Origin of the sequence: Pseudomonas marginalis, assembly GCF_001645105.1 — a bacterium.
GTDB classification, from domain to species: Bacteria; Pseudomonadota; Gammaproteobacteria; order Pseudomonadales; family Pseudomonadaceae; genus Aquipseudomonas; species Aquipseudomonas petroselini.
The window spans coordinates 367,041-417,586 of sequence record NZ_LKEG01000036.1 but is presented as its reverse complement, the minus strand read 5'-3'; the positions used below and the strand labels follow the sequence as shown (position 1 = coordinate 417,586).

Below are 50,546 nucleotides of genomic sequence, written 5' to 3'. Positions count from 1 at the left end.
TGGATGGCGGCTGCTTCGCAGCCGAACGGGAGCGAGCTCCCTCGCCATAAGTAATTGGCAATATTCAATGACGTCGGTTTCAGCCCCGCCACTGTCGCTGACGTATAAATAGCATGAGTATTTCGCAGCACACTCACGACTATTAAGCACTGGCTGTTTTATTTATAAGGGCGCTAGTCTTACTCAATTAAATACCCGTCTAATTTAACGCACTTACATAGGGCAGTTCCTGCACCTGCGCCCCATTCCATCGCACTTAAACTGACCGAGCCAACCCCATGCCAATCAACACACACTCACCCACAAGAAGTATTGTTTTATTGGCGCTTATCTTTACCGCGTGTAACGCCACCACCCACGGCTTCAGTATCTTCCTTTATTCGGCCTTATTACCCCAGATCCGCCAGGTGTTCGAGCTGAGCTACAGCCAGGCCGCGTTCATCGCGGCGCTGCTGCAACTGTTCTACATGGGTGCGTCCATTGTCAGCGGCATCGCCGCGGCGTGGATCAGCCCGCGCAACATGGTAAAGCTGACGATGGCCTTGAGCCCGGCGCTGCTGGCCTTGGCGGTCGCCACCCCGTGGGTGCTGCCGTTCGCGCTATGCCTGGCACTGGTCTCGGCCTGCGCCGTGTCGAACTGGAACGCCATCGCCGCACTGGTCGGCGAAGTGATCCCCGCTTCCCATCGCAGCCGCGTGCTGGGCCTGGCGTCGTCTGGGGCGGCGTTCGCGATCTGCCTTAACGGTGTGCTGATCGCCCTGTTGCAGGGCATCTCGTTGCGGTACTTCTGGCTGATGTGCGCCGGGCTGACCTTGATTGTCACGCTGCTGACCTTTTGGGCCTTGGCGCCGTTGGCAATAGGCCAACACATCAAGCAAAGCAGCGCGCCGTCGCTACGCCGGGTACTCAGACAATGGGTGAACCTGTGCATGGAATACCCGGTGGCGTTGCACATACTGTTGCTCAGCGCTTTCATAGGCGGGATCAGCGGTCCCTTCCTGAATTTCCTTTCGGCGTTTGCCAGCGAACGGCTGGGCGCCAACGCGCAGATCACCGGGTCACTGTGGACACTGATCGGAATCGGCGGGGTCGTTGGCGGTTTGTTGCTGGGCGCGTTGGCGGATCGCTGGGGGGCATTGAGGGTGATGGCATTGAGCATCAGCGCCTTCGGCCTGGCAATGCTCGCACTACTCTGGCAACCGAGCCTGAACTTGACCTGGCTGGCGGCCGGGCTGTTCGCGCTGTTCTATTTCCCGGTCTGGGGCCTGATGGCCGCCTACCTCAGCGCACGCTTGAGCCCTGTGCAAAGCCTGCAAGTGGTGAGCCTGAGCATGGTCGGTTATGGCTTGGGCAGCGCCACCGCGAACTGGCTGTGCGGCTGGCTGCTGCAGGCGACCGGGCAGTTTGGCCTGGTGCACGGCTGGATCGTCTGCTGGGTCACCGCCAGCCTGTTATTGCTGCGGCTGATGGCCCGCTGTCAACGCTGTGAGCCGGCGCTCGGCCAGCCACTCTGAACGGCCTAAGCGACGCGACAGAATATCCACCAAAGCCTCCACCGCCTGCGCCTCGCACTGAGTAGAACGCCAGAACATCAACCGCGCGGGCTCAATCGGCGGAAAGCCCTGAGCCTCATCCAGCACCTGCCAACCTGCCGGCACCAGGCGCCGCGCCGTAACACCGACCGACTGGCCCTGTTCAATGGCTATCCCAATGCCACGCGGGCTCTGGCTGGTGTAAACCACATGCCACGCCCGCCCGGCCTCGGCCAGCGCCCGCACGGCGTTGGCTCGAAAGGCGCAGCCCTCGGCATACACCGCCAGCGGCACCGATGCCTGCGCACCGGCGCACCACCCCTCAGCCGCCACCCACACCAGCGGCTCGTCGCACAGGTATTCACCCGCTTGCAAATTGGCATGTTGCACGCCGAGCACCAGGTCCAATTCACCGCGTTGCAAACGACTGACCAGCGCCGTCGACATCTCGCAACAAATATCCGGCCGCACTTGGGGAAACTGCGCCTGAAAGTCGCGCAACACCCCGGCCAGGCAAAACTGGGCATAGTCTTCGGGCATGCCGACGTGAATGCACACCTGCTCATCAGGCAGCTGCACGGCGTTGATCGCATCGGCATGCAGCTTGAGGATCTGCCGCGCATAGATGAGAAATGTCTCGCCGCCGGGTGTCAGGCTCACCGAGCGACTGGTGCGCTGAACCAACGGCGTGCCGACGATCTCTTCCAGGCGCTGCAAGTTCTGGCTGATGGTCGATTGGGTTTTGTGCAGGCGCTCGGCCGCCGCAGAAAATCCGTGGCACTCGATAATCGCGACAAACACTTTCAGTAAGCTTCCATCCAGTTCGCCTGACATAACTATCGCCCCTGCCGATGGATTCGATCACAACTTGTAATTTCCACTTCGCACCTCTTTAAGCAACTATCGATTCAACGCCAAACACTGTTAATTGATAGTTTCAGGAGACTTGCATGAGCCTTCAACTTGCCGACGCCGAAGTGGGCGATATCAGCGACATTATTAATACCGAGTTGTACCCCATACATGATTCGGGCCATGTCCGCTTGCAGGCGCTGATCGAACACGCCCGTGCCGAACTGGCCGAGGACGGTTGCTGCCTGCTGAAGAACTTCCTGCGGCCCGAGGCGCTGGAACAGGCGCGTGCCGAGGGTCAGGCGCTGTCGGGCAAGACCTTTTATTCGGTGCGCAAGGTCAACGCCTACTTCACCGAAGACGACCCCGCCCTGCCCCAGGATGACCCGCGCCGCACATTCATGGAGCGCACCAGCGGTTTTGTCACGCGGGACATGATTGCCCCGGACGCGATCATTCATCGCCTGTACGTTTCGCCGATGATGAAGCGCTTTATCGGTGCCTGCCTCAACGAGCCGGAGATTTTCGAATACGCCGACCCGTTCGCCGGGCTGGTGATCAACGTGATGCCCGAAGGCACCGAGCAGCCCTGGCACTTCGATACCAACGAATTCATCGTCAGCATGATGACCCAGAAGCCCGAGGCTGGTGGCCTGTTCGAGTACGCGCCGATGATACGCACGCGCACCCAGGAAAACCTCGGCGCCGTCGGCAACGTGGTACGCGGCGACGACCGCAGCCGCGTGCAGGAACTGGAACTCAACCCCGGCGACTTGCAGATTTTCAAGGGTCGCTTTTCAGTGCACCGGGTAACCCGGGTCGAGGGCGCCACCGAGCGCAATACCGCCATCTTCGCCTACTCCGAAAAGCCCGGAATCATCGGTCGTGCCCAGCGCACCAAGCAGCTTTACGGACGCCTGTCCGAAGCCCACCTGCAAGCCGAACGCAACCTGGTGCGCAGCGACCAGTTGCTCGACTGATTCATGCGAAAAAAAATCCTTAGAAAAAACCAACCGTATTTGCCCTGCGAGGAACACCCCATGAGTCTGTCCGGCCCTAACCGAAACCCCGCCGACTGCGAACCGACGTACGACGAGATCCAGCAGATCCAGCTCGACCGTTTGCAACGGGTGCGCAACGAACTGAAAAAGCGTGACTACGCCGCGTGCGTGCTGTTCGACCCGACCCATATGCGCTACGCCACTGGTTCGCGCAACATGCAAGTGTACTCAGCGCGAAATCCGGCACGTTACGCCTTCATCCCGGCAGAAGGCCCGGTCGTGGTCTTCGAATTCGGCGGTTGTCTGCACCTGGCAGAACAGCTCAACACCGTCGACGAAGTGCGCCCGGCCAAAGCCATCTCCTATTACTTCTGCGACAGCTTCCTCAATAACGTCACCGCCGAATGGGCAGCAGAAATCGGTGAACTGGTGCGCCAGCACGGCGGCGGCAACAAACGCGTCGCCATCGAAAGCGCGACTTCAGCCGCTGCGTTCGAACTGCAAAAACTCGGCTACCAGATCTTCGACGCCCAGGAACCGCTGGAGCGAGCACGCTGCATCAAAGTGCCGAACGAGCTGAAGATGATCCGCGCCAGTCTGCGTGCCACCGAGGCCGGTGTGCGCTTGATGGAAAGCAAGCTGGTGCCGGGCATCAGCGAAAACGAACTGTGGTCGCACCTGCACCAGCACGTGATCGCCACCGACGGCGACTACGTCGAGACCCGCCTGTTGTCCTCCGGCCCGCGCACCAATCCGTGGTTCCAGGAATGCAGCACACGGCCCATCGAAGCCGGTGACCTGGTCGCCCTGGACACTGACGTAGTCGGGCGTTTCGGCTACTACGCCGACTTCTCGCGAACGTTCCTTTGTGGCGAACAGGCCGCCACCGCCAAGCAACAGGAGCTGTACAAACTGGCCTACGAACAAGTGCAGACCAACATGGAAATGCTCAAGGCCGGCCGCAGCTTCAAGGAGTACGCCGAGTTGGCCTGGCGAATCCCTGACAACTACAAGGCCAACCGTTATTTCGCCCTGGCCCACGGGGTTGGCATGACGGGTGAGTACCCGTACGTGGTGCACCGCGAAGACATTGACGCGCTGGGTTACGACGGGGTGTTCGAAGCCGGCATGACCATCTGTGTGGAAAGCTACATCGGCCACGATGCGGGCGGCGAAGGGGTCAAGCTCGAAGAGCAGATTTACATCCACGAACACGGCATCGAGTTGCTCTCGGATTATCCGTTCGATCCGCGCCTGATGCCGCGCTGAGTTGCCCCGGACGGCGCCGTCACCTCCTTCGACACCGTCCGTTCTTCCCCTTGTTCCCACCCGGAACAAGGGGCGTTTGCGGCCACCGCGCAGTGTTTGTACCCGCGCTTTCCTCCGTCCGGCCTGTCTAGCTCAGGCGGCCGCCTTGATTACGGTCAGTAACATGCATTTATCGAACGTTTCAACGTTGAATTTATCGTTTGTCGATCGTTGCCCAAATGACAAAACTGCGGGCATCTCTAATAAAAACAACATGAGAGCAGCCCTATGTCATACCTCGCCTCCGCCCTTCTGATTTCGTTGCGCCTTGTTCTACTGCCGGCTTCACGCCTGTCACGCCTGCGCCTTTGCGCTGCCGGCCACTGACAGTCTCGGTTCATCGAACCGACCGCGTCTGCCGCTCGCTCCATCTGCGGCCAGTCGAAAAACGCACTTTTGCACGTTATCGGAGAGGCATATGAAAGACTTAATGACACTGGATGGCGCGCTGCCGCATCCCGCGGTGAACGACCTGTGCACCCAAGTCAAAAGTGGCGAGATCAATCGTCGACAATTTCTGCGCACTGCCGCGCTGCTGGGCGTCACCGCCGCCAGCGCCAGCACTTTTCTCGGTTCCGCGTTGCTCGGTAATTCGGCCCATGCCGCGGAAGCGCTGACACCGCGCCAGGGCGGCAGCCTGCGGTTTGCCTGTGCAATCCAGGAAATCCAGGACCCAATGCTGATTACCTGGATCGAAGCCTCGAACCTGCTGCGCAACAGCCTCGAATTCCTGACCTGGGTCGATGCCGACAACATCACTCACCCGTATCTGGCCGAAAGCTGGAGCCCGTCCGACGACCTGAAAACCTGGACCTTCAACCTGCGCCAGGACGTGAAGTGGAGCAACGGCGACACCTTCAACGTCGAGGACGTGCAGCACAACATCGAGCGCTGGATTGCCGCCGATTCCAAGTCGGTCAACCGCACGGCATTCCAGGACATCACAGCCTTCGAAAAAGTCAGTGACTTCCAGTTCCGCCTGGTGCTCAAGCGACCGATGCTGGCAATCCCGGAAATGCTCAACGCCTTCACCTGCGCCATCGTCCACCGCAGCTTCAAGGCCGGTGACGACTGGGCAAAAAACCCGCTGGGCACCGGGCCGTTCAAGCTGGTGTCATTCGCGGTCAACAAGCAGGCGACCTTCGCCAAGCGTGCCGATTACTGGCGCAAACCGGCGAACCTCGACGAATTGCGCTACGTCGACATGGGCACCGATATTTCCACCCATCTCGCGGCGCTGCAGGCTGGGCAAGTGGACGTGTTGTACCGGGTGACCGTGGCCGAACTGGATCTGGCGAAACGCCTGCCGGGCGCGCAATTACTCACCTGCAAGTCGGCACAAACCATCGTCATGCGCATGGCCTGCGACCAGAAGCCGTTCGACGACTTGCGCATTCGCAAAGCCGTGGTGCTCTGTGCCGACAACGCGCAAATGCTGAAGATCGCCTATCGCGGCATGGGCACATTGGGCGAAGACCACCACGTCGCGCCATCCCACCCGGAATACTTCCCGCTGCCCAAACGTGCGCGGGACGTGGCGAGTGCGAAAAAACTGCTCGCCGACGCCGGCCACCCGAACGGCATCGACATCGACCTGATCGTCGGGAACACCCAGGGTCGCTACGAACAGGATTGCGCGCAGATCCTGCAGCAAAACTGCGCCGAGGCCGGCATTCGTATCAACCTCAAAGTGATCCCGGCCACGCAATACTGGCCGATCTGGGACAAGGCCGCGTTCAGCCTCACCTACTGGGCGCACCGCCCGCTTGGTGTGATGTCGCTGGAACTGGCCTACCGCAGCGGCGCGGCCTGGAATGAAAGCCACTACAGCGACCCGGCGTTCGACGCAGCGCTGGACAACGCCATGGGCGTCATCGACCCGAAACAACGGGCCGCAGCGATGCAACGCGTCGAGCAGATCCTGCAAGACGCCTGCGTCATGGTCCAGCCGTTCTGGGGCGACAAATTCACCGCCGCGAGCAAGAAGGTCCAGGGGTTCCAGGTTCACCCCTCGGACTTCTACCCAATGGATCAAGTCTGGTTGAGCGCCTGATTCAAGCGCCCCGAACGAGCCCGCCCACTCAGCTGCGGCGGGCCGCCATCCCTTGATTAGCCGGAGCGTGCGAGCATGGCTGAATTTCTATTGCGCAAGTTGTTGGCGCTGGCGGCAACCTTGCTGTCGGTGTCAGTGATCGTGTTCCTGGCGTTGGAACTGAATATCGAAGACGTCGCAATCAACGTCCTCGGCCCCTACTCCGCCGCCGACCAGCGCGCTGCATGGCTGGTGGAACATGGTTACAACCAACCCTTCGTCTGGCGCTACCTGGTGTGGCTGAAGGACTTTCTCAGCGGCGACTGGGGCACCTCGGTGCATTTTCGCGAGCCGGTGATTGATCTGCTGCTGCCGAACCTCGGGCAAACGTTGATCCTCGCCGGGTTGGCGTTGGCGGTCATGGTGCCGGTGGCGTTGACCCTCGGCATTCTGGCCGGGATTCGCCAAGGCTCGGCGGTGGATCGGCTGGTGTCATTCCTGTCGATTGTCACCACGTCGATTCCAGACTTCGCCAGTGCGGTGTTTGTCTCGGCGATCTTCGTGTTTTGGCTTAACTGGCTGCCGGGCGTGAGCAGCATGAGCGACGGCTTCAACCCAGTGGAACTGGCGCTGCCACTGATGGTGCTGTGCCTGTTCGGCATCGGCTATCTGGCGCGGATCACCCGGGCCTCGATGGTCGAGGTGATGCAGGCGCCGTACATCCGCACCGCGCGCCTCAAAGGCGCGTCGACCTCACGCATCGTGTTGCGCCATGCGCTGCGTAACGTGCTGATCGCGCCAATCACCGTGATCATGCTGTACATCCCGTGGCTGCTGTCGAACGTGATCGTGGTCGAGGTGTTCTTCGCCTACAAAGGCTTCGGCTCGCTGCTCTACACCGCATCGCTGAACCATGACGTCTACCTGATCGAGGCCTGCGCAATGATCAGCGGCATCGTAGTCGGCGCAACCAAAATCTTCTCGGACCTTGCCTACACCTGGCTCAACCCGCGCATAACGTTGCGCAGTCTTGGCGGAGGTGGCCAATGAACTTCCTCAATTCGTTCAAACATCCCCTTGCGTTACTCGGTTTGCTGCTGGTAGGCGGCTGGGCGTTGATGGCGCTGTTCGCGCCGTGGCTGGCGCCCCACGACCCGTTGGAAAGCTTCACCCCACTGCTGACGCCGATGACGCCGGATGGCAACGGGATGCACTTTCTACTCGGCACCGACATGATCGGCCGGGACATTCTCTCGCGGCTGATCTGGGGCACGCGCACCGTGTTGTTCTGGTCGATTCTGGCGACGCTGACCGCATTCGCCGTGGGCATCGCCATGGGCCTGTGCGCCGGCTACTTCAATGGTTGGGTCGATGCGCTGCTGTCCTATGTCGCCGACACCGTGCTGTCGTTCCCGGTGCTGGTGTTGTACATCGTGATCATCATCGCCCTCGGCGCTTCGGCGCTGAACATTCTGATTGCGGTGACCTTCACCAGTGCCCCGGCGATCTTCCGGATCATGCGCGCACTGACCATCGACATCCGTTCCCGGGATTACGTGCTCAGTGCCATCACTCAGGGCGAAGGGTCGTTGCGGATCATGCTGGTGGAAATCCTGCCCAATTGCGGCGGCCCGTTGATCGTCGATTTCTGCCTGCGCATCGGCTACACCGCGATCATGATCGGCGCCCTTGGCTTCCTAGGACTCGGCCTGCCACCGCCAACGCCGGATTGGGGCGGCATGATCAACGAAGGCCGCAGCATGGCCATCGTCTTCCCGCACTTGGTGATCTTCCCGTGCATTGCCATCTCCACCCTGATGCTGGGCCTGAGCCTGTTGGCGGACGGTCTGGACGAACACGCCCAAAAAGGCGCAAGGAGTTGAGCATGAGTCATCAACAAGTATTGAGAGTGGAAAACCTCTCCATCGAACTGCCCGCCGGCGCCGATCGTAGCCACGCCGTCAAGGGCATCAGCCTGGATGTACGCAAGGGCGAAATTCTCTGCGTGATCGGCGAGTCCGGCTCCGGCAAATCGGTGCTCTCGGCCGCAATCATGGGCGATTACGCCAAAGGCCTGCGCCATACTGAAGGCGTGATTGATTTCCTCGGCGACGATATTTGCCGCATGGACGAAAACGCTCTGCGCACGCTGCGCGGCAACCGCATTGCGATGATTTTCCAGGAGCCCATGGCGGCGCTGAATCCGGCGATTCGCATTGGTCAGCAGGTCGAGGAAATCTTCGACATTCATGCGCCGCAGATGCCCGCCACGGAGCGCCGCGAACGTATGCTCGCCCTCCTGGATTCAACACAATTGCCTGATCCGCCACGGATCGCCAACAGCTTTGCGCATCAACTTTCGGGCGGCCAATGCCAACGGGTGGTGATTGCCATGGCGCTGGCGATGAACCCGGATTTGCTGATTGCCGACGAACCAACGACGGCGCTGGATGTAACCACACAGGCACAAGTGCTGAAACTGGTTCGCGACCTGCGCGGTCGTGGTCAACACGGCATCCTGTTCATCACCCACGATTTTGGCGTAGTGGCGGAAATCGCTGACCGCATCGCCGTGATGGAGGGGGGTGTGCTGGTGGAAATCGGTGAGCGCGATCAAGTACTCAACTCGCCGAGACACCCGTATACCCGCAAGTTGATCGCCGCTGTTCCGGCGCTGCACCCAGAGCTGCACGCGCCGTGCGCCGACGGTGAGTTGGCGTTGCGCATCGAGCACTTGACCAAGACCTACAACGTCGGCGGCCGCTTGGTCCCGGCGCTCAAGGATGTCTCTCTGCAACTGCCACGGGGCAAGACCCTGGCGATTGTGGGTGAGTCCGGCTCGGGCAAAAGCACCTTGGTCAAAGCGGCGATTCGGCTGGTGGAAAGCGACAGCGGCCATGTCTGGGTGGGTGACACGGATTTCCTGGCATTGCACGGTTCCGCGCTGGCGGCCAATCGGCGGAGGATCCAGATGATTTTCCAGGACCCGTACGGCTCGCTCAATCCACGGCACCGGGTCGGCGACATCATCGCCCGCGCCGCGCAATTGCGCGGGTTGTCGGCCAAGGATGCGTGGACCGAGGCCGGTGATCTGCTGGAACAGGTCGGGCTCAAGCGTGATGCCCTCAAGCGCAAGCCCCGGCAGTTCTCCGGCGGCCAGCGTCAGCGCATTGGCATCGCCCGAGCCCTGGCGATGCGACCGGAAGTGCTGATCGCGGATGAAAGTGTCTCGGCACTGGATGTCTCGGTGCAGAAACAGGTTTTGGAGCTGCTCGCCGAGCTGCAACAGCGCCTCAACCTGAGCATCTTGTTCATCACCCATGACTTGCGCGTGGCGGCGCAAATCAGTGACTACATCGCGGTGATGCGCCAGGGCGAAGTGGTGGAGTACGGCACGGCGGAACAGGTGTTGCTGCGACCGCAAAACACCTACACCCAGACACTGCTCGCGGCGGCACCCGGTGCTTCGGCGATCCCGGAAGTTTCTGCCATCGAACCCACGCTGAGGCTGATTCGACCGCAAGCCAACTGAATCAACAACCCTTTTCCCAGGTAGCAGCGTTCGCTGCTCCATGGGGTGCTGTTGCCAACGATAACTAAAAAACCAGGAGTATCACTGTGCGCACAACTACTCAGATTGCGGTCCGTTCCATCGCTCTCATTCCGCTGCTCGGCGCTTTCGCGGCCCCGGCCATGGCAGTGCAGGTCACCGACAACCTTGACCTCGGCGGCGCCATTCGGGCGCGCTGGGACTACGATCCGGACCGCGATATCCAGAAGTTTGGCCTGGACACGGTGTTCCTCAGCGCCAAGTACAACTCCGACACCTGGATCGGCGAGGCCCAGTACCGCTTCTACGGACGCTCCTACCCTTACCAGTACACCAAGAACTACGGCGATATCCAATTCGCCAAGTTCGCCTGGGTCGGCTACAAGTTCAATCCCGACCAGCAAGTGCAGGTGGGCCTGAATACCGTGCCGTTCGGTTTGCAGCCGTACTTCGGCAGCACCTTCTACGAAACCCTGGGCAACGTCATCGGCCTGGAAGATGTGCAACAAGTCGGCGCCAAGTACATCCAGCAAAGTGGCGACTGGAATATCCAGGCCGGCTACTACCTGCGCCCGGCGTGGCAAGGCAAAGGCACGAGCAAAGGGGTGACGTATTCCAGCGTGGTGTCCGGGGCCGACAGCTACGTGGGCGACGGGAGCGACAACCAGGAACGCAATACCGTGGTGCTGCGCGTGGCCAAGGCCCTGGAACTGGGCGCGTGGAAATCCGAAATCGGCCTCTCCGGCCTGACCTCTACCCTGGAAAACAAGGACACCGATAACGATGGCCGTCGCAACGCAGTGGCCGTGCACTACCTCGGCAAGAACGGTCCGTGGGGCGTGCAACTGCAAGCGGCGCGGCAACAAATGTCGCCGCGTAACCGTGGCAGCGATGAAGTCGTCACGCTTGGCGGGTACGACGGCACCTACAACGTCGCCAGTCGCGGCAACTTGTACGTCGCCGACCTGAGCTACGACGTCGCCGGCAAATACCTGTTCGACCAGATCAGCGGTGTGAAGCTGTACGCCAACTATAGCGCCTTCGACAAATCCGCCGACGCGTTCAAGACCTCGCAACGGCTGATCCTGGGGACCTCGTTTTCCTTCAGCAAACTGTGGATCGCGACGGAATGGCTGTACGGAAAAAATGACCCGTACATTGGTGGCAGCAGCTACACCCAAAGTCTGGCGGCGGGTGGGAGTAACCAGTGGGAGAATCAGCTGTACATGAACATTGGGTATTACTTCTGATCCGGATTGTTTGGCGTTTCTGAAGGCCTCTTCGCGAGCAAGCCCGCGCCCACAGGTTTAGCGCATAACCTCTGGGCGCGGGCTTGCTCGCGAAGACTTTTACCCCAAACACCACTTGCATCAGCCTCTCAGAAAGGAGTCAGATACACCGTACAGACTATTCACCAAAAACAATAAACCTGCCCGCGCACTCCTGCGTCGAAGGCCGGTATGGAGTCATCCTTTTCATGCGTCAACTGCCCTCGCTCAACATGCTGCGCGTCTTTGAAGAGGTCGCACGGCATCGTAGTTTCAGCCAAGCGGCTTTGGGGTTGAACGTCACCCAAGGCGCTGTCAGCCGTCAGATCAAGCAACTCGAAGATTATCTCGGCGTGGCGCTGTTTATCCGCACGCCCCAAGGCCTGTCGCTAACGCAAACAGGCCTCGCCCTCTCCCCCCAATTGAGCGATGCCTTCGACCACGTCGAACGCGCCCTGCAAGCAGTGCGCGTGCCCAACCTGCGCCAACGCCTGCGTATCGTCGCACCACCGACCTGGGCCACGCGCTGGTTGTCGGCGCACTTGCGCGCATTCTGTCAACGCTACCCGGACATCAGCCTCAGCGTGACCCACCAAAACGGCTACGAGAACCTCGCGGAAATCGACTGCCACATTCGTTTCGGCCTCGAAGCGGTCAACCATTGCAGCAGTCAGTTGCTGGTGATGGAACGGCACATGGCGGTAGCCAGCCCGGAGTTGTTCGTCAACGGCCAGCCGCCGGATCTGCGACAGTTTCCGCTACTGCACATCCTGCATGACGGCAAACGCTTGAAGGTGTGGGAAAACTGGTTGGCGGCGATGGGCCGCGAGGATGTCGATGCCGCGCAAGGGCTGGAATTCAGCACGCTGGACCAGGTGATTCATACGGCACTGGCCGGTGGTGGATTGGCGGTGATTGACCGACAGATGATTGAAAAGGAACTGGCGAATGGCAGCCTGTTACCGATCACTGCGGTGGAAGTGCTTGGGCCTTATGGGTATTGGCTGGATGTGGCGAATGAGAAACAGGGGCTGTCGAAAGTGCAGTTGTTTACTGATTGGTTAGGATTGGTCAGCAATCCCTGAAACACCGACATTCAAATGTGGGAGAAGCCCGCTCCCACATTGGGTGTGTGGTGGGTTTTAGATTGGGGCTGCGACCTTTGTGGCAGCGGATGCCGCGCTCTCCATCGGACCCTGCGCCTTGCACGCCTGGCTCAGTGTCAGGGATTTGGTTTCCGGTGCCCAGGCCCAGGAAATGATCGCGCCCAGTGCGAGAATCGACGCCAGGATGCCCATCGTTGGGCTCAAGCCGATACCCGCCACACTCACCGGCAACAGGAACGTGCTGACCGCAGAGCCCAAGCGACTCACAGCCGTAGCAAGGCCAATCCCGCTGGCCCGCACTTCTGTCGGAAAGCTCTCGGCCGGGAACACGCCCACCAGGTTGCTCACCGCTGACAACACTAGCGTGAACACGCCGAACACCAGAACCATCAGGAATGGCGCGCTGCCCGGCAGAGCTGCCAGCAGGAACAAGGCCACCGCTAGGATGATGAACGAATTGATCAGAAAGCCTCGCCGCGAGAACTTCACAGTGCACCAGATGCCGATCAATGCGCCGATGATCAGCAGCATGTTCAACATCAATTCAGTGCCAAAGCCCTCCGCCAAGCCCAGCTTCTGCAGAATCGACGGCAGAAACGTGTAGATCGCAAAATACGGCATCACGATGCAGACGAAGAACAGGCAGTTGAACGCGGTGCGCTTGCGGTATTCGCGACTGAATAGCACCGCATAGCCGGAACGGGTTTCGGTAGAGCGGGTTTCATCGAGTTCGATATTATCGCCCAGGTGTTTTTTGACAATTGCCCGTGCTTCGGCAATCCGCCCCTGATTGACCAACCAGCGGGGTGACTCGGGCGTACCGATCCGCGCGATCAGAATTAACGCTGCCGGAATGGCTGAAGAGGCCAGCATCCAGCGCCAAGCGTCATCGCCGAGATGGAGCATGGCGGTGCCGACGAAGGTCGCGGCAACATAGCCGAAAGTCCAGATAACGCTGAATGAACCCAGCAACACGCCCCGGTGTTTTTTGGGCGAGAATTCGGCGAGCATTGCGTGGCCGACGCTGAAGTCGCCGCCCAGTCCGATGCCGATTATCACCCGACAGAGGAATAACTGCATCGCCGTTTCGGCGTAGAACTGCATGACCGAAGCAAGGGTAATCAGGACAAAACTGACCAGGAAGATTTTCTGCCGCCCGACCTTATCGGAAATCCAGCCGAAGAACAGGCTGCCAAGAAACAGGCCAATCAGTGCCGAAGCGCCGATCAGTCCTTGCCAGAAGGCATCTAGCTGCATCTGCGGGCTGAGTAGTGTGAAGGCAATACCGATCAGGCCCAGGATATAGCCGTCGGTAAAATGTGCGCCGAACGTCAGACCGGCGATTTTAAGGTGGAAGCGCCCGATGGGCAGGTCATCGATCTTTATCGATTGGGCGGACATGTTCGTCTCCAGTTGTTGTTATTGAAGGAGAAAAGAAATCGATAGCGCTCGAACCTGTGGGGCGAGCTTGCTCACTCCCACAGGCGTTACGGTTGGGGTCAGAGGCCGCCCATCAACAGGTATTTGATTTCCAGATAGTCTTCCAGACCGTACTTGGAGCCTTCGCGACCCAGGCCAGACTCCTTGATGCCGCCAAACGGCGCGACTTCCGTGGAGATGATGCCTTCGTTGATCCCGACCATGCCGGCCTCCAAACCTTCGGCCATGCGCCAGACGCGACCGATGTCGCGGCTGTAGAAGTACGCCGACAATCCGTAAGGTGTGTCATTGGCCCGTTGCAATACTTCAGCTTCGTCCTTGAAGCGGAAGCACGCGGCTACCGGGCCAAAGGTTTCATCCTGGGCGATCAGCATGTCGCTGTTGGCGTCGGTGAGGATGGTCGGCTCGTAGAACGTACCGCCCAGTGCATGACGACGACCGCCGCACAACAGCGTGGCGCCCTTCGCCAAGGCGTCACTCACGTGCAACTCAACCTTGGCCAACGCCGCCGCGTTGATCAGCGGACCTTGCTCGGTTTCACCGTCCAGCGCATTGCCGACGCGCATCGCGGCGACCGCTTCGGCAAGTTTGCCGGTGAACGCCTCGTAAACGCCGTCCTGGATGAAGAAACGATTTACGCAGACGCAGGTCTGGCCGGTGTTGCGGAATTTCGAGGCCATCGCACCTTTGACAGCAGCGTCCAGATCAGCATCGTCGAACACAATGAATGGCGCGTTGCCGCCCAATTCCAGCGAGATTTTTTTCAGCGTATCCGCCGCTTGGCGCATCAGCAGCTTGCCGGTACGTGTCGAGCCGGTAAACGACAGTTTGCGCACGATGCCGGACGCTTGCAGCGCCCCGCCAATCGCCACGGCGTCACCAGAAACCACGTTGAACACCCCGGCCGGAATCCCCGCCTGCTCGGCCAGCGCGGCCAGAGCGAAGGCTGACAACGGCGTCTCCTCCGACGGTTTGAGAATCATTGTGCAACCCGCCGCCAGCGCCGGACCGACCTTGCGCGTGACCATTGCCAGCGGGAAGTTCCAAGGGGTGATCGCCGCAACCACACCGATAGCTTCCTTGACCACAATGATTCGCGCATCAGCCTTATGGCTCGGGATTACGTCACCGTAAGCGCGCTTGGCCTCTTCGGCGAACCATTCCAGAAAGCTTGCGGCGTAGACCACTTCACCCATAGCTTCGGCGAGCGGTTTGCCCTGTTCGCGGCTGAGCAAAGTGGCCAGGTCTTTCTGGTTGCTCAGCATCAATTCGCTCCAGCGCTTGAGGCGCTGGCTGCGTTCTTTGGCGGTCAATTTTCGCCAGGCCGGCAAGGCACGATTAGCTGCGGCGATGGCGAGGTTGGTTTCCTCGGCGCCGGCCCTTTGCACGTCAGCGATCACTTCGCCATTGGCCGGGTTCAATACCGGATAGGTCGCGCCCCCGCTCGACCATTGGCCGTCGATGAAATTGCCGTTACGGATCAGCGTGCTCATGCCACAGCCTCGGTCAAAGTAAAGCGTTCCAGCCCCGGACGGGCCGAGCGCAGGATGCGTTTGCCGGCGGTGTAATCGTTGATCACGTCGCACGGGGTGTAGTTGCGTTCCAACTCATGCAGTTCTTCGGCGTCGAGCCTGGTTTCCAAGGCTGCCAAGGCACTGTCGAACTGCGCGGTGGTGTCGGCGCCGACCAGCATGCAATCGACGCCCGGATGATTGGCAACCCAGGCTTGAGCGATCTGCGCGTTCGAGACCCCACGGGCGCGGGCCACGCGCTGCACCGAATGAGCGATCTCGAACGATGCCTCGTCGCTGTACATCTGCTGAGTGAAGAAGTCGGTCTGGTTGCGGGTCGATTGCACATCACCGGTCAGCAAGCCGCGAGCCAGCGGACTGAACACCGAAACGCCAAGACCCTGATCACGACAGAACGGAATCATCTCGCGCTCTTCTTCGCGGTAGGCGCAGTTCAGTTGCAGCTGCATGTTGATCGGCTTTACCCAGCCGTTGCGTTCGCAGGTCATGAGGATCTTCGCCAGTTGCCCGGTGAGCATGGTCGACACCCCGATGTAGCGAGCCTTGCCGGAGCGCACAATGTCGTTCATCGCACTCATGGTTTCTTCAACCGGGGTATTCAGGTCGAAATAATGCAGCATGAACACATCGACGTAATCCATGTTCAAGCGCTTCAGAGAGGCGTCGATGCTGTCCATGATGTGCTTGCGCGAATGACCGCTGGCGTTGATGCCGCTGCGGGTGCCATAGCCGACCTTGGTGGTGATGACCAAGTCTTCACGACGGGCCAGACGCTTAACGATGCGCCCCACCACTTCTTCACCGACACCCGCGGAATAGAAGTCTGCCAGGTCAATGAAATTCACCCCGTTATCGAGGGCATGGGCGACGATCGGCTCGCTTTGCTTTTCATCGAAGATCCACGGTTTCCAGTCCGGGGTGCCCATGTTCATGGTGCCCAGGCACAGGCGGGAGACTTGCAGGCCAGAGTTGCCCAAACGAATGTATTGCATGGCGCAGACCTCAGGCTTTTGGGGTGTAGAAAGGGTTGCTGATGTGAGCGACCACATCCGCCAGTTGTGCGGTTTCCGGCTTGCCGGTCAGGGCGGCGCGGATCGCGGTGCGGCAGGCGTTGTAGTTATTCAGGTACACCGCATCAAGGTCATCGCAGGCCGGGTTGACCCAGTTGGCGGTGACAATGGCCCACTCGTCCTCGGCTTCCGGTGGCAACGTGCCGTCCAGCAGCGCCTCTAACACAGCCTTGGCAATCCCGGCCTGGGACGCGCCCCAGGTGGCGTTGCCGTGCAAGTCGCTGCTGATCGCGGCTTTGTTGACGTAAAGGGTCATCGGCTTGACCGGAATGTTCGGTTGGGCGATCACCATAAAAGGGCAATGCCCCTGGCTAGGCGACGCCAAACTGTTGGCAAACGCCTGCCCCGCCGGCCCGTTGCGCGGGCCGATCAGGATGTTGATGTGCGCGGCATTCACGCCAGGACCTTCGAAACCTTCACCGATGTACAGGTCGAGTTCTTTCATGGGTCGTTACTCTTTTTGGATTTTTTGGGGGTGATCAGAAGCGCACGCGGATCGTAAAGATCACGTGGCAAACATCGGGATACGAAGAGCGCAACACGAGGCTGGCGGGGACGCGGCAGTGGGGCTTAGTCATGATTGCAAACGCTCTTTTTGTTATTGATGAGCTGTGTTTGCGATTTTTTAACACTAGGGGTTGGCGGGGCTGTAACCATTAAAAGTCATGGGGGTATGAGTTCTCCTCATACCCAGCAAAAGATAATGCGGTTGTTTTCAAACGAAAACTCAGCGATGCCTTGATCCGCTCACTGACCGAACCCGGCAAACACACCGCTCCGCTCAAGGCCAAGACCGCCAAGATCAAGGCACAGTTGCACAATGATGAGCGCACCTTCGCGTACGTGGCCGAGCAATGGTTGGCATTCAAGTCTGCCGACCGGGTGACCAAATCCATCTCGGGCTTTACCGGAGCGCTGAACAACCAAATCTTGCCTGCCATTGGCAAATAACCGATCAGCGAGATCAAGTTGGAGCACATCACTACGATCATCACTGAGTTGCGCCGCCAGCGCACGATCATCCGCGCCGTCCTGGGCTTTGCGGAGGGGCGCGGATGGGTGGAACGTAATGTTGCGCTTAGCAACATTGAGGCGTTGAAGATCCTCCATGTTGTAACCAGCAACCCAGCGATTGAAAGGCCCAGCCCGGAAACCTGCGGTTTACTTGCCCAGAATGTTCTTCAACGCAGCGGTATGGCTGGCCGGGTCGTTTACGCTGGACATCACTTCGATGATGGTGATCTTCTGATCGTTCATCGTCATCAACGAGGCCACCAGTAGTTTCAGGCCGTTGAAATCGTCGGTGCCGTCCAGGCGGAACATCTTCAAGCCGTTCACCTGAATGGTCTTCTCGCTAGTCATGCGAAAGTTGGGTGACGCGGCCTGCTGCTTTTCCTTCAAGGTATCCACGGCAAGGCGAAACGCAGCGTCCGGGGTGGTGCCCGCAGTCGGCGCCGGACCTTCGGTAACGATGATGGCCCGCTCGCTTTCCGGATCGAAGTACATCGTGCCGCCGTTCTCGCTGTTCAAGGTACGGGCCTCGACGCCTTTCAGCACGAACTTCAGCTTGCCGCCTGCCAGGGACACCGATTGCGTGTCCGATGCCGCCGTAGCGGTTTTTTCAGGCGGGGCAGCAACTGCCATGGTGGCCGCGCCGCTCAAGGCAGCAAGCATGCACAAGGAACGGGTCCAGCCCAACAGCAAATGCTTCGACATTGATAGCGCCTTTGTTTTCAGGCCGTCAAATACCGACGGCCTGTTGTGCGAACAGCCTAGCTTACTTGCCCAGGATGTTGTTCACAGCCGCAGCGTGTCGCTTATATTTGCGGTCAGCATGGGGATTGACACCCTTCGCGAAGAGCGCCCGGGCTTCATCACGCAAGGTGCGTGCTTCACGCAGACCAATCTCAGGATAGGTGCCCAAGGAGATGCGCTTTTGCTTGCCGAGCCAGTAGTAGCGCAACCGTCAGTTTCGGGGATGCCGTAGGTTTTCTCGGCGGCCTTGGCTTGCCGCACGGCCAGATCAGAGAGTGCCATCATCAAACGCCTAAGTCGTGAGACTTAGGCTCGATGCTGCTTTTCAAATACCTACAGACGCTAAAAGGAAAGAATCGATCTTGGATTTGTTTTTCGGATGCATCAAGGGTCAAGAAAAAGTGATTCCTAGCAACACCATTGGATTCTACGTCTAGCCAACTGGACAGTTCCGCAAATTGAGGTTGGTTTCAGGTTCATTTCCTCTACGAGGCAGGACAAACAGCCCCCCATCAGTCAGCACAGAAAAACTCGCTGATCTTCCAAGGTGGAAGATGCGAGTAACCTCATCGTTTCAAAGCCGCTTCGCCTTCGCCAACTCAGCGATCAGAAAATCCCTGAACGCCGAAACCGCCGCCGGTAGATTGCGCCCAGCCATGCTTTGCAGTTCGATGCGCCGTGCCTGCATGCCTTCATCAAGGATCGGCAAGCATTGCAACTGCTTGTCCGCCACCTGTTGGTGCAAGGTCATTTCGCTGGCCAGGCTGATGCCTCCCTCTTCACGGACGAAACTGTAGAGCGCGGCAACGTAATTAGTGGTCAGTACCGGGTCGAACAACAACCCCTGTACGCCGCAACAGATGTCGAAGAGTTGCCGTATCGTAGTGTCAGCCTTGGGTAACGCAATGGGCCAGGGTTGCAACTCGGCGAGGTTGACAGACTCGCGCCCGGCCAAGGGATGGGCATTGGAGACCACGGCAAAAATCGCCCCGCTCAGGACATGTTCAACCTTGATTTCCTTTTGCGGCGTCAAGCTGAACGTCATCGCCAGGTCGGCTTCACCGGAGCGAACCTTCTCGGTCGCTTCAGCGGGCGCACAGACCTCCAGCGTGAAATGAATGCCCTGGTACTCACGCCTGAACGCGCTGATGCTTCTGGGCATGTATTCCAGTGCAAATCCTTCCGAACAGGCAACATGCACATGGCCCCGCTGCAAGCCATGCAACTCGGTAATTTCCAGCACCACCTGCTCGGCCTCAAGCTGCGACTTGCGCGCATACGCCGCCAGTCGCGCCCCCGCCTCACTGAGCACCATGCCGCGGGCACGACGCTCAAACAGGCTGGCATCCAGGGCCAACTCAAGCTTGGAAATTTGTCGACTCACCGCTGATGCCGCCACATTCAGCCGCACGGAGGCCTCGCTGATCGATCCGCATCGCGCGACCTCAAGAAAATAGCGCAGTGCCGTGGACTGCACGCCATACAGCTGCATCGGAGCCCCCAAGAATTGCCTTTTCGGCAAAGGAAGTATCGAAATATTGTGCTTGTGGCATTGATAGCCCTTCCCTACATTCGTGTCCAGACCAAAAAAAACAGTGCCCGTCCTTTTCCTCCTCCTTCTACGCATTTGCGATTCGCTGCCCTTTGATTCAACCACTCTCGCCAACGGAGACGACGGCATGGGCATCAAAGGTTTCGCCTGCAGTATTGCGCTGATGGGTCTTATCAGCAGCTTTCCGGCGCATGCCGGCAAAGCCAACGACACCCTGGTTTACGCTTCCGACAGCGAGCCTGAAAACATCAGCCCCTATCACAACGATTTACGCGAAGGCGTGATTCTCGGCCGGCTGATCTGGGACAACCTGATCTACCGCGATCCTAAAAGCGGCGAATACAAACCCATGCTGGCCACCAGCTGGAAGCAGGTCGACGACACCACCATCGACTTTGAGCTGCGCAAGGGCGTCAAATTTCACAACGGCGACGCCTTCACCGCCGACGACGTGGTGTTCACCCTCAACTACGTGGTGTCGCCCGAAGCCAAAGTCGTTACCGTGCAAAACGTAGACTGGATCAAGAGCGCCGAAAAAACCGGTGACTACAGCGTCCGCCTGTATTTGAAGAAGCCTTTCCCGCCGGCACTGGAATACCTGTCCAACGCCGTTCCGATGTTTCCCAAGCAGTACTTCGAGAAGGTCGGCCTGGCCGAATTCAGTCGCAAGCCAATTGGCACCGGGCCGTATAAAGCCGTGTCGGTGGTGGCCGGCGAAGGTGTGACCATGGAGATCAACAAGGACTACTTCCCGGACAGCCCACAAGGCAAGCCACATATCAGCCACCTCAAGTTCCGCGTGATCCCGGATGCAGAAACCCGTCTGGCCGAGTTGATGACCGACGGTGTCGACTGGACCTGGCGTGTGACCTCGGATCAGGCGGTCGACCTCAAAGGTATGCCGAACCTGACCGTGACCAGTGGCGAAACCATGCGCATCGGTTTCCTGATTCTTGATGCGCGCGGTACTTCCACTGAAAACTCACCAATGAAGAACCTCAAGGTGCGCCAGGCCATCAACCATGCGATCAACCGCAATGCGCTGGCCACGCAACTGGTGGGCGGCGAAGCCAAGCCGTTGCAGGTTGCCTGTTATCCAGGCCAGTTCGGTTGCGATACCACCGCGGCCACGGTCTACAACTATGACCCCGCCAAGGCCAAGGCGCTGCTCGCCGAAGCCGGTTACCCAAATGGCTTCGAGACAGAAATCTTCGCTTATCGCGACCGTGATTACGTCGAAGCAATCATCGGCAACCTGCGCGCAGTGGGCATCAACGCCAAGCTGCGCTACTTGAAGTATGCCGCCCTGCGCGATCAGCAACGTGGCGGCAAGGTGCCCATGTCGTTTCAGGCCTGGGGCTCGTTCTCGATCCTCGACACCTCGGCGTCGGCCGGTACCTGGTTCAAGGGCAATCCGGACGACAATATCAAGGACCCACAAGTCCAGGGCTGGCTGCAGACCGCCGACAATGCCCTCGACCCGCAAGTGCGCAAGGACAACTACCGCAAGGCCTTGCAGCGCATCAGCGAGCAGGCCTACTGGGCGCCGCTGTTCAACTACTCGATGAACTACGCCTACACCTCGGAACTCGCGTTCACACCGTACCCGGATGAGCTGCCGCGTTTCGTCGAGTCCACGTGGAAGTAATACGTAACCGGGCGCACGGACTCTCGTGCGCCACGGACACGTCCTCACACGTGTCATCCATTGGATATGAGGAAACTTGCCATGCTTGGATTCCTTCTGCGCCGCCTGGGCATCGCCATTTGCGTTGCCATTACCGTGTCGGTGATCAGCTTTTCTCTTTTGCACCTGTCCGGCGACCTCGCCACCGCCATTGGCGGACCGGAAGCTACCAGCGAACAGATCGAACAGATTCGCGTGCAGTACGGCTTGAACAAACCGCTGCCGACCCAGTACTTCAACTGGCTGGGCGATTTGCTGCGGCTGGACCTGGGCAACTCGTTTTTCTTTCAGGAATCGGTCTACAACCTCGTCGCCAGCCGCTTGCCGATTACCCTGGGGCTAGGTGCCATGGCGCTGGGGATCGCCTTGCTGGTAGCCATTCCACTGGGCGTATTGGCTGCGGTCAAACGCGACACCTGGATTGACCGGCTGGCCTTGAGCATCGCGGTGCTGGGTCAGGCAATGCCAAGCTTCTGGTTTGCGCTGATGTTGATCGTGGTGTTCGCGGTGACGCTCAAGTGGCTGCCGGTGTCCGGCAACTCGACCCTGCTGCATTTCGTCATGCCGGCCATTGCCCTGGGCTACTACGCGACGCCGGCAATCATGCGCCTGACCCGCGCCGGCATGCTTGATGTGCTCAGTTCCGATTACATCCGCACCGCCCGCGCCAAGGGCCTGCGCCCTGCCCGCGTGTTGTTCAAGCACGCACTGCGCAACGCCCTGATTCCGGTCGTCGCGCTGGCGGCGGTGGAGTTCGGCTTCATGCTCGGCGGCTCGGTGGTGATCGAAACCGTGTTCTCCCTGCAGGGCATCGGGCAACTTGCCTGGGACGCCATCGCCCGTGACGACTTTCCGGTGGTACAGGCCGTGGTCCTGTTGATTGCAGTGATCTACATCATCCTCACGTTGCTGGCCGATGTGCTCAACGCACTGCTCGACCCGCGCATTCGTGTGCGCTAGGAGGCTTACATGAGCACCCCCACTACCCTCGCGATCAATGACTACCTGCCACCACCGAGCAGCCTGAGCCGAGTACTTGGCAAGAGCTTGCGTCATCGTGGTTTCGCCATCGGCGCGGTGTTGTTGCTGATTATCTTCGCGGGTGCACTGTTCGCGCCGTGGCTGGCACCTTACGACCCTTATGCGCAAGACGTGATGCTGCGCATGAAACCGCCGGTATGGATGGCCAACGGCACCTGGGAATACGTGCTCGGCACCGACAAGCTGGGCCGTGACTACCTGTCGAGGCTGCTCTACGGCGCACGTATTTCGCTGTTTATCGGCATTGTAGCGGCGCTGATTTCCGGCTTTATCGGCACGGTCATGGGGCTGTTGGCGGGCTACTACGGCGGCAAGGTCGATGGGTTTATCAGCTACCTGATCACCACCCGGCTGGCGATGCCGGTCGTGATGGTCGCGCTGGCCTCGGCCTCGCTGATGGGCGGCTCCCTGAAAGTGGTGATCGTGCTGCTCGGCTGCCTGTTATGGGATCGCTTCGCGGTGGTGGTCAGGGCCTCGGTGCAACAGATTCGCGATGCTGAATATGTGGCGTCGGCCCAGGCGCTTGGCTGCTCGACCCTGCGCATTCTGGCCAGTGAAATCTTGCCCAATCTGGTCGGCGCACTGATCGTCGTCGCGACGCTGGAAATGGCCCACGCGATCCTGCTGGAGTCAGCACTGTCGTTCCTCGGGGTTGGCGTGCAGCCACCGACGCCGTCCTGGGGCCTGATGATCGCGGAAGGCAAACCCTACATGTTCTTTTCCCCGTGGGTCATCGCCATTCCCGGCGTCGCCCTGATGATTCTGGTGCTGGGCATCAACCTCGTCGGCGATGGCCTGCGCGATCTGATCCTGCCCGACGGCCGTAACTGATAGACCGCCGTAACTGATAGAGGGAACCGAACATGGCACTACTCCATGTAGAAAACCTGCGCGTGGACATCCCCATGGGCAACAGCCCAACGCCGGATGACATGCTGCATGCCGTACGCGGCCTGAATTTTGAAGTCGAGCGCGGTGAAATGCTGTGCATCGTCGGGGAATCCGGCTGCGGCAAATCCCTGACCTCGCTGGCGTTGATGGACCTGTTGCCACGCAAGGCAAAACGCACCGCGTCCCGGCTGACGCTGGACGGCATCGACATGCTCGGCCAGAGCGAGCGGCGCATGTGCGACCTGCGCGGCAACCACCTGGCGATGATCTTCCAGGAGCCGATGACCTCGCTGAACCCGGCCTACAGCATTGGCGATCAACTCAGCGAGGTACTGACCCAGCATCGCAAGGTCTCACGCAAAGAGGCCCTGGCGCGGGCCGCGCAGATGCTGGAGAAGGTCGGGATCAGCAATGCCACCGAGCGCTTGCGTCAGTATCCGCATCAGCTTTCCGGCGGCCTGCGCCAGCGGGTGATCATCGCCATGGCGTTGATGTGCGAACCGGACCTGATCATCGCTGATGAGCCCACCACGGCGCTGGACGTGACCATTCAAGCGCAGATCCTTCGCTTGATCCGCGACATTCAGAAAGAACTCGGCCTGGCGGTGATCTTCATCACCCACGACCTTGGGCTGGTGGCACGGATCGCCGACCGGGTCGCCGTGATGTATGCCGGGGAAATCGTCGAAACCGCCCCTGCCCTGCAACTGTTCGAGAATCCGCAGCATCCGTACACCCGGGGGCTGCTGGCGAGTATTCCAATCCCTGGCCGGACCAAACCGGGTGAGGCGCTGGGTTCGATTCCAGGCCTGGTGCCGAGTCTGGTCGGCGAACAGCAAGGGTGTGCGTTCCGCAATCGTTGCGGGCAGGCGATACCGGCCTGCGCGCAAAACATCCCCGAAGTCGAACAGGACGGGCACATGGCGCGCTGCCTGCTCGCCGCCCCGGCCTCGGCACCGATTCGCCTGCAAGAGCGTGCAAGGTCATGAAAAAAGACATCGCTTTGGAGCTGTGTGACATCCGTCGTGAGTTTCGGATCAACCAGGGCTTTTTCAAACCCGCCGCCACCCTGAAGGCCGTGGATGGCGTTTCCCTGCGCCTGATGCGTGGCGAGACCCTCGGCCTGGTGGGCGAGTCCGGTTGCGGCAAAAGTACCCTGGCCAAGATGCTGCTCGGTCTGTTGCCACCCACCAGCGGCGACGTGTTGGTCAATGGCAAACACCTGGCGGCGACTGATCGCAAGGAAATGTCCCGGCATATTCAGCCGATTTTCCAGGACCCGTATTCCTCGCTGAATCCACGCAAGACCCTGCGCGAAATCGTTACCCTGCCGCTGATCGTGCATGGCATCGGCAGTACCGCCGAGCGACGCAAGAAGACCGAAGCGATGCTTGATGTGGTCGGCCTGCCCAAGCGGGTGATCGACAGCTACCCGAGCCAGCTGTCCGGCGGGCAACGCCAGCGGGTGGCGATTGCACGGGCGCTGATCATGCGCCCTGACGTGTTGATCTGCGACGAGCCCACATCAGCGCTGGATGTGTCGGTGCAGGCGCAGATTCTCAATCTGCTGCAGGACCTCAAGCGCGAATTCGGCCTGACCTATCTGCTGATCAGCCATAACCTGGCGGTCATCGAACACCTCGCCGACCGGGTCGCCGTGATGTACCTGGGGCGCATCGTCGAAGAACGCACGCGCGAATCATTGTTCGCTCAACCCGGTCACCCTTATACCCGCGCCTTGCTGGATTCGGTGCTCACGCCCGATCCGCGCCTGGGCATTCCCGACATCGGCCTGCACGGCACCTTCCCCAACCCCATGTCACCGCCCTCCGGTTGCGCCTTCCATCCGCGCTGCCCGAGCTGCTTCGCCCCCTGCAAAACGGCCTACCCGGCCAATGGTCCGCTTATCGGCGGCAACGTGCGTTGCCACCTTCACGACACTTCTGCCCAAACACTGGAGCTTGTCCACTCATGAGTCGTTCACTGGCTATCAGCAACACCACAGCGCAATTCGACAACGGCGAGTTTTTCAATCTGCTCGAACGTAGCGTCGCCCTGCACACCGAAAGCCAGGCAGCGGACAGCCAGCCCGAGCTGTATCGCTACCTCAATGACTTCATCACCCCGCATGTCGAGGCGATGGGTTTCAGCGTCAAGATCTATGACAACCCGGTGGCCGAGCGCGGCCCCTTCATGATCGCCACGCGCATTGAACACCCGGACCTGCCGACCGTGCTCAGCTACGGCCACGGTGATGTGGTGCGCGGCTATGAGGCGCAATGGCGCGAAGGCCTGTCGCCGTGGCAAGTGATTGCCGAAGGCGATCGCTGGTACGGCCGCGGCACGGCGGATAACAAAGGCCAGCACCTGATCAACCTGACTGCGCTGGAACAAACGCTCAAGGCGCGCGATGGCCAGCTGGGTTTCAACGTCAAGCTGTTGCTGGAAATGGGCGAAGAAGAAGGCTCGCCGGGCTTGAACGCATTCTGTGCCGCGCACAGCAAAGAGCTTGCGGCGGATATTTTCATCGCCTCGGACGGCCCGCGCCTGGCGGCATCACGCCCGACAATTTTTCTCGGCTCACGCGGGGTATTCAACTTCGAGCTGGTGGTCAATTTACGTGAGGGCGCCCATCACTCCGGCAACTGGGGCGGGTTGCTGGCCAATCCCGGCATCATCCTGGCCAATGCCATCGCGAGCATGGTCGATGAACACGGTCGGGTGAAAGTGGCGGGCCTGATGCCCGAGACACTGCCGGAGCCGGTTCGACAGGCATTGGCCGATATTGCCGTGGGTGGCGGACCGGGCGATCCGGACATCGACGCCAACTGGGGTAACCCGGCGCTTTCGCTGAGCGAAAAGGTGTTTGGTTGGAACACCCTCGACGTCATCGCCTTCAAGACCGGCAACCCAGACGCCCCGGTGCATGCGATTCCCGGCAAGGCTAACGCCCACTGCCATATCCGCTTCGTGGTCGACAGCGACTACACGACCTTTATCCCGGCGGTGCGTACCCACCTGGATGCGCATGGCTTCAGCAATGTCGAGGTCAAGCAAAGCCGCATCGACGTGATGCATGCCACTCGGCTGGACCCGCAGAGCCCTTGGGTCGATTGGGCGCTCAGTTCCCTGGCACAGACCACCGGCAAAAAACCTGCGCTGCTGCCAAACCTCGGTGGCTCGCTGCCCAACGACGTGTTCGCGGACGTGCTGGGCCTGCCAACATTGTGGGTGCCGCACTCGTACCCGGCCTGTTCACAGCATGCGCCGAACGAACACTTGCTGGCGCCGGTGGTCAAGGAAAGCCTGCAAATCATGGCCGGGCTGTTCTGGGACCTGGGTAACGACGCGGCACGCCTGACGCGGGAACATCAGTTACGGGAGCAGGCGCAATGAGCGCCACGCCACAACAGGCCTTGGACTGGCTTGCTGACCAGCGCGAAGCCATGGAGGCGCTGCTGCAGCGTATCGTCGACACCGACTCCAACAGCTATGACAAGGCGGGTGTCGACGCTGTGGGCGCGCTGCTCGCGGCTGAACTGGAGGCCGACGGCATCCTGCTCAAGCGCATCCCGGTCGAGGGTTTTGGTGACGTGCTGCTCGCCGAATTGCCAGGCGATTCTGGAAAACCGGTGCTGTTGCTGGGCCATCGCGACACGGTCTTCCCCAAAGGCACCACCACGACTCGCGGCTACAGCCGCGACACCAACCTCGCCTATGGCCCCGGCGTCGCTGACATGAAAGGCGGCCTGGTGCTCAATTGCTTCGCCCTCATGGCCCTCACGCGCGCCGGCAGGTTGCCTTATCCGATGCAGGTCCTGTACACCGGCGACGAAGAAATCGGCTCCGGCAGCGCCAGGCCGCATATCGAAAACGCCGCCCGTGCCGCCCGCGCCGTGCTCAATACCGAACCCGGCCGGGCCAGCGGCAACGTGGTCAGCGCACGCAAAGGCGGGGCTACGCTGATCATCGAAGTCAGCGGCCGCGCGGCGCATGCCGGGGTCAACCATGCCGACGGAGCCAGCGCCATCGAGGCCCTGGCACGCAAGATCGTCAAGCTGCATGCCTTGACCGATTACCCGGCAGGCATCACCACTAACGTTGGGCTGATATCCGGTGGTACGTCAAGCAACACCGTCGCGCCCAGCGCCTGCGCCCGGCTGGACGTGCGCTTCATCGAGCTCAAGCACTGGGATCAGATCTTCAGCGCAATCCAGGCCATCATCGCCGAAGAAGAAGTGATCGGCACCCGCGCCGTCCTAAAGGAAGCGACGACCTTTCTACCGATGGAAGCACGCCACAGCGAACGACTGCTACGCCTCTACCAACAAGAAGCGCTGGCGCTGGGTTTCAGCGTCGAAGGCGAATTCACCGGCGGTTGCGCCGACTCCGGCTTCACCGCCAGCCTGGGCGTTCCGACCCTGTGCGGGCTCGGTCCGGTGGGTGGCAAGGTTCACACTGATCGCGAATACCTGGAACTGGACACCCTGGTGCCTCGCGCCCTGGCCTTGGTGGCGACCATTCTGGCGGTCGGCGAAAGCGTTTGAGGTCGTGGGCTTCTACGCGTCGCCGAGGTGAGGGTGTCCGACAGGTTCACAGACAGCGCCTGCCGCTGTCGGGTATCACTTCAAGGGGGTGCAAATGGCTCACTCGGGCGAAGCGTTTGACCTGTTCTACTGCTGCAATGACGGAACATTCGGCGGACCCGTCTGGCGCTATCGAGTAGAGGCATCGCTTACCCATGGAAAGGCTATGCAATAAACGCTCATCCAATTCACCGAGCAAGATAAAAGAACAGTCACTCTTGACCCCTTGCACATCAACGCGCTTGCCAGGCACGGCGTTCACCGTATCGACATGGATCAGCGCAACAGTGTCAAAACAGCTGAACCCCTGATGGATCAAGTCAATATGAACGCTATCAAGTCCACACACGATGACCACGATACGCGTGCAACTTGAAGGCTCGCGCATCCACTTCATTGCGTGGGTGCGACAGTCGACAGTTCGGCTCATAAGCGATGCCTTTATTGTTCCAACAGTCGAATGGACCAGGCCCTTGGTTAAATGACGCCGCGTGCCTGCAACACGCTTTTCGCCAGGCTTCGGGTCGCCGCTAACACCACCTCCACCTGTTGATCCATCTGTGCAGTGGAGGAGGCTACTTTTCCAAGCTCGATCACGCGCAGCGGATGACCAAAGACGGACCCCAGCCACGTCATGCCGCAATCCGTGCCAGTTTCGACATCCAGTAAAAAGCTGCCGTGGGAGACACCGCGCAACAGTTGGCTGGCATGGCACGCGTAGCCCCCGGCAGACGGCTCCGGGCTGGACCCGACCTGCAACCAGTCGAGCATCAATGCCTCGGACTGTTTGACGGCTAGATAAGCCACCTGGTCCCACTCATCTATCGCCACGTGCAGCTTGTCAATCATGTATTGAGGCAACGCGGCGCTGGTAACGATCACCACTCCGGCATCCGCCGAAGGCTTCTTGATCCAGACTGCGGATTGCGTTATCGCATGCATGGCGGTACTCCCGGCGGTTGGATAGGAGCAACGTGCTCCGGGTGGCGATTCGACGATGGGGTCGTGACATTCAATATTGATGCCGACTCACCCATCGCTTCGTGAGCTCCCTGGTTATTGGCGTTAATCAGCCATTGCGAAACAGGAAGCTGTAGGCATTCAACGCAGGCGCCCCACCCAAGTGCGCATACAGCACTTTCGAGCCTTCGGGGAACTCACCACGGCGGACCATTTCAATCATCCCGTGCATGGATTTGCCCTCGTACACCGGATCGGTCAGCACACCTTCCAGGCTCCCGCACAAACGAATGGCTTCCAGCGTGCCTTCGTTGGGCAAACCGTATTCCGGGTAGGCAAAACGTGTATCGAGCACCACGTCGTCTTCGGTGATCTCACGGCCCAGTTCCACCAACTCTGCGGTGTGCCTGGCGATACGCAGGATCTGTGCCTTGGTTTTCTCTGGCTTGGCCGAGGCATCAATGCCGATAACGTTTTTCGAACGGCCGTCCGCGGCGAAACCGACGACCATGCCGGCCTGGGTACTGCCGGTCACAGAGCAGACCACGATGTAGTCGAACGTGAACCCCCGTTGTTTTTCCTGCTCTCGCACTTCTTCGGCAAAGCCGACGAACCCAAGGCCGCCGTAGGGATGTTCGGAACACCCCGCAGGGATCGGAAACGGTTTGCCACCCCGCTCCACCACATCGTCCATGGCCTTCTCCCAACTGGGCCGGATGCCAATGTCGAACCCGGCGGCGTCCAGTCGTACGTCGGCGCCCATGATGCGCGACATCTCGATATTGCCAACGCGGTCATACACCGCATCGGAGTAGTTCACCCAGTTTTCCTGCACCAGCACACACTTCATGCCCAGGTGAGCGGCAACGGCTGCCACCTGGCGGGTCTGGTTCGACTGGATACCGCCAATGGAAACCAAGGTATCGCAGCCTTGCTCGAGCGCTTCGGGAATCAAGTATTCGAGCTTGCGCGTTTTGTTCCCACCAAAAGCCAGACCACTGTTGCAGTCTTCACGTTTGGCATACAGCTCGACCTTGCCACCCAGGTGTTCACTGAGGCGCTTCAAGGGCGTGATGGGAGAAGGACCGAAGGTCAACGGATAACGTTTAAAACGATTCAGGTTCATGACGCGGCTCCTTGATTACTGGACATCAAAGCGCCAGACCGAAAGGCAAAGGTTGCCTTCCAGGTGCTTTAAGACGGGCTTCGACGAGGTCAATATTAAGAAGTTTTCTAAAAAGATGTGTTGCAAACTTTTATCACTTGAAGAACTATAATTTCACACTCTAAATATCAAACACACTTTAATTGCGAGCAAATAGTTATGAACGCAATAAATACTCGCAAGAAGCCAAGCGTATCAGCCCCGGTGCCGCAGCCACTGGATCGAACTGACCGCGCCATTCTCAAGGCCCTGCAGCGAGATGCTTCCATCTCCAATGTGGCGCTGGCAGAGAAGGTGAAATTGAGTGCACCGGCGTGCCTCAGGCGCGTCGAGCGGCTCAAGCAAGTCGGCCTGATCAAAGGCATAGTCGCACTGCTGGACAATGTCGCGCTGGATGCGGGAATGGTGGTGTTGATCGGAGTGGTGCTGGACCGCTCCACACCGGAATCCTTCGCCGCATTCGAGGCAGCCGCACAAATAGTGTCCGGCTGCATGGAGTGCCATGTGGTGACGGGGGAATTCGACTACTTCATGTTGATACGAACCAAGGACAGCAACAGTTTCAACCGGCTCCACGCGGAACAATTGCTTTACCTGCCAGGGGTTCGCCAGATTCGATCGTTCATGGGGTTGCGTCAGGTCTTGTCGACCACCCACATTCCCCTTTGAAGCGCCGCTAGTCGAGCATTCCACCCTGCTCGCGTACGTGCTTGATGTCTCTCGAGGGCGGGGCTCCGAAACGCCGGGCATATTCACGGCTGAATTGAGCGACACTTTCATAGCCGACGCGCAATGCGGCGGTGTTCACGTCTACCCGATCGGTCAACATCAGGCTGCGTGCGGCTTGCAGCCGTAACGCTTTTTGATACTGAACAGGGCTGGTGCCTGTCAGCTTGCGAAAACTGTGATGCAGCGTAGAGCTGGCCATTCCTGATCGTTCGGCGAGATCGGCCACGTGCAGCGGTTTGTCGTAGTGATGTTTCAGCCATTCAATGGCTCTCACGATGCCCTTGTCTCGATAACCGTCGCGCGTGACGCTGCGCAGCCACTGCCCTGCACTACTTAGCAATAGCCGAACGCATATTTCCCGCTTGATCAGATCCGACATCAAGCCTGCTTCAAGCGGCCGTTCGATCAGCGTAGCGAGTCGAGCGAATGCATCGAGCATCTCACTCGACGCCGCACCCGATACGAAGCCCCGCGCTTCAGTAGCCGTTTCCGGCGCGGGGGGTTCCAAGGTCTGGATCACCTCGTTGAGCATGGCAAGGTTGAGCTTCAATACGACGGATAAATAGGGGGTTTCCTCGCTGGCAGCGGTAACACGAGCCAGTGTGGGGATGTCGACCGACGTGACGAAGAACGCCCCCTGCCCGAACTCACAGGCCTCCTCGCCGAACGTGATCTCCTTCGCCCCCTGCAGAATGATGGCCACGCAAGGCTCATAAATGCAGTAAGTGGGCGTACCCAAGTCAGCCATTCGATAAAAGGCCAGACCTGGAATGGATGTTTTGCAGACCTCGTTCAAACCAATCTGCCGGGTGACTTTTTCGATCAGCCGCCTGAGTGCCTGGAGACGCTCGTTGGGCTGTATGGGATCACGCAACGCCAGAGAATGCAGATGGCCGGAACCGAACTGCGAGAAGGAACCGCTCGTCATTACATGCGCCCCTGTTTACGGAATGTTCGAGTCTGCTGAGAGTGCGTGCTCAGCACAAGCATATCGGCAGGATTATGCAAAAAATAGGGCGTATTAGGGTCACCCGGCCAACCCTGGTTGTTCTAACTTCTAGTACGAATACCGGCTTCGATGATCCCGTGAAACCTCGGTTGCGAAAGGAAAGTTGGATGGACAGACGAGATTTTCTTACTTACTCGGCAGTGGGTACTGCAGCGGCCGCTTTGCTGCCAGCATCGAGTGTCGCAAGTTCGGCAGCCCCAGCCCCCTCTTTACTGACAGAGCGTGGGAGCGTGATGCGTACGGAAGGCCGGCCAGTGCGCACAGACCTACCCTTCAATTCGCCCTCGCCTACCCTGCGATACATGACGCCTCAACGCTTTGGCATGGGCGGGACACAGATTGGCAATATCTTTGCGCCGCTCAGCGACGAGCAGGCCGGCCTGGTTCTACAGGCCGCCTGGGACGCGGGTGTAAGGCTTTACGACACGTCGCCTTTCTACGGATTTGGTTTGAGTGAATATCGGGTAGGCCGCTTTCTGCACGGCAAAGATGCAAACGACTATGTGGTCTCCACCAAGGTGGGACGCGTTTTGACTGCCGCGGGTGGCCCGCGCGCGGACCATGCCATCTGGAAGTCACCCGCGCCCTTTAACTACCGGTATGACTACACCGCAGCAGGCGCACGGCGTTCCGTGGAAGACAGCCTGCAGCGGCTGGGGCTGCCGCGTATTGATATCGTCTTTATCCATGACATCTCGCCCGATAACAGCGAACTGGAAGGCGGTTGGGAAGCGGCGTATCGCATTGCGCGCACAGGGGCGATGGTCGAACTTGAAAAGATGCGTGATGAGGGGCTCATCAAGGCATGGGGCTTCGGCGTCAATACGCCGAATGCTGTGGTTCAGGCAATGGCCGGTGATGACCCGACTCCCGACATCGTGTTGCTTGCCTGCCAGTATTCGCTCCTTGAGCACGGCGATGCGTTACGCAACACCTTTCCGGCGTTGAGCAGGAAGGGCACCAGCGTTGTGGTTGGAACACCACTGAACGATGGATTCCTGGGAGGGCGCAGCCGGTATAACTTCAGCTTGGATCTGCCTGCCGGGGCGGTGGAAAAGCGCGCGCGAATCATGGCGGTTGCCAAACGACATGGCATCGACATTCATACTGCCGCCCTGCAGTTCGCGGCAGCACATCCGCAAGTGTCTGCAATCATTCCGGGTGCCCGCACGCCGGGGCAGATCGTTTCCAATGTGCAGGCGATGAAGGTCGGTATCCCAGCAGCCTTTTGGGAGGAGCTGAAGAGCCTGACCCTGATCGATGCCCAAGCACCGGTCCCTTCCTGAGCAGGGGCTACGCCCGTGCCACCGGCTGATGGGGCGCTGTCGTCGCTGGCCTCATTTAACCCGAAACTCATCTTCCTGGTTGCAGCAACGCTGCAGATAGCAGCCGCTTTATCAGCCTATTCCAGGAAATAAACTGCGCACGCGTCCAAGTAAAAACACTCATCCAAGGCCGTAATAAATGAAGATACGCACGTCTTTCATGATTTTAGGCGGCCTGCTTGCGCTGTCCGGCAGTGGTTACTTACTCGCCGACACACTCGCGCTTAGCGTTCCATTGCCGGATCCACTCCCACAGCTAAAGGTGCTGACAATCCTTATAGGTATACACCTGCTCGGCATGTGCTTCGGTCTTGGTGGGGCGACGATGCTGGACCTCTGGATCTTGCGTTGGATGCGCAGGGGTAGCCTCCCGGTTGAAATCGGACGCACCTTTCAATTCATCAGCGACGCGGTCACTATTGGACTCTGTCTTCTGTGGCTTTCAGGCCTTGGTTTCCTTGCCCTTTACGCGATGGAGTCGCCGGAAAAGTTTGAAAACCCCAAACTCTGGGCGAAGGTCATTGTGGTGATCGTGCTGACCATCAATGGAATAATCATCCACGCGCTTGTGCTGCCAGAAGCCCTAAGCGACCTGAGTCGCCCCCTGCTCTTTGGCGTGTCCCGCAAAAGAGCGGCCTTATTTCTCGCATCCGGTGCAGTTTCGGGGGTGTCTTGGTACACGGCTTTTGCCTTCGGCATTTTTCGTGAGTTAAACAACAGTGTCACCTTCACCCTGCTGGTCATCATGTGGCTTACGCTGATAGTCGCTGCCTCTCTCGCCGCAATGCTGCTCTGGTTAAACTCTGCAGCGGGAGCCAGAAAACCTCCGTCGCTCAGTCATCCGACGTGAAGATAAAGACTCGCTGGGCATTGCGCGTAACTGCAACGCTTGCCGACCATGGCCAACCGGCCGGGTCTTCCTCACGCATAGCTCTACCTGGGTAGCTGGCGGTGACATCAATGTTGAGTCGATCGAGCAAAATCTGTTGCCCGACCACACTGTTCGCGGGTCAACGTGCCAGCGCTCGCGAGGTCCTTATAAAATCTGGCGAGAGCGTTGTTCGTCCAAAATATTTGGCAGATTGCCTTCGATCCAGTCAACCAGGCGTTCAACATGACGGGCTACTTCAGTTCCCATAGGGGTGAGGCTGTACTCAACGTGAGGTGGAACAACCGGATAAGATTTGCGCAGAACGAAGCCATCGAATTCCAAAAACTGTAGGGTCTGCGCAAGCATCTTTTCGCTGACGCCTCCAATCTTCCGACGCAGATCGCTGAAGCGATGCGTACCCGCGAGCAAGGCCACCAATACTAATACTCCCCAGCGGCTGCTGATGTGCTGAAGCACGATCCTTGAGGGACAATCCGGGTCGAATAATTCACCGCTGCGCAGTCGGTTGGCCACTGTTGCGGGACGGGTTGCTCCAGAGGGCTCGGAATCTGACATGCTTACTTACCTTTAGGTACGTACTTACGAAAAGTTAGTTAAGGCCCTACTCTGCCTGCTCTATCACATTTTGTAAAAGGACCCCCCTCATGATCGCCGTCACCGGAGCCACCGGCCAACTGGGTCGCCTCGTTGTCCAGAAACTCAAGCAAAAAGTACCCGCGTCCAACCTAGTCGCCCTGGTGCGCAGCCCTGACAAGGCCAGTGATCTAGGCGTGGACGCACGTGCTGCCGACTACGACAATCCGACAACTCTGGTCGCGGCGCTCAACGGAGTCGACACGCTTCTACTCATTTCCTCGAGCGAAATAGGCAAGCGATTCTCACAGCATCGAAATGTCATCAACGCCGCAAAGCAAGCCGGTGTGAATCGCGTTGTTTATACAAGTTTACTGCACGCGGATACCTCTTCATTGAGCCTCGCCGAGGAGCATCGGCAAACGGAAGCCGAGCTCAAAGCGTCGGGATTGGCATTCACGATATTGCGTCATGGTTGGTATACCGAGAACTACACCGGCTTTATTGCTGGCGCGTTATCGGCCGGTGTATTTATCGGCAGTGCCGGTGACGGAAAGATTGCCGCGGCGACACGGGAAGATTTCGCCCAGGCCGCTGCCGTCGTGCTGACCCGTGGCGATCAAGAGGGGAAGGTTTACGAGTTGGCGGGTGACAGCGCCTGGACGTTATCGGAACTCGCAGCCGAGGTTTCTCGGCAAACGGGTAGGAACATTCCCTACAAGAACTTGCCTGAAAGTGACTACGCCTCTGCGTTAATCAATTTCGGCCTACCGGAGCCGCTCGCACTTGCCCTGGCGGACTACGATGTCAGCGCATCCCAAGACGCACTTTTCGACGACAGCCATCAGCTTTCGACGCTGATCAGCAGAGCCACGACGTCCCTTTCAGCGGCAGTGGCAATTGCTCTCAAAGGGCAATGATCAGAGAGGCCATGACACCGCCTCGAAGGTTAGGAGTGACCTTCGAGGCGGCCCCGGCATTATTGACGATATTTCAAGCGACTTGTTTTCGCGACAGAACGTTCGATCAAGCTGGAATAATGGTCAGGCTCAATGAGGAGACCTGGGTCAAGGCAGGTATTGAATTTAACGATGGAAATCCGATGATCAGCAGCGTCCTCACCCGGTGTCTGTCTGACTGGGCGCCTAGCGGATTTTCTGGCGACCCAGGTGATTTTTGGCTTCGTATTACAATTTCCGGTGGTGTGCTGCGCTTGCAATACTCTACAGATGGAACGACCTGGCCATTGCTTAGACTTGCACCGTTTCCACATGCCGAAAGTTACCAGGTTGGCCCCATATGCTGTACACCCCAGCGCCAAGGGTTGAAGGTCAGATTTTCTGAATGGTCTTTGACACCTCCCTTGGGCCGGGATCTGCATGACTTAAGCTAGGTGTATATATTTGAGCAGACATGCCTTCCAGGCGCTCACCCAGCGAGACACTTTGATTTCTTCAAACTTGAACATCACGTCATCGAGCCATCGTCCATAGCGGCTGCAAGGCCTCTCACTTGTGTTGGCGATATGTAGCCCGCGTGCTGTTTCAGGCAAACCGCTAGCAGTGCTTAGGGGTTATCAGCACGCTGTCTAGGAGTATCAGTCCAATTGATCCAGCAAAGCCCTCTCAATCTCCTGCACCCACTGCTCGACCCCGAAAGTCCGACGCAGAAGCGCTGTTCCGAGCATTGCAGAGAAGTCGACTAGCAGTTGCTCCTTCGTCCTCCCAGGCCCCGACGCCCGGGCCACACTCAGTAAAGTTTCAAACAAAACCCTTGTCCCCTCTCGATAGGATTTCAAAAACAATTTCTCGGGGGGCGCGCCCACCGCGTCATGACTGAACGCAACGATTGCACACCGGCCATCTTCAGCAGAATCAAGGTACTGAGTAATCAAATATCGATAGGGGTTTTCAGAGGCCAATCCAGCCCGCGCGGCTTGCGCCTCCCATATACCTTGCGTCTTGCGAAACGAAAGACGGCAGACTTCAGCCGCGAGCATTTCCTTGGAACCGAAGTACTTATAGAACCCTCCATTGGTCATGCCTATCTCAGCCATGATTCTGGCAATGCTGACTTCGTTTACACCAAATTTGGAAAACAACCTGGCCGCTGCGTCCAAAATCAGAGCGCGCGTCGCATCTGCCTTGCTGCCTTTACAGCGACTCATCTGTGCTGCCTCCTGGGCACAACCTGCCCTCACACTTCAGTCTCAGGCGACCAGCGGCGGAACAGCACGCTCGCGTTAACGCCGCACCCCAGCGGCCCGACAAGGCCGACGCCCGTGACTACGATTCGCTTTTGACCGTTGAGATGACTCATTGAACCCTCTTCATTTATCAGTCGAAAATGCTTGTGTGGGTTTCGCTGTATGAGTGCTGCTCGCAGGCTCTGGACGGATCTTGAACCAGATGGAGTACATCGCGGGCAGGAATACCAGCGTCACAATGGTCCCGACAAACGTGCCTCCGATCAGGGTGTAGGCCAGCGTCCCCCAGAAGACCGAATGGGTCAGCGGGATGAACGCCAGGATTGCCGCCATCGCTGTCAGCAAGACCGGGCGGGCCCGTTGTACCGTGGCTTCGACCACCGCATGAAAAGGGTCCAGTCCTTCTTGTTCGTTGTGGTGGATTTGCCCGATCAGAATCAGCGTATTGCGCATCAGGATGCCCGAGAGGGCGATCAGCCCGACCAGCGCGTTGATACCAAAGGGTTGTTGAAACAGTAACAAGGTCGGCACTACACCAATCAACCCCAGCGGCGAGGTGAGGAACACCATGATCATTGCGGAGATTGAACGGACCTGCAGAATGATGACCAGCAGCGTCATGGCAATCATGATCGGGAACAGCGGCAACATAGCCGTACCGGCCTTGCCCGACTCCTCGATTGCACCCGCTTGCTCGATCCGATAACCATCCGGCAGTTTGTCGATGATCGGCTGGAGTTCCTTCACAATCACACTCGAAACATCCGGCGGCTGCAGATCCTCGGCAATGTCGCCTCGTACGGTGATGGTCGGCGTACGGTCACGACGGCGAAGGATCGGATCCTCCATGCGTACATCGACTTCCCCTACCTGAGACAATGGGATCCGCTGACCCGCCGTGCCGACCAGGGTAAAGCCTTCGATCCTGGCGGGGTCAAGGCGGATATCACCCGCCGCACGCCCGACCACCTGCACCGAACGAATGTCCTCGCGAACCGCCGTGATCGGTACGCCCGCCAGCAGGAACTGCAGTTGCTGTGCAACCGCGCTTGACGTCAACCCCACGGCCTGCAAACGATCCTGATCCAGCGTAAAATGCAACGTCGGCGTCAGCGGGCCCCAGTCGGTGTTGACGGTTCTCATCATCGGACTGGCCTGTAACACGTCCTGCACCTGGCTGGCGATTTCGCGAAGTTTTACCGGGTCAGGCCCCATCACCCGGTAGGCGACCGGGAACGGTGAGTACGGACCAAACACCAGTTGCGTGACCCTGACCCGCGCTTCTGGCGCAAGGCCTTCGGCAGCCGCCTCGCGGAGACGGAACTTGAGAGCTTCACGAGCCTCCTGGCTCTCCGTCAGCACCACGATTTTCGCGAATGACGGATCCGGCAGTTCCGGTGCCATCGCCAGATAGAAGCGCGGTGCACCTTGCCCGATGTAGGCCGTGACGATTTTTGCCTCATCCTGCTGTTGCAGCCAGGCCTCTATCTTGGCGGTGGTGGCGCTGGTCTGCTCAATGGAGGTGCCATAGGGCATTTGCACCTCAATCAGCACCTCAGGACGGTCCGAAGTCGGGAAGAACTGCTTCTTGACCAGCCCCATGCCGAGGATCGACACCACAAACAAAGCGATAACGGTAAGGGCCACCAGCCATTTGCGCGCTATGACCTGCGTCAACACACGGCGGAAGCGGTTGTAGTGACGGGTGTTGTAGATGGCGGCGTGGCCACCTTCGACCGTCTTGATGTCCGGCAACATCTTCACGCCAAGATACGGGGTGAAGACCACGGCCACCACCCAGGAGGCGATGAGCGCGATGCCGACAATCCAGAACATGTTGCTGGTGTACTCGCCGGCTGTCGACTGCGCGAAGCCATTGGGCATAAAGCCGATCGCCGTCACCAGCGTACCGGACAGCATTGGCGCAGCCGTATGACTCCAGGCGTACGCGGACGCCTTGATGCGGTCGTAGCCCTCTTCCATTTTCACCACCATCATTTCGATAGCAATGATGGCGTCGTCCACCAGCAGGCCGAGCGCCAGAATCAATGAGCCGAGGGTAATCCGGTCAAAGTTCTTCCCTGTGGCTTCCATCACCACAAACACCACGGCCAGTGTCAACGGCACAGCGGCCGCCACCACAACGCCGACACGCCAGCCCATGCTGAGAAAGCACACCAGCATCACCACGAGCAGTGCAACGAAGAACTTGACCATGAACTCGCCGACGGCGGAATCGATATTGACCGCTTGATCGGTGACTTTGGTGAGCGCCATGCCCAGCGGCATACCCTGGTTGATCTTGACCGTCTCCGCATCCAGCGCCTTGCCGAGGTCCAGCCCGTTCCAGCCATCGCGCATCACGATCCCCAGCAGCAACGAATCTTCACCGTTGTTACGGACGAGAAAGGTCTTGGGATCTTCGTAACCACGTTCAATCGTCGCGACATCAGAGAGTTTGAGCGTGCGTCCCTGGAGCGTAATAGGCGTGTCCCGAATCTTCTGCAACTTGTCGAAGGCGCCATCCAGGCGCAGGAAGACTTGGGGCCCCTCGGTTTCGATCGAGCCGGCGGGCGTGAGCACATTTTGATTGTTCAGCGCGGCAAAGATGTCCTGAGGCGATACGCCCAGGGTGGCCAGACGATCATGGGAAAACGAGACAAAGATACGTTCGGGTTGCTCCCCGATAATATTGACCTTCTTCACACCCGGCACATGCAACAGGCGCTGGCGCAACGACTCGGCATCGCGCACCAACAGGCGCTGTGGCTCACCTTTGGCTTTCAGGGCAAACAGGGCGAATGTCACGTCCGAGAATTCGTCGTTGACCATCGGCCCGATGACACCGACCGGCAGTTTGATCGCCTCATCATCGAGCTTTTTACGCGCCTGATAGAACGCCTCCTGCACCTGCGACGGCGGCGTGCTATCCAACAATGACAGCATCGTGAACGCCAGGCCTGGGCGGGTATAGGTTTCCGAGCGGTCGTACCACTTCAGCTCCTGCAGGCGTTTTTCAAGCGGCTCGGCGACCTGATCCTGCATCTCCTGGGCAGTCGCTCCCGGCCACGCGGTGATCACCGTCAACTGCTTGACCGTAAAAGGAGGATCCTCCGCGCGCCCCAACTGGAAGAACGACAGGATCCCCGCAACGGCAATCAGGAAGATCAAAAATACCGTGATTGAGCGCTCGCGTACGGCGAGCGCCGAAAGGTTGAAACGACCCTCGCTCATGGATGAGTCCCCGCAACCTTGACGTCACCCTGTTGAGCCAGCCGCACCTCTTCGCCATCGCGCAGCAGGTGTGCGCCCAAAGCTACAACAGGCTCGCCTTCCTTGAGATCGCCTGCGACGCGTGCTGAATCGTCGCTTAAACCCAGGACCTGCACAGGCCGCCAACTCACTTTCGCCGGTGTACCGGCGATGACCCACACACCCGTCCCCTTGCCGGGGTCATAAACCGCCGCGATGGGTACTTGCAACACCGGCCCCTGCGCCGCGCCTTCGGCAATCCTGACCGTGACAGTCGAACCAAGTGGTGCATTCGCCAGTGCGCCCTCCAGCACATACCGCGCCTCGAAGGTGCGAGTCATACGGTCCGCCGAGTCCGACAGCAGCCTGAGCCTTGCGGTAACAGCACCGGTGGTGTTGCCATAAAGTGTCGCTTGTGCGGAAGACCCGGCTGCCGGGCGCACGGTCTCGGGCAGGTGCACGATCGCTTCGCGCTGCCCTGCCCTCGCGAGCCGAACCACCGGCTGCCCCGGACTGACGACTTGCCCAGGCTCAGCGAGCGTCTCCACCACGACGCCGTCGGTATCCGCCACCAGCACCGCATAACCCGAAGCATTGCGCGCCACGTCAGCCTGCGCCTGCGCAGCGCCCAGTTGCGCCCTCGCGGTATCCGCCGCCGCTTTAATCTGGTCATAGGCCGATGCAGAGACCGCGCCTGCTGCGACCAGATCACGGTAGCGCGCTTCGTCATCCGCGGTCTGCTTGGCTCGGGCCCGAGCGCCGGTAACCGACTCTTGCTGTGCCCGCGCCTGTAAACCCAAGTCAATCGGGTCGAGGCGCATGAGCGGCTGGCCACGCTTGACGGTCTGACCGGTGTCAACCAGACGCTCTAGGATCTTGCCTGACACCCGAAAGCCCAAATCGCCCTGAGTACGGGCAGCGACCACCCCAGTGAAAGAACGCGAGATATCGGAGGAACCCTGAACCGCTGCCGACCTCACCAGAGGGGCTTGCGTGCGCGGATCTTGAGCGGTGGATGAGTCACCACACGCCGTCAGGACGAGAGGCAACAAGCAAGCGGCAATAGGGACAGGTCGAAGCCGGCGCATAGATTCCCTTGATTCAATAATAGGATGGAAATCATATTTTTAGACCTGTGACCATAATTGTCAACGGTCACAGTCATCGTGCACCAACCTTAAAGCGCGAAGAGCGCCTGTTATCGGTGACTCTGCCCGCGGCTCGATAGTGTCAATTGACAGAATGTGACCATTAAGTAATATGGTCACATACCAACATTCGATTCAAGGAATCTCAATGCCCTCCCTTCACCCCCTCGCTCTTTTGGTGAGCGCCAGCCTGATAGCAGGTTGCGCGGTCGGTCCGGACTATCAGCGTCCTGACGCGCCGCTTTCCGGTGGATATATGGGCCAGGCCGCTGTTGAACAGCGGCCTGTTACGGCGCAGGCGAGTCTTGTCGCGTGGTGGGAAGGCTTTGGTGATCCACAGTTGGCCGACTTCGTCTCTAAAGCCCTTGCGCAGAACCTGGACCTGGCTCAAGCGGCGGCGCGAGTCACACAAGCGCGCGCAGGACTGGGCGCCGCGAATGCCGCTTTACTGCCCTCGGGAAACATCAATGGTCAGGCTGCGCGTTCCTATCAGTCAATCGAGACGCCACTCGGCCAAGTGCTCAATTCAACCCCTGGCTTTGATCGATACGGAAGTTCCTACGAGCTCAACCTTGATGCAAGCTGGGAGGTGGATGTATTTGGCGGCCTGCGACGTGGACGCGAGGCCGCACTGGCCGAGTACCAGGCCTCCGAGGCTGGCGTTGCCGCCACACGCCTGGCCATCGCTGCGCAGACGGCTGATATCTACATCACGATCCGTGGATTGCAGGCCCGGCTGGACATCGCAAACCGACAAGTCAAAACACAGGAGCAATTGCTGGAAAAAGTCCAACTGCTCTATGGCAAAGGCCTCGCCGCCAGCTATGAGGTTCGCCAAACGGAGGGCGCGCTGTCGCAAGTCCAGGCGACAGTGCCGGCCCTGCAAACCGGCCTGGATGCCGCCATGAATGCGCTTGATGTGATCCTCGGCACACCTCCAGGCACGCATCGAACGCAATTGGCGAGTCAGGGCACGATTCCTCTGGCACCACAACTGAACAACACTGGAACACCCGCCGATTTGCTGCGCCGCCGGCCAGATCTGATTGTGGCTGAGCGCCGCCTCGCGGCCTCCAACGCACGCATCGGTGAGGCCAACGCCGAGTACTACCCGAAGTTTTCACTTAGCGCATTGCTCGGCAGTGCCACGGCCGTATCCGGCGGCAACCTGTTTACCGGCGGTGCCAGCCAGTCGGCAGGCGTCTTGGGCCTGCGCTGGAGGCTTTTCGACTTCGGTCGCATAAACGCACAGATTGACCAGGCAAAGGGGCAGGAAGCCGAAGCCCTGGCCGCTTACCGCCAGTCTGTCCTGCGTGCCACCGAGGATGTTGAAAACGCCTTCTCCGCCCTAGTGAACCGGGAACTTCAAGCCACCACCCTCACCACTGGCGAAGACGCTCTGACACAGGCTCGTCAATCATCGTTCACAGCCTATGAAAAGGGCACAGCCAGCCTGATCGATGTTCTGCACGCCGACGAGACCCTGCTGCGGTCTTCCGATGCTCGTGCGCAAGCTCGAACAGAATCGGCACGGGCGGCGGTCGCCGCCTTCAGAGCGCTCGGCGGTGGCTGGCAAGCGCCTGAACCCCAGCCGGTGGCGACTCGATAAATAACGGACCCTGCCGTACGGCAGGGCCGCGTGTGGAACAGCAGCCAATCAGAACCGATAACTGACCGATGCTCCAAGACCGCTCGCGCTGTTTTTATACTTGGAACTGTATGCGCCCCTGGTCGCGGAGACGTGATTGATCTGAACACTCTCTTCCCACAGATAAGAGTAGGCAACATCAATTGTGAAGTTGTTTGCGGGGGTCCAGCCTGCGCCGACGCTGAACACTTTCCGGTCGCCCGTAGGAATGCGCGGCCCTCGATCGGTGTTATTGGTGGGCGACTGATCGACCGAGAAGCCGGAACGAAGCACCCACTGATCATTTAGCTTGTACGCCGCGCCGATCGCGTGAGCCCACGTATCATGCCAGTTCTGCTCTTCGGTGACGGAACCTAGCTGAGCATTCAACAAAGGAGGCAACCCTTTGGTCTCGCTGGTCAATTCCTTGAAGCGACTCCACCGCGTCCAGGTACTCCCAGCGTATAGGGTCCAGTCATCATCCAGTTGATGAGTCAACGACATGTCCACGGACTCTGGAGTATCCACCGCCAGCGAAGCGTCATAGCTGCGACCACTCACCCCCAGCACGCTAAAGAGACCGTCAGTGACCTTGGTCTTGGCATCCAGGCGGTAGCTGACCTTGGAATGGTAAGTCATCCCCAGGCGGGTTCGGTCTGTGGCCTGCACCAAAATACCCACGTTGAAACCCAGAGCCGTGTCATCCCCAGTGCTTTTGAGTTTGCCGTCATTGCGACCGGGGCTCAGCGGATTGGGCACCATCCCGGACAGCTCGCCGCTGATGCGGTTGATGGTAGGACCAAACCCGATCGATACTTTATCGTTAAAGGCATAGCTGACCGTGGGCTGAAACGTAAGGGTCGTGACTTCACTTTTGTTGGCATAGTAACGGCCAGCAAAATCGCTGCCGTAATCGGTCATCAGACCAAACGGCACATAGAACCCCACACCGAATGCCCAATGCTCATCAATAGGCTTGACGTAGTACCCCATCGGTACCGTGGTCACTGGCACCATGTCGCCGTCTTCTTGACCGCCAAATGTACTGCGCGTCTGGCTTATATCCGACTTCGCGAAAAGCGTCGCGCCGCCCACGCTGACCTGCTCGCTTTTCAAGCGAGCCATACCCGCCGGATTACCGAAGACCGTGCTCGCATCTTCAGCCGAAGAAGAGCGACCGGCAAACCCGGAGCCCATCCCGCTGATGCTCTGTTCGTTGAGCGCAAAACCGCTCGCCAGCACATTAGAAGAAGCAAGCACGACAGCCAGTCCAAGTGGACGTTTGAACAAGTTTTTTATCATTATTGGAACTCTTCGTGATCACCGGAAAGAACCGGTTAGCCGTAGTTTTTTTATGGGTTTCAGTTCGTTTGCATCACGTAAAAAGGCCACAGTCCGGCGCGCCCAAAAAACCCGGCAATCGCCGCGCAACTAACAGAGCGGCGCTGAATCATGGCAGTGCCGCCAAAACTGAGGCGCCATGTTTAGCCATGTGACCAATTATGTCAATGGTCACAACCCAGGCAAAAACGTGTATGCCACTGCTCGATGCAATGGCTGAAACTGAAAAGGTATTTTTTCGACGTTCACATGAAGGCTGCGCAGAATGCGCAACCTGGAATCACGGCATGAGGCTGCGCAATATCAGGTTTGAGGTGAGCGTGGGTGCTGTCTCAACGAAGTCAAGATTGTATTGCAGCAGCAACGGGTTGACGAAAGGCCGCAGCGCAAAATGGATGGAATCTACCGTTTCATCCAATGGAGTCTTGCGTTCAAATTCGCCGCTTTCCCGCCCTTCACGCACGATCTGCAAAACGAAACGTTTAATCTGTGCGTCGTAATTTTGTGTGCTCGGCCAGCTTTCTGACGCCGCAAGAGCGGCAATGTCATAGAGCTTTCGATCGGTAAAGAACAGGCTTGCACCTGTGGAGATCAAGGTCCTGACCAAGCGTCGAAAGCGCTCCGTCGACGAAATATCATCGACACTGATGGCCTGTTCAACCGCCGCAACGATTTCCGCCAGGCAATTTGAGCAGATGGCTTCGCCGATCGCCTGTTTGGAATCGAAGAATTTGTAGATGTAAGCCTTGGAAAAGCCGACGGCCTTGGCCAGGTCGGAAACCGTGGTTTTGCTGTAACCGTACTGGCTGAAATGTTCGTTGGCCGCCGCGACAATCTGATCTCGAATGTCATGATCGGCTGGGCCCCGAACGCCGGGCGAGAAAATGGATGGCTGGTTCATGCCTGTAGCTTACGGATCCAAGTCACCGTTGACAACTCGTGACCGATTTCCAACCAGGTCACAACTCCGTCAGGCTATGGATTCCTCGCTACTGTATTGACTTGGGTCGGTCGGGATGCGGATCAGCCCTTATGCTGACCCTCTCTTCAATGCATCATTCAGCGCAGTACATTGTGCAACTCGTCCCACTTTACGAACTTCACTGGCCGTTTTTTTAAGGTAGATATGTGGATGAGTTACCAGAACAGTAACCGTCCGGCCAACACACTTCCTGCCCCCCTACACCGTATGGCACAGTCCGTCAGATTAAAATCCCAAACAACATGACTTGTTGCAGTCCGACCGTTGTCAGAATGCCAGCGAAGTAGGTCCGCGTCAGAAATCGCCATTCGCGATCGCTCGAACACTCAGCGTAATTGGGGGCACAACTGGGGACATAGTTCGTGTTTTTCAAGCTGAAACTACTGTTCTACAGCCAAGTCAAAATGCTTTTTTGGCGATCCTGAGAGTCTCTGAATCAAGCCGCGCCGCGCTTAACTCTGCCTCGCCGCCGTGTATTTCTAACGAGCAGCGCAACGCGTCATGTGGAAGGCTGCGGGTCACCACCCGCCCTACCCCAGAATTCTTCGGCAGACTGACTGAGAATTGCTTTTGGGCGGGTCAGATGAATTTCCAGGGGTATATCCCAGCTTTCGTCGAGCGCTCTGACTAAGCGCCCATCCAGGATTTCTTGCTCGGTGAGGCTCTTGGGCAGCCACGCCACTCCTTTGCTTTCCAAGGCCATGGACATGAGTACCGCTGCCAGGTGGCTGCTGAAAAGTGGTTTGAGGTGGAGGTAATCTTCCTTGCCACGCAATCTGTGGGCGACGATACGCCCCAGTCCAGACTCATGGGTGTAAGCGAGGTATGGCAATGCCGCAGGAGAGGTGCCGAAGTTAGTGGATGCACTCGTGAGGGGAACGAGAACGTCCTCGCCCACTTTCTTGCTGGTGAACTGATCAGGCGTCAGTAAAGGCGGAACATCGGGATGGCGGTGGCAGAGCAGAAACTGAACCTGGCCATGTATCAGCATCTGCTCACAAACAGCCATGCTATCTGAGTGCAGCTGCACAGCCTCAATTGGCGCACCGTTTTCTGAGCTTCGAAGCCATTTCGGAAAAAATGTAAATGACAGGGAATGAGTCGCTGCGAATTGCAGCGACTTGGCTGCCATTCCTGCTACCTCTTGAGCCTCGTTGCGCATCCTGTACAAGTGTCGAGCCGCTTCCTGAGCACTGGGCAAAATTTGCCTTCCTGCTTCGGTAAGGGTTGCGCCTTGCGGTGAACGCACAAACAACTCAACGCCCATCCAGTTCTCCAATGAGCGAACTCTGCGGCTGAAAGCTGGCTGAGTAACATGCCGCGCTTCTGCCGCCCGAACGAAGCTGCCGTACTCTGCAAGCGCTGAAAGATCTTCGAGCCAAACGAGTTCCAAGGGCCATGCCTCCTGTGCATAGGGTACGGCATTAATAGCATTGGGCGGGTGACATCGCAAAGCATAACGTGGGGCCACAAACAACAAGAGGAACCCGTCATGCGTATCGTAGACATCCGCGAAAAAACAGTTTCTATTGCCTCTCCAATTGCCAACGCCTACATCGATTTTTCCAAAATGACCTGCTCGGTCGTCGCTGTTATCACGGATGTGATTCGCGACGGTAAACCTGTCATCGGATACGGTTTCAACTCCAACGGTCGCTATGGTCAAGGCGCTTTGATGCGTGATCGCTTTCTGGCGAGGATCACCGAAGCTGATCCAGATACTCTTGTCGACCATGAAAACAATAACCTGGATCCGTTTGCCATCTGGAAAGCCCTGATGACGAACGAAAAGCCAGGTGGTCACGGTGAGCGATCGGTCGCAGTCGGCACCATCGACATGGCTGTATGGGATGCCGTTGCCAAAATTGAAGGCAAACCCCTCTATCGCCTGCTGGCTGACCGCTACCGTAACGGGGTGGCAGACGACAAGGTATGGGTCTATGCAGCAGGTGGCTATTACTACCCTGGCAAAGACCAGACCAAGCTCAAAGCAGAAATGCAGAGCTATCTGGATCGTGGCTACGACGTCGTCAAGATGAAGATCGGTGCAGTACCGCTGGACGAAGATATCCGTCGCATCGAAGCGGTACTCGAAGTGGTGGGGGATGGTCGTCGGTTGGCGGTCGATGCCAACGGTCGTTTTGATCTTCAGACCGGTATTGCATACGCTGAAGCCATCAAGAAGTACAACCTCTTCTGGTACGAGGAGATCGGCGACCCGCTTGATTACGCGCTCCAGGCTGAGCTCGCGAATCACTATGAGCTGCCCATGGCCACCGGGGAAAACCTGTTCTCCCACCAGGATGCCCGTAACCTTCTGCGTCACGGTGGAATGCGCCCTGATCGCGACTTCCTCCAGTTCGACTGCGCCCTGTCCTACGGGCTGGTGGAGTACATGCGCACCCTGAAGGTGATGGACGAAATGGGTTGGTCTTCCCGCCGCGTGGTTCCGCATGGTGGCCACCAGATGTCCCTGAACATCGCAGCCGGCCTGCACCTGGGCGGCAACGAATCTTACCCCGACGTGTTCCAGCCTTTCGGCGGCTTCGCCGACGGAATCAAGGTGGAAAATAGTTATGTCGGCCTGCCGGATATTCCAGGTGTTGGTTTCGAAGCCAAGTCCGCCTTGTACGCAGTCATGCGCGAGTTAGGCGAAGGCTGATCAACCTCGATCTGCGGTTTCTTTTAAAGGGGCCGCAGACTCAGGCGTCATCCACTGACGCCAAACCACATGCCCATCACAACAATAAAATGAGGTGCTTCCGTGGAAATGTCCAAGTCCCGCTGGTACAGCCAGCTGTATGTGCAGGTGTTGATCGGTATCGTCATCGGCGCTGCAATCGGTCACTTTGAACCGCAATTCGGAGCCAAGCTTCAACCTTTTGCGGATGGCTTTATCAAACTCATCAAAATGCTGTTGGCGCCGATTATTTTCGGTACCGTCGTGGTGGGTATCGCCAAGATGGGCAGCATCAAGGAGGTCGGGCGCATCGGCGTCAAGGCGCTGCTCTACTTTGAAATCCTTTCAACCGTTGCGCTGGTCCTTGGCCTTATTGTGGTCAATGTCGTAAAGCCAGGCGCCGGGATGAATATCAACGCTACCACGCTTGATGCCAGCGCTATCGCCAAGTACAGCCAGGCCGCCAGTGATCAGGGCGGCACCATCGATTTCTTTCTCAACATCATCCCGAGCACCTTCATTGGCGCATTCTCGAATGGCGTCATGCTTCAGGTCATCTTGATTTCGGTATTGATGGGCATTGCCCTCGTTCAAATGGGTGAAACCAGCAAACCGCTGATCAATACCATCGACTTGTTTCTGCAAGGGCTGTTCAAGATCGTGGCAATGGTTATGCGCCTGGCGCCGATTGGCGCCGGCGCCGGGATGGCGTTCACGATAGGCAAGTACGGAATTGGTACCTTGCTGTCACTCGGCCAGTTGCTGGTTGCGCTCTACATCACGACCTTGATTTTCATCGTGGTAGTGCTAGGTACGGTTGCTCGATGGTCGGGCATGCCGCTGATGCCATTTCTTCGTTATTTCAAAGATGAAATTCTCATCACGCTTGGCACCTGCTCAACCGAGGCCGTGCTTCCGCGAATGATGGTGAAACTTGAAAAGCTGGGCTGCAAGAAGTCAGTGGTGGGCATGGTGCTACCCACTGGATATGCCTTCAATGCGGATGGCACCTGTATTTACCTCACCATGGCAGCGATTTTTATCGCACAGGCAACCAATACGCCACTGACGTTTATGGATCAGATGATTCTGCTGGGTGTCTTCCTGCTGACCTCAAAAGGCTCCGCTGGCGTGGCGGGTGCCGGGTTCATCACCCTTGCGGCAACGCTCACGACCATACACTCCATTCCGTTGGTAGGCCTTGTCCTGCTTTTGGGTATCGATCGCTTCCTCAACGAGGCGCGTGCCGTGACCAACTTGATCGGCAACGGTATCGGCACCATCGCCATTGCCAAATGGGACAACTCCTTTGACGTCGAAGCCTGCGAGCGGGAGATTGCCGCAATGAAACACGAAAAGGCAGCGCGAAAAGCATTGTTGCCGCAAAAGTAATCAGCCACGTTTACCGGTCACTTGCGCTTCAACCATGGCCATGACCGGTAGTGATTTCCAGGTCTCGTTCAACGCGGAACGATCCCAATAAGTCCTCGAATGAATTTGATGGAGCCGACAAAATGATTGAGCGATCTCATCATGAATTGCGCAAGGCGTTTGGCGATTTACTCCAGGGAACCGCCTGCAAATTTGCCGCTTCCGTGTTCGATCCTATCTCGGTTCGTATGGCATCCGACCTTGGCTTTGAGGTTGCCATCCAAGGTGGTTCCGTCGCCTCGCTTCAAGTGCTCGGGGCACCTGACATTGCACTGCTCACGCTTGATGAATACGTCGAACAGGTTTCTAGAGTCGGGCGGGCCAGTCAAATCCCAATCATCGGCGACGCTGATCATGGGTTCGGTAACGCACTTAATGTCATGCGAACAGTGACCGAGCTTCAGAAAGCCGGTGTTGCCGCCCTGACGCTGGAAGACACCCACCTACCGGCCAAGTACGACGAGCAGTCGAACGTGCTTATCGAAAGGCAAGAAGCCGCAGCCAAGATCTACGCTGCGCGATTTGCCCGTTCGGATGATGCGCTCAGCATCATTGCCAGAACGAATGTGGCCGCTACCACGTTGGAAGACTCCATCGCTCGCACTGCGGCCTATCAGAAGGCCGGGGCAGATGCGATTTGCCTGGTTGGCGTTAAGGATTTCCAGCACCTGGAAGCACTCACGGCACACCTCAGCGTGCCAATCATGCTGATCAACTACGGCAATCCGGCCCTGAGCGATGTCGAGAAACTGAGTGCCGCCAACGTGCGGGTCGTGGTCAATGGGCATGCCCCTTATTTGTCCGCAATCAAAGCGACCTACGAGGCGCTGCGCGAACAAAGCGGCACACACGCAAACGAGCTTTCCCTTCCTGAGCTGCTTTCAAAATACACGCTCTCGGATAACTATCGTGAGTGGGCCAAGACCTACTTGAAGTCAGGGCACGATTCAAATTGACCCTGAAACAGGCGGGCGGAGTGACCACAAGGTTGCTGGCAATAGGGCTGCCCTAAAGGCTACACGT

At 58.6% G+C, this 50,546-nt stretch carries 44 protein-coding genes and 2 pseudogenes (1 of these 46 only partly in view); 26 read left to right on the top strand and 20 right to left on the bottom strand.

The window, feature by feature from the left end; all coding sequences use genetic code 11:
• The first annotated feature begins 278 nt into the window (after positions 1–278).
• Positions 279–1,514 (top strand): MFS transporter, encoded by a 1,236-nt coding sequence (locus AO064_RS13385; RefSeq protein ID WP_064053638.1) that lies wholly within the window; start codon positions 279–281, stop codon positions 1,512–1,514.
• Here AO064_RS13385 and AO064_RS13380 read toward each other — a convergent pair.
• Complete coding sequence (locus tag AO064_RS13380) at positions 1,452–2,366, bottom strand: LysR family transcriptional regulator (protein ID WP_064053637.1); 915 nt, start codon at positions 2,364–2,366, stop codon at positions 1,452–1,454. The two genes, AO064_RS13385 and AO064_RS13380, sit on opposite strands and share 63 nt — an antisense overlap.
• A 116-nt stretch (positions 2,367–2,482) precedes the next feature.
• Here AO064_RS13380 and AO064_RS13375 point away from each other — a divergent pair, with 116 nt between their 5' ends.
• The 8 genes from AO064_RS13375 to AO064_RS13340 all read left to right on the top strand — a co-directional run bounded on the left by AO064_RS13375 (position 2,483) and on the right by AO064_RS13340 (position 12,628).
• Complete coding sequence (locus tag AO064_RS13375) at positions 2,483–3,364, top strand: HalD/BesD family halogenase (RefSeq protein WP_064053636.1); 882 nt, start codon at positions 2,483–2,485, stop codon at positions 3,362–3,364.
• 60 nt (positions 3,365–3,424) lie between these two features.
• A complete protein-coding gene (locus AO064_RS13370) occupies positions 3,425–4,654 on the top strand; it encodes a M24 family metallopeptidase (protein WP_064053635.1) in 1,230 nt (409 codons plus the stop codon).
• A 457-nt stretch (positions 4,655–5,111) separates the two neighbouring features.
• Positions 5,112–6,746, top strand: a complete 1,635-nt coding sequence (locus AO064_RS13365) for an ABC transporter substrate-binding protein (protein WP_064053634.1) — start codon at positions 5,112–5,114, stop codon at positions 6,744–6,746.
• A gap of 75 nt (positions 6,747–6,821) precedes the next feature.
• Positions 6,822–7,775 carry an ABC transporter permease gene (locus tag AO064_RS13360; protein WP_054052764.1) on the top strand — a complete coding sequence of 318 codons (954 nt, stop codon included), beginning with the start codon at positions 6,822–6,824 and terminating at the stop codon, positions 7,773–7,775.
• Complete coding sequence (locus tag AO064_RS13355) at positions 7,772–8,608, top strand: ABC transporter permease (protein WP_017845684.1); 837 nt, start codon at positions 7,772–7,774, stop codon at positions 8,606–8,608. Before AO064_RS13360 ends, AO064_RS13355 begins: the two co-directional genes overlap by 4 nt.
• A gap of 2 nt (positions 8,609–8,610) precedes the next feature.
• A complete protein-coding gene (locus AO064_RS13350; RefSeq protein WP_064053633.1) occupies positions 8,611–10,257 on the top strand; it encodes a dipeptide ABC transporter ATP-binding protein in 1,647 nt (548 codons plus the stop codon).
• Between the two features lie 161 nt (positions 10,258–10,418).
• The gene (locus AO064_RS13345; RefSeq protein ID WP_244159517.1) at positions 10,419–11,525 is read left to right on the top strand and encodes a hypothetical protein; all 1,107 of its coding nucleotides are present in this window, start codon (positions 10,419–10,421) and stop codon (positions 11,523–11,525) included.
• Positions 11,526–11,752: 227 nt separating this feature from the next.
• Entirely contained in the window at positions 11,753–12,628 is an 876-nt protein-coding gene (locus tag AO064_RS13340; protein WP_017845681.1) for a LysR substrate-binding domain-containing protein, read from the top strand.
• A 57-nt stretch (positions 12,629–12,685) separates the two neighbouring features.
• Here the strand turns inward: AO064_RS13340 and AO064_RS13335 are convergent, their stop codons facing one another.
• The 4 genes from AO064_RS13335 to fae all read right to left on the bottom strand — a co-directional run bounded on the left by AO064_RS13335 (position 12,686) and on the right by fae (position 17,136).
• Entirely contained in the window at positions 12,686–14,050 is a 1,365-nt protein-coding gene (locus AO064_RS13335; protein ID WP_064053631.1) for an MFS transporter, read from the bottom strand.
• Between the two features lie 98 nt (positions 14,051–14,148).
• Entirely contained in the window at positions 14,149–15,582 is a 1,434-nt protein-coding gene (locus tag AO064_RS13330) for an NAD-dependent succinate-semialdehyde dehydrogenase (protein WP_064053630.1), read from the bottom strand.
• Entirely contained in the window at positions 15,579–16,613 is a 1,035-nt protein-coding gene (locus AO064_RS13325) for an aldo/keto reductase (protein WP_064053629.1), read from the bottom strand. The genes AO064_RS13330 and AO064_RS13325 overlap by 4 nt, the downstream gene beginning before the upstream one ends.
• Positions 16,614–16,623: 10 nt before the next feature.
• A complete protein-coding gene (fae, locus tag AO064_RS13320; RefSeq protein ID WP_017845677.1) occupies positions 16,624–17,136 on the bottom strand; it encodes a formaldehyde-activating enzyme in 513 nt (170 codons plus the stop codon).
• Between the two features lie 293 nt (positions 17,137–17,429).
• On the opposite strand from fae, the pseudogene AO064_RS31245 reads away from it, so the two are divergent.
• Positions 17,430–17,837 (top strand): annotated as a pseudogene (locus tag AO064_RS31245) (phage integrase central domain-containing protein); the annotation flags it as partial.
• A gap of 15 nt (positions 17,838–17,852) precedes the next feature.
• Here the strand turns inward: AO064_RS31245 and AO064_RS13310 are convergent.
• From AO064_RS13310 to AO064_RS13300, 3 genes and pseudogenes are all read right to left on the bottom strand, one after another.
• The gene (locus AO064_RS13310) at positions 17,853–18,407 is read right to left on the bottom strand and encodes a DcrB/PsbP domain-containing protein (protein ID WP_064053628.1); all 555 of its coding nucleotides are present in this window, start codon (positions 18,405–18,407) and stop codon (positions 17,853–17,855) included.
• 91 nt (positions 18,408–18,498) lie between these two features.
• Positions 18,499–18,728, bottom strand: a pseudogene (locus tag AO064_RS13305) (Arm DNA-binding domain-containing protein); the annotation flags it as partial.
• A gap of 292 nt (positions 18,729–19,020) precedes the next feature.
• On the bottom strand, positions 19,021–19,938 hold the full coding sequence (locus AO064_RS13300) for a LysR substrate-binding domain-containing protein (protein ID WP_064053626.1): 918 nt from the start codon (positions 19,936–19,938) through the stop codon (positions 19,021–19,023).
• A gap of 187 nt (positions 19,939–20,125) precedes the next feature.
• On the opposite strand from AO064_RS13300, the gene AO064_RS13295 reads away from it, so the two are divergent.
• The 7 genes from AO064_RS13295 to AO064_RS13265 all read left to right on the top strand — a co-directional run bounded on the left by AO064_RS13295 (position 20,126) and on the right by AO064_RS13265 (position 28,164).
• Complete coding sequence (locus AO064_RS13295) at positions 20,126–21,646, top strand: ABC transporter substrate-binding protein (protein WP_064053625.1); 1,521 nt, start codon at positions 20,126–20,128, stop codon at positions 21,644–21,646.
• Between the two features lie 81 nt (positions 21,647–21,727).
• A complete protein-coding gene (locus AO064_RS13290; RefSeq protein WP_064053624.1) occupies positions 21,728–22,645 on the top strand; it encodes an ABC transporter permease in 918 nt (305 codons plus the stop codon).
• A 9-nt stretch (positions 22,646–22,654) separates the two neighbouring features.
• Positions 22,655–23,557 (top strand): ABC transporter permease, encoded by a 903-nt coding sequence (locus AO064_RS13285; RefSeq protein WP_064053623.1) that lies wholly within the window; start codon positions 22,655–22,657, stop codon positions 23,555–23,557.
• Between the two features lie 32 nt (positions 23,558–23,589).
• A complete protein-coding gene (locus tag AO064_RS13280) occupies positions 23,590–24,606 on the top strand; it encodes an ABC transporter ATP-binding protein (protein ID WP_064053622.1) in 1,017 nt (338 codons plus the stop codon).
• Positions 24,603–25,592: an ABC transporter ATP-binding protein gene (locus AO064_RS13275; protein ID WP_064053621.1), complete on the top strand. Its 990-nt coding sequence runs from the start codon at positions 24,603–24,605 to the stop codon at positions 25,590–25,592. The genes AO064_RS13280 and AO064_RS13275 overlap by 4 nt, the downstream gene beginning before the upstream one ends.
• Positions 25,589–27,013 carry a M20 family metallopeptidase gene (locus AO064_RS13270; protein ID WP_053138998.1) on the top strand — a complete coding sequence of 475 codons (1,425 nt, stop codon included), beginning with the start codon at positions 25,589–25,591 and terminating at the stop codon, positions 27,011–27,013. Before AO064_RS13275 ends, AO064_RS13270 begins: the two co-directional genes overlap by 4 nt.
• The gene (locus tag AO064_RS13265; RefSeq protein ID WP_064053620.1) at positions 27,010–28,164 is read left to right on the top strand and encodes a M20 family metallopeptidase; all 1,155 of its coding nucleotides are present in this window, start codon (positions 27,010–27,012) and stop codon (positions 28,162–28,164) included. Before AO064_RS13270 ends, AO064_RS13265 begins: the two co-directional genes overlap by 4 nt.
• 46 nt (positions 28,165–28,210) lie before the next feature.
• Here the strand turns inward: AO064_RS13265 and AO064_RS13260 are convergent, their stop codons facing one another.
• The 3 genes from AO064_RS13260 to AO064_RS13250 form a co-directional block, all read right to left on the bottom strand.
• Positions 28,211–28,633, bottom strand: coding sequence for a hypothetical protein (locus AO064_RS13260; protein ID WP_064053619.1), 423 nt, complete (start codon positions 28,631–28,633; stop codon positions 28,211–28,213).
• 47 nt (positions 28,634–28,680) lie between these two features.
• Complete coding sequence (locus tag AO064_RS13255; protein ID WP_064053618.1) at positions 28,681–29,145, bottom strand: hypothetical protein; 465 nt, start codon at positions 29,143–29,145, stop codon at positions 28,681–28,683.
• Positions 29,146–29,272: 127 nt separating this feature from the next.
• Positions 29,273–30,289 (bottom strand): 1-aminocyclopropane-1-carboxylate deaminase, encoded by a 1,017-nt coding sequence (locus tag AO064_RS13250; RefSeq protein WP_064053617.1) that lies wholly within the window; start codon positions 30,287–30,289, stop codon positions 29,273–29,275.
• A gap of 198 nt (positions 30,290–30,487) precedes the next feature.
• Between AO064_RS13250 and AO064_RS13245 the strand changes: the two genes are divergently transcribed.
• Positions 30,488–30,997: an Lrp/AsnC family transcriptional regulator gene (locus AO064_RS13245; protein ID WP_064053616.1), complete on the top strand. Its 510-nt coding sequence runs from the start codon at positions 30,488–30,490 to the stop codon at positions 30,995–30,997.
• A 7-nt stretch (positions 30,998–31,004) separates the two neighbouring features.
• On the opposite strand, the gene AO064_RS13240 is transcribed toward AO064_RS13245, so the two are convergent.
• Complete coding sequence (locus AO064_RS13240; protein ID WP_064053615.1) at positions 31,005–31,985, bottom strand: AraC family transcriptional regulator; 981 nt, start codon at positions 31,983–31,985, stop codon at positions 31,005–31,007.
• 188 nt (positions 31,986–32,173) lie between these two features.
• Between AO064_RS13240 and AO064_RS13235 the strand changes: the two genes are divergently transcribed.
• Positions 32,174–33,352: an aldo/keto reductase gene (locus AO064_RS13235; RefSeq protein WP_064053614.1), complete on the top strand. Its 1,179-nt coding sequence runs from the start codon at positions 32,174–32,176 to the stop codon at positions 33,350–33,352.
• 178 nt (positions 33,353–33,530) lie between these two features.
• Positions 33,531–34,241, top strand: coding sequence for a hypothetical protein (locus AO064_RS13230; RefSeq protein ID WP_170171900.1), 711 nt, complete (start codon positions 33,531–33,533; stop codon positions 34,239–34,241).
• 186 nt (positions 34,242–34,427) lie between these two features.
• Here AO064_RS13230 and AO064_RS30245 read toward each other — a convergent pair whose 3' ends face one another.
• Positions 34,428–34,838 carry a winged helix-turn-helix transcriptional regulator gene (locus AO064_RS30245; RefSeq protein WP_082893934.1) on the bottom strand — a complete coding sequence of 137 codons (411 nt, stop codon included), beginning with the start codon at positions 34,836–34,838 and terminating at the stop codon, positions 34,428–34,430.
• Between the two features lie 89 nt (positions 34,839–34,927).
• On the opposite strand from AO064_RS30245, the gene AO064_RS13225 reads away from it, so the two are divergent.
• Together AO064_RS13225 and AO064_RS30240 are read left to right on the top strand one after the other, a co-directional pair.
• Positions 34,928–35,776: an SDR family oxidoreductase gene (locus AO064_RS13225; RefSeq protein WP_064053613.1), complete on the top strand. Its 849-nt coding sequence runs from the start codon at positions 34,928–34,930 to the stop codon at positions 35,774–35,776.
• Positions 35,773–36,249, top strand: coding sequence for a DUF1349 domain-containing protein (locus AO064_RS30240; protein WP_082893933.1), 477 nt, complete (start codon positions 35,773–35,775; stop codon positions 36,247–36,249). Before AO064_RS13225 ends, AO064_RS30240 begins: the two co-directional genes overlap by 4 nt.
• 204 nt (positions 36,250–36,453) lie before the next feature.
• Here the strand turns inward: AO064_RS30240 and AO064_RS13220 are convergent, their stop codons facing one another.
• The 3 genes from AO064_RS13220 to AO064_RS13210 all read right to left on the bottom strand — a co-directional run bounded on the left by AO064_RS13220 (position 36,454) and on the right by AO064_RS13210 (position 41,402).
• Complete coding sequence (locus tag AO064_RS13220) at positions 36,454–37,023, bottom strand: TetR/AcrR family transcriptional regulator (RefSeq protein WP_064053612.1); 570 nt, start codon at positions 37,021–37,023, stop codon at positions 36,454–36,456.
• 162 nt (positions 37,024–37,185) lie between these two features.
• Positions 37,186–40,296, bottom strand: coding sequence for an efflux RND transporter permease subunit (locus tag AO064_RS13215; protein ID WP_064053611.1), 3,111 nt, complete (start codon positions 40,294–40,296; stop codon positions 37,186–37,188).
• Positions 40,293–41,402 carry an efflux RND transporter periplasmic adaptor subunit gene (locus AO064_RS13210; protein ID WP_064053610.1) on the bottom strand — a complete coding sequence of 370 codons (1,110 nt, stop codon included), beginning with the start codon at positions 41,400–41,402 and terminating at the stop codon, positions 40,293–40,295. The genes AO064_RS13215 and AO064_RS13210 overlap by 4 nt, the downstream gene beginning before the upstream one ends.
• A gap of 208 nt (positions 41,403–41,610) precedes the next feature.
• On the opposite strand from AO064_RS13210, the gene AO064_RS13205 reads away from it, so the two are divergent.
• Complete coding sequence (locus tag AO064_RS13205; RefSeq protein ID WP_064053609.1) at positions 41,611–43,071, top strand: efflux transporter outer membrane subunit; 1,461 nt, start codon at positions 41,611–41,613, stop codon at positions 43,069–43,071.
• 48 nt (positions 43,072–43,119) lie between these two features.
• On the opposite strand, the gene AO064_RS13200 is transcribed toward AO064_RS13205, so the two are convergent.
• The 3 genes from AO064_RS13200 to AO064_RS13190 form a co-directional block, all read right to left on the bottom strand.
• Positions 43,120–44,391 (bottom strand): OmpP1/FadL family transporter, encoded by a 1,272-nt coding sequence (locus AO064_RS13200; protein WP_064053608.1) that lies wholly within the window; start codon positions 44,389–44,391, stop codon positions 43,120–43,122.
• Positions 44,392–44,710: 319 nt separating this feature from the next.
• Entirely contained in the window at positions 44,711–45,331 is a 621-nt protein-coding gene (locus AO064_RS13195; RefSeq protein WP_064053607.1) for a TetR/AcrR family transcriptional regulator, read from the bottom strand.
• A 580-nt stretch (positions 45,332–45,911) separates the two neighbouring features.
• Positions 45,912–46,805: a LysR family transcriptional regulator gene (locus tag AO064_RS13190; RefSeq protein ID WP_064053606.1), complete on the bottom strand. Its 894-nt coding sequence runs from the start codon at positions 46,803–46,805 to the stop codon at positions 45,912–45,914.
• Positions 46,806–46,904: 99 nt separating this feature from the next.
• Between AO064_RS13190 and AO064_RS13185 the strand changes: the two genes are divergently transcribed.
• The 3 genes from AO064_RS13185 (at position 46,905) to AO064_RS13175 (ending at position 50,479) form a co-directional block, all read left to right on the top strand.
• Entirely contained in the window at positions 46,905–48,074 is a 1,170-nt protein-coding gene (locus AO064_RS13185; protein ID WP_064053605.1) for a mandelate racemase/muconate lactonizing enzyme family protein, read from the top strand.
• Positions 48,075–48,176: 102 nt separating this feature from the next.
• Entirely contained in the window at positions 48,177–49,484 is a 1,308-nt protein-coding gene (gene dctA, locus AO064_RS13180; RefSeq protein WP_064053604.1) for a C4-dicarboxylate transporter DctA, read from the top strand.
• Between the two features lie 122 nt (positions 49,485–49,606).
• A complete protein-coding gene (locus AO064_RS13175; RefSeq protein ID WP_064053603.1) occupies positions 49,607–50,479 on the top strand; it encodes an isocitrate lyase/PEP mutase family protein in 873 nt (290 codons plus the stop codon).
• A 59-nt stretch (positions 50,480–50,538) separates the two neighbouring features.
• On the opposite strand, the gene AO064_RS13170 is transcribed toward AO064_RS13175, so the two are convergent.
• Positions 50,539–50,546, bottom strand: partial view of a TetR/AcrR family transcriptional regulator gene (locus AO064_RS13170; protein WP_027603413.1) — the end only. Its footprint extends 580 nt past the window's final position; only the last 8 of its 588 coding nucleotides appear in the window; the start codon falls outside the window, past its right edge — the gene reads right to left on this strand; its stop codon occupies positions 50,539–50,541.

Bases quoted from the DNA above. Each gene is read 5' to 3' on its own strand.
- AO064_RS13385 (WP_064053638.1), top strand. From the start codon at position 279: ATGCCAATCAACACACACTCACCCACAAGAAGTATTGTTTTATTGGCG.
- AO064_RS13380 (WP_064053637.1), bottom strand. From the start codon at position 2,366: ATGTCAGGCGAACTGGATGGAAGCTTACTGAAAGTGTTTGTCGCGATT.
- AO064_RS13375 (WP_064053636.1), top strand. From the start codon at position 2,483: ATGAGCCTTCAACTTGCCGACGCCGAAGTGGGCGATATCAGCGACATT.
- AO064_RS13370 (WP_064053635.1), top strand. From the start codon at position 3,425: ATGAGTCTGTCCGGCCCTAACCGAAACCCCGCCGACTGCGAACCGACG.
- AO064_RS13365 (WP_064053634.1), top strand. From the start codon at position 5,112: ATGAAAGACTTAATGACACTGGATGGCGCGCTGCCGCATCCCGCGGTG.
- AO064_RS13360 (WP_054052764.1), top strand. From the start codon at position 6,822: ATGGCTGAATTTCTATTGCGCAAGTTGTTGGCGCTGGCGGCAACCTTG.
- AO064_RS13355 (WP_017845684.1), top strand. From the start codon at position 7,772: ATGAACTTCCTCAATTCGTTCAAACATCCCCTTGCGTTACTCGGTTTG.
- AO064_RS13350 (WP_064053633.1), top strand. From the start codon at position 8,611: ATGAGTCATCAACAAGTATTGAGAGTGGAAAACCTCTCCATCGAACTG.
- AO064_RS13345 (WP_244159517.1), top strand. From the start codon at position 10,419: ATGGCAGTGCAGGTCACCGACAACCTTGACCTCGGCGGCGCCATTCGG.
- AO064_RS13340 (WP_017845681.1), top strand. From the start codon at position 11,753: ATGCGTCAACTGCCCTCGCTCAACATGCTGCGCGTCTTTGAAGAGGTC.
- AO064_RS13335 (WP_064053631.1), bottom strand. From the start codon at position 14,050: ATGTCCGCCCAATCGATAAAGATCGATGACCTGCCCATCGGGCGCTTC.
- AO064_RS13330 (WP_064053630.1), bottom strand. From the start codon at position 15,582: ATGAGCACGCTGATCCGTAACGGCAATTTCATCGACGGCCAATGGTCG.
- AO064_RS13325 (WP_064053629.1), bottom strand. From the start codon at position 16,613: ATGCAATACATTCGTTTGGGCAACTCTGGCCTGCAAGTCTCCCGCCTG.
- fae (WP_017845677.1), bottom strand. From the start codon at position 17,136: ATGAAAGAACTCGACCTGTACATCGGTGAAGGTTTCGAAGGTCCTGGC.
- AO064_RS13310 (WP_064053628.1), bottom strand. From the start codon at position 18,407: ATGTCGAAGCATTTGCTGTTGGGCTGGACCCGTTCCTTGTGCATGCTT.
- AO064_RS13300 (WP_064053626.1), bottom strand. From the start codon at position 19,938: ATGCAGCTGTATGGCGTGCAGTCCACGGCACTGCGCTATTTTCTTGAG.
- AO064_RS13295 (WP_064053625.1), top strand. From the start codon at position 20,126: ATGGGCATCAAAGGTTTCGCCTGCAGTATTGCGCTGATGGGTCTTATC.
- AO064_RS13290 (WP_064053624.1), top strand. From the start codon at position 21,728: ATGCTTGGATTCCTTCTGCGCCGCCTGGGCATCGCCATTTGCGTTGCC.
- AO064_RS13285 (WP_064053623.1), top strand. From the start codon at position 22,655: ATGAGCACCCCCACTACCCTCGCGATCAATGACTACCTGCCACCACCG.
- AO064_RS13280 (WP_064053622.1), top strand. From the start codon at position 23,590: ATGGCACTACTCCATGTAGAAAACCTGCGCGTGGACATCCCCATGGGC.
- AO064_RS13275 (WP_064053621.1), top strand. From the start codon at position 24,603: ATGAAAAAAGACATCGCTTTGGAGCTGTGTGACATCCGTCGTGAGTTT.
- AO064_RS13270 (WP_053138998.1), top strand. From the start codon at position 25,589: ATGAGTCGTTCACTGGCTATCAGCAACACCACAGCGCAATTCGACAAC.
- AO064_RS13265 (WP_064053620.1), top strand. From the start codon at position 27,010: ATGAGCGCCACGCCACAACAGGCCTTGGACTGGCTTGCTGACCAGCGC.
- AO064_RS13260 (WP_064053619.1), bottom strand. From the start codon at position 28,633: ATGAGCCGAACTGTCGACTGTCGCACCCACGCAATGAAGTGGATGCGC.
- AO064_RS13255 (WP_064053618.1), bottom strand. From the start codon at position 29,145: ATGCATGCGATAACGCAATCCGCAGTCTGGATCAAGAAGCCTTCGGCG.
- AO064_RS13250 (WP_064053617.1), bottom strand. From the start codon at position 30,289: ATGAACCTGAATCGTTTTAAACGTTATCCGTTGACCTTCGGTCCTTCT.
- AO064_RS13245 (WP_064053616.1), top strand. From the start codon at position 30,488: ATGAACGCAATAAATACTCGCAAGAAGCCAAGCGTATCAGCCCCGGTG.
- AO064_RS13240 (WP_064053615.1), bottom strand. From the start codon at position 31,985: ATGACGAGCGGTTCCTTCTCGCAGTTCGGTTCCGGCCATCTGCATTCT.
- AO064_RS13235 (WP_064053614.1), top strand. From the start codon at position 32,174: ATGGACAGACGAGATTTTCTTACTTACTCGGCAGTGGGTACTGCAGCG.
- AO064_RS13230 (WP_170171900.1), top strand. From the start codon at position 33,531: ATGAAGATACGCACGTCTTTCATGATTTTAGGCGGCCTGCTTGCGCTG.
- AO064_RS30245 (WP_082893934.1), bottom strand. From the start codon at position 34,838: ATGTCAGATTCCGAGCCCTCTGGAGCAACCCGTCCCGCAACAGTGGCC.
- AO064_RS13225 (WP_064053613.1), top strand. From the start codon at position 34,928: ATGATCGCCGTCACCGGAGCCACCGGCCAACTGGGTCGCCTCGTTGTC.
- AO064_RS30240 (WP_082893933.1), top strand. From the start codon at position 35,773: ATGATCAGAGAGGCCATGACACCGCCTCGAAGGTTAGGAGTGACCTTC.
- AO064_RS13220 (WP_064053612.1), bottom strand. From the start codon at position 37,023: ATGAGTCGCTGTAAAGGCAGCAAGGCAGATGCGACGCGCGCTCTGATT.
- AO064_RS13215 (WP_064053611.1), bottom strand. From the start codon at position 40,296: ATGAGCGAGGGTCGTTTCAACCTTTCGGCGCTCGCCGTACGCGAGCGC.
- AO064_RS13210 (WP_064053610.1), bottom strand. From the start codon at position 41,402: ATGCGCCGGCTTCGACCTGTCCCTATTGCCGCTTGCTTGTTGCCTCTC.
- AO064_RS13205 (WP_064053609.1), top strand. From the start codon at position 41,611: ATGCCCTCCCTTCACCCCCTCGCTCTTTTGGTGAGCGCCAGCCTGATA.
- AO064_RS13200 (WP_064053608.1), bottom strand. From the start codon at position 44,391: ATGATAAAAAACTTGTTCAAACGTCCACTTGGACTGGCTGTCGTGCTT.
- AO064_RS13195 (WP_064053607.1), bottom strand. From the start codon at position 45,331: ATGAACCAGCCATCCATTTTCTCGCCCGGCGTTCGGGGCCCAGCCGAT.
- AO064_RS13185 (WP_064053605.1), top strand. From the start codon at position 46,905: ATGCGTATCGTAGACATCCGCGAAAAAACAGTTTCTATTGCCTCTCCA.
- AO064_RS13175 (WP_064053603.1), top strand. From the start codon at position 49,607: ATGATTGAGCGATCTCATCATGAATTGCGCAAGGCGTTTGGCGATTTA.